General features: G+C 40.7%; 57 protein-coding genes and 1 tRNA gene (1 of these 58 running past the window's edge). 35 read left to right on the top strand and 23 right to left on the bottom strand.

What is annotated here, in order from left to right; genetic code table 11:
* On the bottom strand, positions 1-216 hold the beginning of the coding sequence (locus DWA30_RS08105; RefSeq protein WP_114492037.1) for an AsmA family protein. The gene continues 1,335 nt to the left of window position 1, outside the view; only the first 216 of its 1,551 coding nucleotides appear in the window; it begins with the start codon at positions 214-216; the stop codon falls past the left edge of the window.
* 114 nt (positions 217-330) lie between these two features.
* Here DWA30_RS08105 and DWA30_RS08100 point away from each other — a divergent pair.
* Positions 331-403, top strand: a tRNA-Met gene (locus tag DWA30_RS08100).
* Positions 404-664: 261 nt separating this feature from the next.
* Here DWA30_RS08100 and DWA30_RS08095 read toward each other — a convergent pair.
* Positions 665-1,636: an App1 family protein phosphatidate phosphatase gene (locus DWA30_RS08095; RefSeq protein WP_114492036.1), complete on the bottom strand. Its 972-nt coding sequence runs from the start codon at positions 1,634-1,636 to the stop codon at positions 665-667.
* Positions 1,637-1,691: 55 nt separating this feature from the next.
* Between DWA30_RS08095 and DWA30_RS08090 the strand changes: the two genes are divergently transcribed.
* Positions 1,692-2,567, top strand: coding sequence for a diacylglycerol/lipid kinase family protein (locus DWA30_RS08090; protein WP_114492035.1), 876 nt, complete (start codon positions 1,692-1,694; stop codon positions 2,565-2,567).
* A gap of 179 nt (positions 2,568-2,746) precedes the next feature.
* Complete coding sequence (locus DWA30_RS08085; RefSeq protein ID WP_114492034.1) at positions 2,747-3,028, top strand: DUF2188 domain-containing protein; 282 nt, start codon at positions 2,747-2,749, stop codon at positions 3,026-3,028.
* A 126-nt stretch (positions 3,029-3,154) separates the two neighbouring features.
* On the opposite strand, the gene DWA30_RS08080 is transcribed toward DWA30_RS08085, so the two are convergent.
* The 9 genes from DWA30_RS08080 to DWA30_RS08040 all read right to left on the bottom strand — a co-directional run bounded on the left by DWA30_RS08080 (position 3,155) and on the right by DWA30_RS08040 (position 11,528).
* Entirely contained in the window at positions 3,155-3,937 is a 783-nt protein-coding gene (locus DWA30_RS08080) for an ABC transporter permease (RefSeq protein ID WP_114492033.1), read from the bottom strand.
* Positions 3,930-4,637 (bottom strand): ABC transporter ATP-binding protein, encoded by a 708-nt coding sequence (locus DWA30_RS08075; protein ID WP_114492032.1) that lies wholly within the window; start codon positions 4,635-4,637, stop codon positions 3,930-3,932. Before DWA30_RS08075 ends, DWA30_RS08080 begins: the two co-directional genes overlap by 8 nt.
* Positions 4,634-5,875, bottom strand: a complete 1,242-nt coding sequence (locus DWA30_RS08070; RefSeq protein WP_114492031.1) for a nitrous oxide reductase family maturation protein NosD — start codon at positions 5,873-5,875, stop codon at positions 4,634-4,636. Before DWA30_RS08070 ends, DWA30_RS08075 begins: the two co-directional genes overlap by 4 nt.
* Before the next feature lie 8 nt (positions 5,876-5,883).
* Positions 5,884-7,260, bottom strand: coding sequence for a nitrous oxide reductase accessory protein NosL (locus DWA30_RS08065; RefSeq protein WP_114492030.1), 1,377 nt, complete (start codon positions 7,258-7,260; stop codon positions 5,884-5,886).
* 4 nt (positions 7,261-7,264) lie between these two features.
* Positions 7,265-7,705, bottom strand: a complete 441-nt coding sequence (locus DWA30_RS08060) for a nitrous oxide reductase accessory protein NosL (RefSeq protein ID WP_114492029.1) — start codon at positions 7,703-7,705, stop codon at positions 7,265-7,267.
* Complete coding sequence (locus DWA30_RS08055) at positions 7,702-8,319, bottom strand: hypothetical protein (RefSeq protein WP_114492028.1); 618 nt, start codon at positions 8,317-8,319, stop codon at positions 7,702-7,704. The genes DWA30_RS08060 and DWA30_RS08055 overlap by 4 nt, the downstream gene beginning before the upstream one ends.
* A 131-nt stretch (positions 8,320-8,450) precedes the next feature.
* Positions 8,451-10,406, bottom strand: a complete 1,956-nt coding sequence (nosZ, locus tag DWA30_RS08050) for a Sec-dependent nitrous-oxide reductase (RefSeq protein ID WP_114492027.1) — start codon at positions 10,404-10,406, stop codon at positions 8,451-8,453.
* A 32-nt stretch (positions 10,407-10,438) separates the two neighbouring features.
* On the bottom strand, positions 10,439-11,014 hold the full coding sequence (locus DWA30_RS08045; RefSeq protein WP_114492026.1) for a fasciclin domain-containing protein: 576 nt from the start codon (positions 11,012-11,014) through the stop codon (positions 10,439-10,441).
* A 10-nt stretch (positions 11,015-11,024) separates the two neighbouring features.
* Entirely contained in the window at positions 11,025-11,528 is a 504-nt protein-coding gene (locus DWA30_RS08040) for a c-type cytochrome (protein ID WP_114492025.1), read from the bottom strand.
* Between the two features lie 176 nt (positions 11,529-11,704).
* Here DWA30_RS08040 and DWA30_RS08035 point away from each other — a divergent pair, with 176 nt between their 5' ends.
* Both DWA30_RS08035 and ric read left to right on the top strand, forming a co-directional pair.
* Positions 11,705-12,139 (top strand): RrF2 family transcriptional regulator, encoded by a 435-nt coding sequence (locus tag DWA30_RS08035; RefSeq protein ID WP_114492024.1) that lies wholly within the window; start codon positions 11,705-11,707, stop codon positions 12,137-12,139.
* A gap of 32 nt (positions 12,140-12,171) precedes the next feature.
* The gene (ric, locus tag DWA30_RS08030) at positions 12,172-12,915 is read left to right on the top strand and encodes an iron-sulfur cluster repair di-iron protein (protein ID WP_114492023.1); all 744 of its coding nucleotides are present in this window, start codon (positions 12,172-12,174) and stop codon (positions 12,913-12,915) included.
* A 110-nt stretch (positions 12,916-13,025) separates the two neighbouring features.
* Here the strand turns inward: ric and DWA30_RS08025 are convergent, their stop codons facing one another.
* Positions 13,026-13,292, bottom strand: coding sequence for a Rossmann-fold NAD(P)-binding domain-containing protein (locus DWA30_RS08025; protein WP_114492022.1), 267 nt, complete (start codon positions 13,290-13,292; stop codon positions 13,026-13,028).
* 151 nt (positions 13,293-13,443) lie between these two features.
* Between DWA30_RS08025 and DWA30_RS08020 the strand changes: the two genes are divergently transcribed.
* The 3 genes from DWA30_RS08020 to DWA30_RS08010 all read left to right on the top strand — a co-directional run bounded on the left by DWA30_RS08020 (position 13,444) and on the right by DWA30_RS08010 (position 16,275).
* Positions 13,444-14,283, top strand: a complete 840-nt coding sequence (locus tag DWA30_RS08020; RefSeq protein WP_114492021.1) for a universal stress protein — start codon at positions 13,444-13,446, stop codon at positions 14,281-14,283.
* Between the two features lie 107 nt (positions 14,284-14,390).
* The gene (pdxH, locus tag DWA30_RS08015; protein WP_114492020.1) at positions 14,391-14,990 is read left to right on the top strand and encodes a pyridoxamine 5'-phosphate oxidase; all 600 of its coding nucleotides are present in this window, start codon (positions 14,391-14,393) and stop codon (positions 14,988-14,990) included.
* Between the two features lie 7 nt (positions 14,991-14,997).
* Positions 14,998-16,275 (top strand): acetyl-CoA hydrolase/transferase family protein, encoded by a 1,278-nt coding sequence (locus DWA30_RS08010; RefSeq protein WP_114492019.1) that lies wholly within the window; start codon positions 14,998-15,000, stop codon positions 16,273-16,275.
* Between the two features lie 44 nt (positions 16,276-16,319).
* Here the strand turns inward: DWA30_RS08010 and DWA30_RS08005 are convergent, their stop codons facing one another.
* Positions 16,320-17,021, bottom strand: coding sequence for a Crp/Fnr family transcriptional regulator (locus tag DWA30_RS08005; protein ID WP_114492018.1), 702 nt, complete (start codon positions 17,019-17,021; stop codon positions 16,320-16,322).
* 44 nt (positions 17,022-17,065) lie between these two features.
* Positions 17,066-17,323 carry a hypothetical protein gene (locus tag DWA30_RS08000; protein ID WP_245933883.1) on the bottom strand — a complete coding sequence of 86 codons (258 nt, stop codon included), beginning with the start codon at positions 17,321-17,323 and terminating at the stop codon, positions 17,066-17,068.
* 120 nt (positions 17,324-17,443) lie between these two features.
* Between DWA30_RS08000 and DWA30_RS07995 the strand changes: the two genes are divergently transcribed.
* The 12 genes from DWA30_RS07995 to DWA30_RS07935 all read left to right on the top strand — a co-directional run bounded on the left by DWA30_RS07995 (position 17,444) and on the right by DWA30_RS07935 (position 27,807).
* On the top strand, positions 17,444-19,843 hold the full coding sequence (locus tag DWA30_RS07995) for a heavy metal translocating P-type ATPase (protein WP_114492017.1): 2,400 nt from the start codon (positions 17,444-17,446) through the stop codon (positions 19,841-19,843).
* Between the two features lie 384 nt (positions 19,844-20,227).
* A complete protein-coding gene (gene ccoS / locus DWA30_RS07985) occupies positions 20,228-20,428 on the top strand; it encodes a cbb3-type cytochrome oxidase assembly protein CcoS (protein ID WP_114492015.1) in 201 nt (66 codons plus the stop codon).
* A 9-nt stretch (positions 20,429-20,437) separates the two neighbouring features.
* Positions 20,438-22,642, top strand: coding sequence for a cytochrome-c oxidase, cbb3-type subunit I (gene ccoN / locus DWA30_RS07980; protein ID WP_114492014.1), 2,205 nt, complete (start codon positions 20,438-20,440; stop codon positions 22,640-22,642).
* A 2-nt stretch (positions 22,643-22,644) separates the two neighbouring features.
* Positions 22,645-22,833 (top strand): CcoQ/FixQ family Cbb3-type cytochrome c oxidase assembly chaperone, encoded by a 189-nt coding sequence (locus tag DWA30_RS07975; RefSeq protein WP_114492013.1) that lies wholly within the window; start codon positions 22,645-22,647, stop codon positions 22,831-22,833.
* A complete protein-coding gene (locus tag DWA30_RS07970; RefSeq protein WP_114492012.1) occupies positions 22,830-23,813 on the top strand; it encodes a cbb3-type cytochrome c oxidase N-terminal domain-containing protein in 984 nt (327 codons plus the stop codon). The genes DWA30_RS07975 and DWA30_RS07970 overlap by 4 nt, the downstream gene beginning before the upstream one ends.
* Before the next feature lie 63 nt (positions 23,814-23,876).
* Positions 23,877-24,173, top strand: a complete 297-nt coding sequence (locus tag DWA30_RS07965; protein WP_114492011.1) for a cupin domain-containing protein — start codon at positions 23,877-23,879, stop codon at positions 24,171-24,173.
* A gap of 1 nt (position 24,174) precedes the next feature.
* Positions 24,175-24,552 (top strand): group III truncated hemoglobin, encoded by a 378-nt coding sequence (locus tag DWA30_RS07960; protein ID WP_114492010.1) that lies wholly within the window; start codon positions 24,175-24,177, stop codon positions 24,550-24,552.
* A gap of 22 nt (positions 24,553-24,574) precedes the next feature.
* A complete protein-coding gene (gene ccoG / locus DWA30_RS07955) occupies positions 24,575-25,996 on the top strand; it encodes a cytochrome c oxidase accessory protein CcoG (RefSeq protein ID WP_114492009.1) in 1,422 nt (473 codons plus the stop codon).
* Between the two features lie 278 nt (positions 25,997-26,274).
* The gene (locus DWA30_RS07950) at positions 26,275-26,721 is read left to right on the top strand and encodes a FixH family protein (protein ID WP_114492008.1); all 447 of its coding nucleotides are present in this window, start codon (positions 26,275-26,277) and stop codon (positions 26,719-26,721) included.
* Positions 26,722-26,723: 2 nt separating this feature from the next.
* Positions 26,724-27,431 (top strand): sulfite exporter TauE/SafE family protein, encoded by a 708-nt coding sequence (locus tag DWA30_RS07945; RefSeq protein WP_114492007.1) that lies wholly within the window; start codon positions 26,724-26,726, stop codon positions 27,429-27,431.
* A gap of 29 nt (positions 27,432-27,460) precedes the next feature.
* Positions 27,461-27,628, top strand: coding sequence for a hypothetical protein (locus tag DWA30_RS13310; RefSeq protein WP_168421754.1), 168 nt, complete (start codon positions 27,461-27,463; stop codon positions 27,626-27,628).
* Complete coding sequence (locus tag DWA30_RS07935; RefSeq protein WP_114492005.1) at positions 27,628-27,807, top strand: hypothetical protein; 180 nt, start codon at positions 27,628-27,630, stop codon at positions 27,805-27,807. Before DWA30_RS13310 ends, DWA30_RS07935 begins: the two co-directional genes overlap by 1 nt.
* A gap of 64 nt (positions 27,808-27,871) precedes the next feature.
* Here DWA30_RS07935 and hemN read toward each other — a convergent pair whose 3' ends face one another.
* Together hemN and DWA30_RS07925 are read right to left on the bottom strand one after the other, a co-directional pair.
* Positions 27,872-29,227 carry an oxygen-independent coproporphyrinogen III oxidase gene (gene hemN, locus DWA30_RS07930; protein ID WP_114492004.1) on the bottom strand — a complete coding sequence of 452 codons (1,356 nt, stop codon included), beginning with the start codon at positions 29,225-29,227 and terminating at the stop codon, positions 27,872-27,874.
* Between the two features lie 3 nt (positions 29,228-29,230).
* On the bottom strand, positions 29,231-29,527 hold the full coding sequence (locus DWA30_RS07925) for a hypothetical protein (protein ID WP_114492003.1): 297 nt from the start codon (positions 29,525-29,527) through the stop codon (positions 29,231-29,233).
* A 162-nt stretch (positions 29,528-29,689) separates the two neighbouring features.
* On the opposite strand from DWA30_RS07925, the gene DWA30_RS07920 reads away from it, so the two are divergent.
* The 5 genes from DWA30_RS07920 to DWA30_RS07900 all read left to right on the top strand — a co-directional run bounded on the left by DWA30_RS07920 (position 29,690) and on the right by DWA30_RS07900 (position 37,113).
* Complete coding sequence (locus DWA30_RS07920; protein WP_114492002.1) at positions 29,690-30,940, top strand: cation:proton antiporter; 1,251 nt, start codon at positions 29,690-29,692, stop codon at positions 30,938-30,940.
* A gap of 6 nt (positions 30,941-30,946) precedes the next feature.
* Entirely contained in the window at positions 30,947-31,609 is a 663-nt protein-coding gene (locus tag DWA30_RS07915; protein ID WP_114492001.1) for an HAD family hydrolase, read from the top strand.
* A gap of 129 nt (positions 31,610-31,738) precedes the next feature.
* Positions 31,739-32,620 carry a GTPase Era gene (era, locus tag DWA30_RS07910; RefSeq protein WP_114492000.1) on the top strand — a complete coding sequence of 294 codons (882 nt, stop codon included), beginning with the start codon at positions 31,739-31,741 and terminating at the stop codon, positions 32,618-32,620.
* Between the two features lie 218 nt (positions 32,621-32,838).
* The gene (gene der / locus DWA30_RS07905; protein WP_114492102.1) at positions 32,839-34,143 is read left to right on the top strand and encodes a ribosome biogenesis GTPase Der; all 1,305 of its coding nucleotides are present in this window, start codon (positions 32,839-32,841) and stop codon (positions 34,141-34,143) included.
* A 189-nt stretch (positions 34,144-34,332) separates the two neighbouring features.
* Positions 34,333-37,113 (top strand): outer membrane beta-barrel protein, encoded by a 2,781-nt coding sequence (locus tag DWA30_RS07900; protein WP_114491999.1) that lies wholly within the window; start codon positions 34,333-34,335, stop codon positions 37,111-37,113.
* 5 nt (positions 37,114-37,118) lie between these two features.
* Here DWA30_RS07900 and DWA30_RS07895 read toward each other — a convergent pair whose 3' ends face one another.
* From DWA30_RS07895 to DWA30_RS07875, 5 genes are read right to left on the bottom strand one after another with little or no spacing between them, the layout of a single operon-like run.
* Entirely contained in the window at positions 37,119-37,916 is a 798-nt protein-coding gene (locus DWA30_RS07895) for a TPM domain-containing protein (RefSeq protein WP_114491998.1), read from the bottom strand.
* Positions 37,917-38,354: a TPM domain-containing protein gene (locus DWA30_RS07890; protein WP_114491997.1), complete on the bottom strand. Its 438-nt coding sequence runs from the start codon at positions 38,352-38,354 to the stop codon at positions 37,917-37,919.
* Positions 38,355-38,357: 3 nt separating this feature from the next.
* Entirely contained in the window at positions 38,358-38,957 is a 600-nt protein-coding gene (locus tag DWA30_RS07885) for a LemA family protein (protein WP_114491996.1), read from the bottom strand.
* Positions 38,958-38,969: 12 nt separating this feature from the next.
* Positions 38,970-39,299: a MerR family transcriptional regulator gene (locus tag DWA30_RS07880; RefSeq protein ID WP_114491995.1), complete on the bottom strand. Its 330-nt coding sequence runs from the start codon at positions 39,297-39,299 to the stop codon at positions 38,970-38,972.
* Positions 39,299-40,276: a M23 family metallopeptidase gene (locus DWA30_RS07875; RefSeq protein WP_114491994.1), complete on the bottom strand. Its 978-nt coding sequence runs from the start codon at positions 40,274-40,276 to the stop codon at positions 39,299-39,301. The genes DWA30_RS07880 and DWA30_RS07875 overlap by 1 nt, the downstream gene beginning before the upstream one ends.
* A 122-nt stretch (positions 40,277-40,398) precedes the next feature.
* Between DWA30_RS07875 and alaS the strand changes: the two genes are divergently transcribed.
* From alaS to DWA30_RS07830, 9 genes are all read left to right on the top strand, one after another.
* Complete coding sequence (alaS, locus tag DWA30_RS07870) at positions 40,399-43,011, top strand: alanine--tRNA ligase (RefSeq protein ID WP_114491993.1); 2,613 nt, start codon at positions 40,399-40,401, stop codon at positions 43,009-43,011.
* Positions 43,011-43,961 carry a GSCFA domain-containing protein gene (locus tag DWA30_RS07865; RefSeq protein WP_317048342.1) on the top strand — a complete coding sequence of 317 codons (951 nt, stop codon included), beginning with the start codon at positions 43,011-43,013 and terminating at the stop codon, positions 43,959-43,961. Before alaS ends, DWA30_RS07865 begins: the two co-directional genes overlap by 1 nt.
* A gap of 82 nt (positions 43,962-44,043) precedes the next feature.
* Positions 44,044-44,553: a Riean_0653 family protein gene (locus DWA30_RS07860; protein ID WP_114491992.1), complete on the top strand. Its 510-nt coding sequence runs from the start codon at positions 44,044-44,046 to the stop codon at positions 44,551-44,553.
* 216 nt (positions 44,554-44,769) lie between these two features.
* Positions 44,770-46,644 carry an outer membrane protein assembly factor BamB family protein gene (locus DWA30_RS07855; protein ID WP_114491991.1) on the top strand — a complete coding sequence of 625 codons (1,875 nt, stop codon included), beginning with the start codon at positions 44,770-44,772 and terminating at the stop codon, positions 46,642-46,644.
* A 377-nt stretch (positions 46,645-47,021) separates the two neighbouring features.
* A complete protein-coding gene (locus tag DWA30_RS07850; RefSeq protein WP_114491990.1) occupies positions 47,022-48,437 on the top strand; it encodes an MORN repeat-containing protein in 1,416 nt (471 codons plus the stop codon).
* A 141-nt stretch (positions 48,438-48,578) separates the two neighbouring features.
* Positions 48,579-50,534, top strand: a complete 1,956-nt coding sequence (locus DWA30_RS07845; protein WP_114491989.1) for a tetratricopeptide repeat-containing sensor histidine kinase — start codon at positions 48,579-48,581, stop codon at positions 50,532-50,534.
* 81 nt (positions 50,535-50,615) lie between these two features.
* On the top strand, positions 50,616-50,861 hold the full coding sequence (locus tag DWA30_RS07840; RefSeq protein ID WP_114491988.1) for a hypothetical protein: 246 nt from the start codon (positions 50,616-50,618) through the stop codon (positions 50,859-50,861).
* Positions 50,862-50,941: 80 nt separating this feature from the next.
* A complete protein-coding gene (locus DWA30_RS07835; RefSeq protein ID WP_114491987.1) occupies positions 50,942-51,592 on the top strand; it encodes a response regulator in 651 nt (216 codons plus the stop codon).
* 148 nt (positions 51,593-51,740) lie between these two features.
* A complete protein-coding gene (locus DWA30_RS07830) occupies positions 51,741-52,655 on the top strand; it encodes a DUF302 domain-containing protein (RefSeq protein WP_114491986.1) in 915 nt (304 codons plus the stop codon).
* On the opposite strand, the gene DWA30_RS07825 is transcribed toward DWA30_RS07830, so the two are convergent.
* A complete protein-coding gene (locus DWA30_RS07825; RefSeq protein ID WP_114491985.1) occupies positions 52,652-54,322 on the bottom strand; it encodes an amidase family protein in 1,671 nt (556 codons plus the stop codon). The genes DWA30_RS07830 and DWA30_RS07825 overlap by 4 nt on opposite strands.
* Positions 54,323-54,453: 131 nt before the next feature.
* Here DWA30_RS07825 and DWA30_RS07820 point away from each other — a divergent pair, with 131 nt between their 5' ends.
* A complete protein-coding gene (locus DWA30_RS07820; protein ID WP_114491984.1) occupies positions 54,454-56,004 on the top strand; it encodes a M20/M25/M40 family metallo-hydrolase in 1,551 nt (516 codons plus the stop codon).
* 11 nt (positions 56,005-56,015) lie between these two features.
* On the opposite strand, the gene metK is transcribed toward DWA30_RS07820, so the two are convergent.
* Entirely contained in the window at positions 56,016-57,269 is a 1,254-nt protein-coding gene (metK, locus tag DWA30_RS07815; protein WP_114491983.1) for a methionine adenosyltransferase, read from the bottom strand.
* Positions 57,270-57,671: the final 402 nt, after the last annotated feature.

Here is a 57,671-nt window from a genome sequence, read left to right as displayed (position 1 = left end):
TCTTACAGCAACTAAGGCTTGTTTTAGTGTAAGGGTACCATTTAGCATATTTACAGAAAGCTCGTCGTATGAATTTTGTATGTGGGGTGGTAGGTCGTTGGTAAGAAATGCTTCCACCTTGTTCTTTACGATGAGATTGGATATGAGTAGCGCCGCTATACAGAAGATGACGACTCCTAGAATTATAAAAAGTGTGTTGCGTAATGTTGTTGTCATATCTTAAATGTAGTAAAGAAGAGGCGTTAAACGAAAAGTTTATGAATTTCTGTTAAAATTTATGCTGCTATAGCTTGTAAAACGCAAATTCCTTTGTATCTTTGCCGTCCACATCGCGGGATAGAGCAGTAGGTAGCTCGTCGGGCTCATAACCCGAAGGTCACTGGTTCGAGTCCAGTTCCCGCTACAACAAGCCAAGTACTTTCGTATTTGGCTTTTTTTGTAAATGAGATTTTAGAAAGCAAGCTTTTTAAAATTGAAATGTCAAAAAAGTAAATTTTAAATAGAATTTGGGTTGTTGTGCAAGCTTCCCTTTGAGGCCCATTCCGAAACAACGTGAAGGAATGAATCCAGTTCCCGCTACAACAAAAACCTCTTGATAAGTCAAGAGGTTTTTTTGTGCCTTGAATGCTGCTACCGCTACTAGATCTCCCTTTTATAGGAAGTTTTAGACATCCATCAAACCAATCTCTTTGGAATGGGCAATGGCTTTACTACTATCTTCAAAGTAGAGGTAGTCGACGCCCATGGAACCTATGTTTTGCAACACCTCTCGGACCTTCTCTTTTGGTTTTTTCCTTGTTTGCCGTATATAGATGGTTTTGATGTTCTTCGGAAATACCTTGCAAATACGCTCATAAAGAAAGGGGTCCCGTTGGGAGTCGTCACCTAAAAGCACATAGTCCAATTCTGGGTAAAACGAAATGATCTCTTTGATTTTTTCAAATTTATGGTCGTGGCTTCCACTGCCTGTAAACAAGAAATCCCCTAAACCGGCTTTTATTTTTTTTAATTTGAGTACGGCCTTCGGTAAATGGTATTTATTCGCGATCGCTACGATAAAAGAATACAAGTTCCATTCGCTACTGGACACATAGAAAAAAGAATTATAAGAATCTTCGTTCGTTTGACCAGCTTTACTTAGCGCTTGGTAATGTTTTGGCACGTCATCGAAGACCTTGCGGTTATCAATATTTTGGGTCAACAACACATAGAGTTTCTTAAAGAAATTTGCGCTGTGGGATACTAAAAAGGTGTCATCGATATCTGAAATTATACCGTATCTACCTGTATGTGGTTTTAAGATTTCGCCATTCGAAATGATATTGAATTTACCGATGTCACATTGTATGGTGCAAGCATGCCAACCGCTCTCCAAATTTTTGTTGAACGGTATCTTAAAATTAAAATAACCATCGTCTAGTGTTTTTGTGGATACTGTTTGATCTTGGAAGTGAAGGATCACAGTCTCGTTTGGCATTGGTTTTATGGTAAACATTTTAAGTATGGATAAACCGTGCTTTATCGCCCGCTTTTCGATACTGTATTGGCTGGGTGCCCAAGACTTAAAAACGTGTCCAGAAATAGTCAATTCCTTATCGTTCATGTATCCTCGATAGATACTGATATCTATTTTCATATTGGTTAGTCCTAAATTTTGGATAAATTTATAGTACTAAATATATCGAATTCTAATGAGATCAAATCTGCTCTTTGTGATAAACCCAGCTGCCGGATCGATAGATGCTGTCGAAGTGGAGGCAAAGGCCAGGAAATTTTCTGAAAGGTTTGAATTTGATTTAGAATTTTATTTTACAACAGGAACCGAAGATGCTAAATTAATTAAAGAAAAACTAGCGTCTAAAACGTTTCACCGTGTGATCGTGGCCGGTGGTGACGGGACCATTAATATGGTGGCGTCCCAATTACTTACTGAAAATATTATTTTGGGAATCTTGGCATGTGGATCTGCTAACGGATTATTGACTTCTTTGGATTACCCTAAAACGTTGGACGAACAATTTGAAGTGGCATTTTCGAACCACACCCAATCCATCGATGCCCTTTGTGTAAACGATACTGTTTGCTTGCACATCGCCGATATCGGAATTAACGCGGAACTCATTTACAATTATGAAAAATCGAATTCTCGTGGGATGTTCGGTTATGCAAAACATAGTTTGCCTACGCTATTAAAATCAGATTATCCATATAAATTTAAGATACATCTCGAAGATAAGGTCATTAAGAGTACCGGCGTGCTATTGGCCTTTGCAAATACGAAGAAGTACGGTACTGGCGCAAATATAAATCCGATAGGCAAAATTGACGATGGCCTTTTCGAGCTGATCCTTTACAAAAAACTAAGTGTTTGGGAAATTCTAAAAACATTCTTCAACAAAACATCCAATAAGGAACCGCACATAAGTATGTATCAGGCGCAGTCGGTTAAGGTAACAAGTGAAAACCCTATCGCACTTCAGGTCGATGGTGAGTTTATTGGTGAATTTGACACTTTTTCGGCTGAAATAATTCCAAAGTGCTTACAATTAGCACTTCCGAAGCGCTAAAAACGACCTTCGATAAGAAAGCTATTTAAGTTGCTTTCCACTCTCTTCTCTCGTTGAAAGCAGCATTGTTCTTGGTGTAAAACAAGGAAGTGATTCTTTTTTTAGCGAGCTTGCTTCCGCACGGAAAATGCTTGGGTCTCTTCTAAATATACTATCTTCAACCTCAATTAGCTTTCAATATGGCGAACGGTAGATCTTGGTTAAAGGCATTACTAGAAATTATTAAAGTACTCTTCGAAAGTTCGAGGGATCGATCAACGCCTAGAACATGGCATCAACACGTGGTCCCTTATAAGAATGGTTGGGCCGTGCGACGTGAAGGTAATAAACGCATCACTTCAAAACACAGAAAGCAAAGTACAGCGATACGAAAGGCCAAGCGTATTGCCCGTAAACGACAGGCTGATGTCATTATTCATAGACAGGATGGTACGATACGCGATCGGGTGAGTTTTGATTAAAATAAACTGTCTTAAGGTTATTTAGCTTTTAACTAGGTTAAGGCTTCAGCTTCGTTGTTTAGATCGAAGGCCTTGATCGTTATTCCCGGAAGTGGTGTCATTTTAGCTCTTTATTAGCTTATTAGATTAAAAGTCTTTCCTTCTGCTTTTTCGATACATTACTAATAAGGGTAGTAATACCCATATAGAAAGTGTCGAAAGTGCTAAAACAAGTCCTGCACCTGTTCCGAAGAACTTCTGAAAAACCGCACCGGTATACCCTAAAAGTGCAGAGATGTCCAATTTAAGTAATATTAAAATACGCGATAGATCAATGGGATTAAAAAGCGTGGCTCCTATAGAAAAGCTGTCTAATGGGTAGGATTCTAACATGATAAGCGACATAAGAAATAATCCGTCATAGATCACTGCCATGAATAACCACAGAAGTATAGCGTAGCTAAAGCCTTTGATTTTATTCTCGTTGAACAATGCGATATTAAATGCTAAACCAGTAAAAATAAGTGTTAGGAACACGCCGGTAACTAAAAGTAAGACAAACTCCCAAATCGCATCCGATCTAAACAATCCGTATAGTACAAACGGAAGTCCTAGTCCTATGATTAGACTAAGGGACAACGAACAAGCGACTCCAAAATACTGTCCTAAGAAGATAGAGGATCTTTTTATGGGTTGGGCCAAAAGCAATTCTGTAAATTCTTTCGAGTCATAGTAATACATTACCCCGAAAATTGTCCCGATAAGGGGTACGAGTATCGTGATGACATTCATAAGGGTTATTACAGCCTTTGAGAGGTCGTTATTTAAAAAGAGCAGTAAAAAACCCAATGCTAAATAAAACAATAAATACACATAGCTCCAACGGCTACGCATTAGGTCGTAAAAACTATATTTTAATATTTTAAGCATGTTCTTCGGTTAATAAGTTAGCAATGGCATGTTCAAAACTGCTGGTAGATGTTGTTTGTTTTAAAGTAGGTATATCACCACGAAAATATACCTTGCCTTCTAGTAAAAAGACGATTTCGTCTGCCATTTCTTCTACAAAACTCATGATATGTGAGGTGATCAAGATCGTTTTTCCTTTTTTCTTCTCCTCCAACATTAAATTTTTTAAGTGAAGTAGTGCAATGGGATCCAAGCCTGTCGTAGGTTCGTCTAGAATGATAAGCGGACTGTCGAACATAAGGGTTAATACCAAATTCACTTTTTGTTTGGTGCCTCCGGAAAGCGTACTCAATTTTTTATCTAAAAACGGTTGTATTCCGAAGAGTGCTATTAGCTTTTCGTCTTGACCAGTTTGATTTCTTAGGTCTTTGATCATTTTTATAAGTTCATTTACGCTAAGATTGGAAGGAAAATTTGCGATCTGTGGTAAGTAGTCAAGGTCTTTCCTATAATTCCAGTTGTTGCGTACGCTAGTTCCATTAATCTGTATGGTACCCGCATTGGGGATTACCATTCCCAAGATTGATTTGATAAGCGTCGTCTTTCCTGAACCGTTCGGACCTAATACTGCAATAATGCCTTTTTCTGAAATGCTGAGGTCGATGCCTTCAAGAACTCGGTTCTTTCCAAATTTCTTATGTAAGTTTTGAATTTGTATCATTGGTATTTTTTCATATTAGGAAGCGGATCCACTAAGTTGTCAGGAGTGAACACTGGCGAAACCTTTTCAGAAAAGTCGATAAGATCGATAAAGAGACTTCGCATTAAAATTATTGTTTCGGGAGTTCTATTTACGATGTATGAGAATAATTTAACCGGGCGATAGGGAACATCGCCAATACCGTCCTTATCCAGGTCGTACCCCGTATAGCTACTCCAAAAATTATTTGAAAACGTATTGTCATTAAGTCGACTGTTGTATGAGATGTCGAATGAATTATAGAGAAAATTATTTTTTTTGAATTCATTGTTATAACATGCTCCAAGTACTTTTATAGCATACCCATTTCGAATAAAGTTATTATTGGTATAACTAATTCTATTAGAGCCTTCAATATGAATGCCCACGGTATTTTCTTCAAATGTATTACCTCTTATTTCGGCGTCGTTGATCTCTTTCAGTAATAACCCAAATGAGGCGGTGCCCCAGTTTTTCTGAAAGTGATTATCGTACATTTTAATTCGTTTCGAGAACATAACAGCCACACCGGCTCCATTGTTTTCAAACGTGTTTTGGGTATATACATCATCGTTAGAGAACATAAAATGAAGTCCATATCGTAGATTATTGGTGCTTATGTTTTCCTTTATGGTAATGTTGTCTGAGAATTCTAAATAGATCCCATCCCGTACTTGTTGCACTATATTATGCGATACCACCACATTATTCGAATACCATAGCTGAATACCGTTTCCCGAATTGTATTCATCTTTGGCATCACCAATTATCTTGTTATGATAAATAGTTCCGTTGTTTGATTTTTCTAAATATATTCCGAAGAACAATTTCTCAAGGACCACATTTTGAATTACGAAATCTTCGCTGCGTACCACTCGTATGGCTGCATGATCGCTTGTGTAACTGGTCCCTACGTTTATAATAAAGAGGCCGTCGATGGTAACACCGTTTGAAACGATTCGAATAATCTCTCCTTGATCTTCTCCGTCAATAATTGGAAAATTTTCTCCCTTGATGGTAAGTGGTTTGTCTATTACTATGTTAAATTCTTTATACGTGCCTTCTCTCACCAAAATAGTATCTCCCGCATTTGCCAAGTTAATAGCTTCTTTAAGCGAACTCACTTTACAACTGTTACAGACCTCCAAGGGTTGTGAATGAAGTTGGGCTGCAGAAAGTAGCAGAAAAGAAATCGTTAGTATTTTGAATAATTTATTCATTGAATTTATTATATGCTAAATCTCGCACCAAAATTGATCGTAAACGATGAATCCATGGATATACCATTGAAGTTCTGATACATAGGTAATCCGGCCTCAGCACCTATGGAGAGCTTGTTTTGGGCTACCATGGTGTTTATTCCGATATACGATCTAAGGACCTCTCCTCCATAATTATCGGTTACCGCTGTAGGCACCATCATCGGGTTAAGGTCACGATCGGAACCTGAAATTTCTCCTTCCGAAGTACCTTGAAGCCGCAAGGATGCGCTTAGTTGAGGTATAATTGAATAAGCACCCCAAAGGTTCAATTTGTACAGATTTCCGAAGCGATACTCCTCACTATTTCTTCCAGTTCGTATCGTATTAAGTTGTTGTATGCCCCATGAAATATTATTTTTACTACCCTTAATGGTCGCTCCTAGTGTAAAATCGAATGTGCCGGCACCTAATTGCATGGCGTAGGGCAATTTGCTATTTTCCATCATGGGAGTATCATCCGTGTTGTCGATCTCACCTATGGGTAGATTGATGCCGGCATTTAGGTGAGCCGAGTTACCTATAGAAGACCAAATACTGTATAATGCGTGGACTGATACATCCCCAATTCCTGATGACTTTGTTTCAAAGTTTTGCTTCATGGGCATTCCATTTGGCATCATCATTTGTGCCGTAAGGTTCATTTCCTTACGAGCGAAATGTTGCATGACCATTAACGTTACTTTATCAGACGGCGCATACATGACTCCCAGCATATACATTTGCATGGTCATGTCTTGAGGGGCTACCATGAAATTTTGATAAATTTCCTCATCATTAATGGTTTCGTTTCCAATTTTGTTTCCTTTCATATGCATATGCATGACTCGTAAGGATAACATAAAACCTCCCTTGGGATGCAAATGGTCTCCCATAATACCAATTGGGGCATGCACATCTGCTCTATGATGGTTGTGATGTGAATGTTCTACCGCCCCAAAACTGGAATCGTTAAATTTATTGAGCAACGCATTCCAGTTCATTACAAATCCGGAAGGTACTTGTAAGGCGTCTTCCTTGTTTGAATACGCCGATAAGTACGCGCCCATCGGGCTAGGAAGCTCTTCACTTTTAACATAATAAGCCTTTGTTGCATCCACTAAAACTGTTGAGTTGTAATCGGTTACTTTTTGGGTATGAATAGTTGGTGTTTTTTTCTGAAAGTTTATAAGACATTCTATGGCATCGAATTCTAAAAGCTCGTTGTTATGATCTAGCGCGGTGGATTTAAACTTAGTGTCGTTGATCGCCATAGTGCAGTGTGCGCAATTTGAATTCTCTTGAGCCAAAACAAATGTGCAAAACAAATAGAGACAGCTTGTAATAATGTGATTTTTCGATTTCATTGGGTTACCTTTTCTTGAGTTCAAGTTGAAGTTGTTCCCAGTTGTATATTTCTCCGCCCTTTTTAAGCTGAAGTTGTTCTGCCTCTGCTTTATTTTTAAAAGCAGTTAGGTTTGCGCCCATTGGACTAGGAAGGCCTTTAGAAATTAAGTAAGTCGCCTCTGTAGAAGGTATAAGTTCTGTGGGGCTTTCATAGTAATTTGTATAACAATTCAATTGTTCCAACCTGGAGTTGTCTTGAAGATAATTGAGCAAGCATTCGGTAGCATCAAATGTGTAAATCTTTCCTTTTTGGGTAACAATCTCAGCACCGTGTATTTTGTCGACAATCGTCATTTTGCAGTAATGACAGCCGTCGTTTCCGTATTCAATGGTTTTTGGATCTGTACTACACGATTGCAGTAATAGCGTTAATAGAATAAGTAGTCCTAGCTTTAGTGGTCTCATTTTTTAGATTGTTTTATAGCACGGTTTCCAATTAGATAAGCAATAAAGGTTAAGAACATGCCCGAGCCCATTAAGTACCCGCCTAATCTGGGATACGAATAAGCATCAAAGTTTAGCAGTTTCTTGTGCCCTAATAATGGTGGTTTATAGCTCATAGGTGTACCATCGGGATTCTGAAGTTTCATTATGGCATTAGGATCCAAGTTTGTACCGTAATCTACCATCCATGCGTTAAAATCATACATGCCCAAGATACCTAAGACCACCATTACAGCTAACCAACCTAAGAACCATTTGGGGCCAATTTTTTTGCCAAAGCCTAATATTCCTATTAGTACTCCTATTGCTGCCATGGTGCCGATTACGACTGGGAAAACCGAGAATTCCCACATTTCGTTAGGTTTTGGTAAGGTCTTCATACCGATATAATGGTTGAGACCGTCTATGTTCTGAATATCAAATTCGTTTTGCCCTTCGATACCGTTTATATAAATATCTAGCCCTAAGGGTTCAGGATATTGCGGTGCGCCAAGTTGAATATTCCAAAGTGGAAAAACAAAAAGTCCCATGAGCAATACGGCTCCTATTATCATTACTATGCTTGCCTTTTTCATAAATTCTTTCTTCTAAATGCGGTCAATAAGTATTGGCAATTCGATTGTGTGCACTAATTGAAGGTAATGTGTATATAATAAGGGTGGATACCGTCGATGGAGTACCCACCCTTACTTGTTGCCTGCTATTCTTATTCACCTAAGGAATAGCTTAATTCGATAGATGAATTTGCAGGAGATACACGTACATATCCTTGCATTTCTTGGTGCAAAGCAGAACAGAAATCGGTACAATAGAACGGCCAAACGCCTACTTTTTTAGGTTCCCACACCGAAGTTTTTGTTTGTCCGGGCATGATCAATAATTCTGAAGTATTCTGTCCAATCATGGCAAAACCGTGTGGCACATCAAAATCTTGCTCGTGGTTTGTAATATGGAAATACACCTTATCTCCAACTTTGATCCCTTCAATATTATCGGGCGTGAAGTGACTACGGATCGTAGACATATATACGTGCACTTCATTGCCTTCACGTTCAACTCTTGCTTCTCCGGGATTATTTATAGCATACGGATGCTTGTTTTCATCCAGTCTATAGATCTTTTTTGTGTTTGGAGCCAACAATTCGGCAGGGCAGCCGGCTGCATAGTGTGGCTCACCGTGGGTTGGAAAATCGTATAATAATTCCATTTTTTCACCTGAGATATCATAGATCTGGGCCGAGTGTTCCATTTCCGGACCTACTGGTAAATAACGGTCTTTTGTGATCTTGTTCAAGGCTACCACATATTTACCAAACGGTTTTCTTGAATTTCCACCAGGGATCATTAGGTGTCCAACAGAGTAGTACGAAGGTTTACGGTCTATTACCTCCCATGATCCTAACTTCCATTTTACCACTTCCGAAGAGATAAAAAAGGTTGTATACGCATTGCCTTTTCCATCAAACTCGGTGTGTAATGGGCCTAACCCGCCACTTTTTACAGTACCTGCTAATACATCTTCAAATTTCAAGATTGGAATACCGTATGCTTCTCCGTCAAATTTCTCGCCTTCAATAGCAGCTAACATCTTATCAAATGAATGCACGGTTAAATCTGCCGAGAGTTTCCCATTTCCAATAATATATTCACCGCTAGGGTCTACGTCACATCCGTGAGGCGATTTAGGTGTAGGTAAAAAGTAGACAGATCCAGGTACCTTAAGTGGATCGACCATTAGCACTTCATTCTTCATTGTTGTTGTCGCAGTATGAGTGCTCTCATCGTACACGTTATGTGCATAGTCTGCAGGTACTTTAGTACCACCACCGTTGTTTACATATTCTTCGATTTTTTTCCAGTTTACAGCTGCAATAAAATCCTTGTCGTTTTGTGAAGCATTTACTTCCTGCAGTGTATGGGCTTCTTCGGTATTATACGTGGTGAAGAAGAACCAACCATGCGACTTCCCTCTTCCCGGGTGCGAGAGATCGTAGTTAAATCCGGGCAACATTAATTGGAATTTAATATCCATATGCCCATGTTCGGGATCAACACTTATAAATGAGAGGGATCCTTTAAAGTTTCCTTTATAATCACTTATGGGTATATCGCGCTGTGGGATAGGTACCGAAAATCGAGTACCGGCAACCACATATTCAGTATTTTCGGTAATAAAAGATGAACTGTGATTTCCAGCACTGTTAGGTACTTCAATTATTTCTTCGGTCTCAAAAGTACTAAGACTGATTCTGGCAATTCGTGGGGTATTATTACCGTTTATAAATATCCATCTTCCATCCAGTTCACCATTGGTTTGTGAAATATCAGGGTGATGTGAATCATCCCATGGCACAAAACCGTGCGATGTGTTTAGCATTGGTTTGGTTTCTTCGGAATATCCATAACCCGAAGTTGGGAACTGTGAGAATACCGGGATTTCTTTGAACATTCTACCCGATGGTAATCCGTATACAGTAAGATTTCCGCTGTAGCCACCAGACATAAAGGCGTAATACTCGTCCTGCTCACCAGGAGCAACATACACTTTTTCTGCTGCACTTGAATTGAGTGCGCCAGAATTTTTACTTCCATTATTCCCACAACTTGCTAATAGCAATAGTATGCTAATTAGTGAGATTATATTATTGATAGGTGTTTTCATATTTATTAGTTTAGATTGAATTTATTCATTGGTTATTCTGAAGAAGGAAGGATCACTTTATCTACTACATGAACGATCCCATTACCGGCTTTTATAGAGGCAATTATTTTCGCACCCCCTACAAATACATCATCTCCTTTTACCTCGACCGTTGTATTGGTGTCATCTGCCTGACCCAATTTTTTGAAATTTTTCAAAAAGTCCTTGTCATAATTTCCTGCAGTTACATGATGCTTTAAGATCCTAGCTAATTTTTGTTTGTTCTCTGGTTTTAAGAGATCTTCAACTGTTCCTGCCGGCAATGCTTCAAATGCTGCGTTCGTGGGCGCAAATACCATTAATGGACCTGCATTAACGAGTGCATTTTCAAGATCTGCCGCTTTTACAGCCGCCACCAGTGTGGTGTGATCTGGTGAATTCATCGCTATTTGAAGAACATTGGGAGTAGATACATCTCCTTCAATAAAGGCTTGTCCTTGTTCTTTTGCGACATCGTTCGAAGCTTCTTCTGTTGTATTTGAAGTATCTGTTGCTTCATTTTTACAGCCAACGATCGCTACTATGAGCGCAAATAAGATTATTACGAATTTTGAATGGTGTGGTCTCATAATTTTATAGTTATAAGGTTCTGAAATATTCTAAGATGTCCCGAGCTTGTGCTTCGGTCATGTTTTGATTGGCCATAGCTGCACCATTAAACTCTACTAACAGGTCTTTAGCGCATCTATCCTCGGCGACCATCAATTCAGGGTCAAGTATCATATTCATGATCCATTCCGGGCTTCTACGTTTCAATATTCCTTTAGGTGAAGGTCCAATAAATCGCTTATCTATTTTATGGCAAGCGGTACAGTTTGTCTTAAAGATCTGGGCGCCACGTTCGACCATTGCTTGATCAATGGTTTCGTCCAGCTTTACTTCTTTTATTTTACCTACACCTTTATTGTCAAGTGTAATTCTTTGAGAGGCTGGAACTTCGTCTGTAGCGGGTTCTTCCACTTTCTTTTCAACTTTTGGCTTTTGTCCAATTTTGATCTTTTCTTCTTTCTTTTCTTCTTTCCCTCCACAGCTTATGAGGATACCAACTGTGAGAAGGAATGCGATTTTGATGATTGTTCTCATTATTTCAGGGTGTTTAAATTGTTATTTTCAGCTGACATTAGTTTAGTAATGATCAAAAGGACCATCCTTCTGACGCTACAAAGCTATGGGAGGGAATCAAAGCAAAAGATGACTTTTGTCATATTTCGGACAATTTTATCTCTTTTACTTTGTACTGTATTTTTGAACCTAATCGAATGTTCTCAAAGGCCTGTGAATATGGAATTCGTGCTTTACTTTATGTCGCTGTGAAATCGCATGGAGGAGAACGTGTTATTATTTCAGATATCGCGAAAGAAATCGATAGTCCGGTATCTTTTACAGCGAAGATCTTACAACAGCTCGTTAAAGCAGCTGTGGTAACTTCGGTAAAAGGACCACATGGAGGGTTTGAAATAACAGACGAAAAAATGAAGACCACAACCCTCGCTCATATCGTTGAAATTATCGATGGCCCTGCGATTTTTCGTTCCTGCGGATTAGGATTAGGGGTCTGTGATGAAGGAACACCTTGTCCGCTTCATTTTAAATATCATAATGTGAGAAGTGAACTAAAAAAAATGCTTGAAACTTCAACGTTAGAAAAGTTGATACAAGGTGTTGAACGTGGTTCAACACATTTAAAACTATAATGAGAAATTAATTATCCTTAAACCTATACACTATGGAACTATTACAAAAAAAGGAAATTGGGCAATTTGTTGCCGAAGACTTTAGAACGGCAGCCGTCTTTACCGAATATGGAATCGACTTTTGTTGCCGAGGAAATAGACCTTTAATTGAGGTCTGTAAAAAGAAAAATATAGCGGTCGACGAGATAGTACTCAAATTAAATGGTTTGACCCAACAGGGAGATGGTACTACCCATGCTTTTAATACTTGGCCTTTAGATCTGCTTGCCAGCTATATCGAAAAAACACATCATACCTATGTAGCGAGTAAGCTCCCTATAATACTCCAATATTTATCGAAATTGTGTAAGGTGCATGGCAACCGGCATCCGGAGCTGTTCAAAATTTACAATTTATTTGAGGAAGTTTCCGAAGAACTAACTCTACATATGAAAAAAGAAGAGTTGGTTTTGTTTCCTCGTATTAAGGAGATGGCACAGCAATCAAATTTAGAACATCCATTAGAAGCTGCTCATTTTGGCACCGTTCAGAATCCAATTTCAATGATGGAGCACGAACACGACAAGGCGGGTCAAATTTTCAGAACAATAAAAAAATTGACGAATACGTATACACCACCTCAAGATGCATGCAACACTTACCAAGTGACCTTTGCTATGCTTGAGGAATTTGAAAAGGATCTACATCTGCATATCCATCTTGAAAATAATATTTTGTTTCCCAAAGCACTTGAACTGGAACAACAACTTAGTGGTGAACCAAACGTGAATGCTTAGTATGTATTGATTAGTGATTATATACTAACACCACGGGTTGAAAGGCCGTTCCTGCAAGAGGAGCGGCCTTGATGTTTTTAGTAAGTAGCTCTTGTTTTATAAGCGACCGGTTAAAGATCCTCAGTAGGAGCAATTTTTTGTGGGAGATCAGGGTCAAGTTCTGGTAAGGTGTTAAAATTCTCTACAGAAAACCCATGACGAAGCAGACTGGCATAAAGCCCCATAAGGGCATTATGCGACAAACACTCTACGGTCAATGTCTCGTGTGAAATGTCGATACGAGGATGGGAGATTCCCGGCGAACTTGCTGCAAGCGTGGCAAGATCTATAGCACAGACCTCACTTGTCAAGTTGCTTAGTTTTAGAACAGCCGTCATATACTCGTTATTTAAGGTCAAAAGTAAGGTGGGTTTGGCTAGCTAAGCATGACAAAAGTCAGTTGCGAGATTTTTTCGTGCTACTGACTTAAATCATGTTTTAAACGGATACAGCGTCCTACTTTTGTGCTATACTTAAACCGATATATTTATGAAAACAATAGTAGTTCCAACCGATTTTTCATTGCATTCTGAAAATGCTTTACGCACAGCGGCGTGTATCGCCAAAAAGAACAATGCCGCTATTCTTGTGATCCATATGGCAGGAATTACCGACGGATTGTTAACCAAAGCACAAGCAAATTCAGCATTAGAATCTGTGTATTATGTAAAACTCGCAGAAAAACAATTCGCCGAATTTTTAGACAAGCCGTACCTAAGTGACGTATCGGTGAGTCAAGCGGTCAAGAAATACCGCAACTTTAGCGAGATTAATGACGTTGCAAAAGAGCATAATGCAAGCTTAATTGTGATGAGTTCACACGGCAGTAGTGGATTAGAAGAGGTGTTGATAGGGTCTAATACCGAAAAGGTTGTACGTTCTTCGGAAGTGCCTGTGTTGGTGATCAAACAATTTATATCGAATTTTAATATGGACTCCGGCGTATTCGCTTCCAATTTTTCCGAAGAAAACATCGAAGCCTATAAAAATGCCAAAGACTTTTTTAATCGCTTTGAGGCAAGAATGAATCTTGTTTACGTAAATACACCCGGTAGAAACTTTAAGAGTAGTCAAGAGATCGATGCCATACTTTTCCATTTTTTTGAAGGCGCAGGATATTCAAATCCAACCGAGCGTGTACGAGATGTTACGGTTATTAGCGACTACAGCGTGGAAGAAGGTATTTTCTCGTATAGCCAATTAATAGATGCCGATATTATTGCAATACCAACACACGGACGAAAAGGACTTGCCCATTTGTTAAAAGGCAGTATTTCTGAAGATATCGCCAATCATTCCATTCTCCCTGTGGTCACCTTTAAAATTTAGTGAATAGCAACAAAACCTTTACGTGAATTCTGTTTTATTCTGAAAACGGGTAGCATGATACTAGCATACATCGTCAACGTTTATCGGTATCGATCAACACAAAGACTATGACCGAACACAACCCAATGCAACATTTTCACCGTTGGTTTTTCGAAGCCGACCGGAGTTTTGATGAGAGAGAACCCAATGCGATGTGGCTTGCCACCATAGGTGAAGATGGCTATCCAAGAAACCGCATGGTACTGCTTAAAAAATACACTTGGGAGGGTTTTATTTTTTACACCAATTACAACAGTGAGAAAGCCAAGGCTATTGCGGCAAATTCGGCGGTAGGGATGTTGTTTAATTGGGTGAACTCCCACCGAAGGGTTCAAATTTCCGCAACGGCCTTGAGATTAGATGAATCGGTATCGGATGCTTATTTTGCTTTACGACCAAGAGCGAGTCAAATAGGAGCATGGGCTTCGAGGCAAAGCAGTGAAGTTATTTCCAGAAAAGCTTTAGAGCTTCAATTTGAAAACACTGTGAAAAAATTTGATGCAACAGAGGAAATTCCGCGACCCAAATTTTGGGGTGGATATCTTGTACGACCTTCTTCTCTTGTTTTTACTGAAAAATTTGAAACCTATACAAAGACATACAAATACCATCTAATAAACGAATACGATTGGGATTTACAAATTAATTATAACACGAATACATTTTAATCCAACTATGAGATATACAGATATTAAAGAGGCAGTGCAAAACATACAATCTGGAGACCGCATTTTTTTTCAAGGTGCTGCAATGACACCCGTACTTTTAATAAATGCCCTTTGCGAACGTTATAAAGAATTGGAGCAGGTAGAAATATGTCAAGCCCATACCGAAGGAAATGCTCGTTATACACAAGCGCCTTATAACAAATCGTTTAAAGTGAACAGTTTCTTTGTGGGTAGTAATATTCGCAGTTCGGTTAATGGATCGAATGGAGATTATATGCCCATTTTTTTAAGCGAGATCCATCATCTTTTTCGTCAAGACATACTTCCATTGGATGCGGCTTTTATTCAGGTGTCCGAGCCTGATGCCCATGGGTACTGTTCTTTAGGGACTTCGGTGGACATCACCCTACCGGCTGTAGAAAAAGCTAAGCGCATCATTGCGCAAGTGAACCCCAATATACCGAGGACTCATGGCGATGGCATTATTCACAGTTCTAAGATCGATATAGCGGTACATTGCGATGTAAAAATGAAGGTGACCGAAACCAATCCACTTTCAGAAACAGAAAAACAAATAGGAAAGAACGTCGCAAATTTGATAGATAACGGAGCTACACTGCAAATGGGAATTGGTAATATTCCGAATGCGGTATTAGCCAATCTTAGGGACCATAAGGGATTAGGAATTCATACCGAGATGTTCTCGGACGGTATACTACCGTTGGTCCAAAAAGGTGTTATTACCGGCGAGCATAAAATTGTAAAACATGGAAAGATTGTAACCTGTTTCGCTATTGGGAGTCAAGAATTATACGATTTTGTAGATGATAATCCAATTGTTCATTTTAAAGAGGCTGCTTATACCAACGATACTGCTATTATTCGAAGAAATCCCAAAGTGACTGCTATTAATAGTGCTATTGAGATAGACCTAACAGGACAAGTTTGTGCAGATACTATTGGCGGTCGACAATACAGCGGGGTAGGAGGTCAGATGGATTTTATACGTGGCGCTTCTTTATCTAAGGGAGGGAAGCCTATTTTTGCCATGACTTCCACTACAGCAAAAGGGATTTCCAAGATTACTCCATTCTTGAATCAAGGTGCCGGAGTAACAACGACCAGAGCACATGTACACTATGTTGTGACCGAATATGGTGTTGCCAACCTCTTTGGGAAAAATTTAAAACAACGTGCGAAAGCGCTTATAGACATTGCGCATCCCGACTTTAGAGAGCAACTCTCTGAAGATGCATTTAAACGATTTGGAGGCTTACAATTCTAAGCTGAAGTGAGGAGTTTTTAAAACTTTGTGTTTGGTGAAAGTAGCTAAAGACCCTCAACGATATTGTAGAGTGCTTTTTTGTCGATCAATTTAATACGTTTACCACTGGTGTGAACAATTTCCTCTTTTTTTAATTTGGTCAATGTTCGAATTAATAATTCGGTGGCTGTGCCAACTACATCGGCGATGTCGGCTCGACTTAGCTGTAAGTATAAGAAGCCGTCTTCGTCTTGACCAAAATGCTCGTCTAAGTACAGTAACACTTCTGCTAATCGTTGCTTTACGCTCTTTTGCGCCATATTTACGATAACATCGTCGGCAAATTTTAGATCCTGTGCCATGTGCTTAAGCACGGCATTGGTAAATGTTGCGTTATTTTGCAGGCTTTCTTCTATATGAGTTTTTGGTATAAAACAAACCTCCATATCTTCAAGTGCAGTTGCACTTAGATTCGTGGCTTCCGAAGCAATTACAGAACGCTGCCCTAATACTTCTCCCTTGGTAGCGATTTTAACTATCTGGTCTCTACCGTTATCACTCATCTTAGATAGTTTACTTATCCCATTTCGCACACAAAACACGCCGTTAAGACGCTCTCCTTCTCGAAAGATAGCTTCTCCTTTTTTGATGACCTTTGTTTCTTTACTATCCGACATCTGCTTAAGCTCCTCTTTCTTCAACGCTTTGAAGCTGTTCATTTGTCGAATAATGCAATTTTCACATCGACTATTTTCGTGTTTGCTCATACCGAAGGCAAAGGTAATTAATATTTATAAGACAAATTTTTTTACTATTGATTTTTGATATTTCCTATTGGATGATCTTCATAAAAATCTTCGAAGGTCTTGGTCGTGGTATAATCATCCTTCAGAATTTGAATAACAGTAACCACTAATACCAACTGCCCAATACAAATGGTGTAGAAAACCCAGTTAAAGCCCAGGTCCATCCACACAAAAATAACAACCGTTATTAGCAGAAAGGTTGTTATGTACAATAGTGATACCCCAGAAAGTTTCATGAGCTGTTTTGCTTTTAAATTAAGCATTTATAGCGATAATTTGTATTAAGAGAATCACAAATAATCAATAGACTAACAAAAGTCATTTTTTACCCTAATGTCGCCAACTACTTTTGCTTCAGGTATAATGAGCAAATTTAGATAGGTATGTCCACATGTTTCCATTGTGGTGATCCATGTACTGCAATAGTGGTGGAACATCAACAAAAATCGTTTTGTTGTTACGGTTGTAAGACTGTTTTCGATATTCTAAACGACAATGACCTGTCTTACTATTACGAAATGGAACGCACGCCGGGCATCTCGCCTGTTTCGAACGAAGGAAAATTCGATTTTCTTGAAAATGAACAGATTGTAGCTAGTCTTATAGAGTTCGATGCACAGGGAGTCCAAGTGGTTTCCTTACTAATACCAACAATTCACTGTAGCTCTTGCATTTGGGTATTAGAAAATATCAATAAGCTAAATCCGGCTGTTAAATCAGCACAAGTAAACTTTCCGAAGAAAACAGTACGCATCACTTATGCGAATCAAGAAATTTGTTTACGTGAACTGGTAGAATTGTTAGCCCGAATAGGCTACGAACCGTATATTTCTTTAGATGATGCTAATAAGCAAACCGCTGAAACAGACCGAAGTTTATTGTATAAGTTAGGCGTTGCCGGTTTTGCATTTGGAAACATTATGTTCTTGTCGTTTCCGGAATATTTTGAAGTAAACGAATTTTGGTTGGATCGTTTTAAACATTTGTTTCGCTGGCTAATGTTCGCTTTTGCGGTACCTGTTGTGTGCTACTCTGCACAAGATTATTTTATTTCGGCCTATAAAGGAATTCGCTCTAAGATGCTTAATATCGACGTGCCAATTGCCATTGGAGTGGCTGTGTTATTTCTAAGATCTGCTGTTGAAATCATCATGGACTTGGGCACCGGTTTTCTCGATAGTTTAGCAGGTCTGGTCTTCTTTTTATTGTTAGGAAAGTTCTTTCAGCAGAAAACCTACGCTTTCTTATCGTTCGAACGTGATTATAAGTCGTATTTTCCAATTGCAGTTACAAGAATAGTAAGAAATGAATTTGGCGACAACAAAGAAGAACAAACTCAGGTTCAAGAAATAAATAAAGGGGATCATATCCTTATTCGGAACGGTGAATTGTTGCCTGTCGATGGGATTCTAGTGTCAGGTTCGGCACTTATAGATTATAGTTTTGTTACGGGGGAGGCCGAGCCTATTGTCAAGCAATCTGGAGAAAAACTCTATGCAGGTGGACGGCAACAGGCCGGTCTAATAGAAGTCGAGGTCTTAAAACCTGTCGCACAAAGTTACCTCACCCAACTATGGTCTAATGAGGTGTTTAGCAAAAACAAACAAACATCGTTTGAAAACCTAACCGATGGTATTAGCAAACGATTTACTGTATCATTATTGCTCATCGCTTTAGTAGCCACTGTTTATTGGCTATTTGTGGATGCTTCAATGGCACTTACCGTATTTACTGCAGTTCTTATAGTAGCCTGTCCGTGTGCTATTGCCTTGGCAGCACCGTTTACTTTGGGCAACCTGCTGCGCATATTTGGTAAACACAAACTGTATATAAAGGATTCTTCGGTAATCGAGCAAATGGCTCACATAGATACGGTTGTATTCGATAAAACTGGCACACTCACTACAAATACCAAAAATGTGATCACTTATGAGGGAATCGCGCTAACGAATGCTGAAAAATTATTGCTAACCAGTACACTGCGTGCTTCCAATCATCCATTAAGTAGATCATTGTATGCATTATTGGACAAGAACAACATTGAAACGTTAGATGATTTTTCTGAAGCTGTTGGATATGGGATGACAGGAACCCTAAAGAATAGGCAAATTAAAATTGGCTCGTTGGATTTTGTGACTTCTGAGGCTAAGAGTATTGTTTCTTCGGAAAAAACCGCGGTTCATATTAGTACCGATAAAGGCTATCGCGGTTGTTATTTGTTTTATACCGAGTATCGCTCCGGTGTTGAAGCGGTATTCAATAATCTTCGATCTACAGCCGAAATAGTGATCCTATCGGGTGATAACGATGGTGAACGAGCACACTTAACTAATATAGCACCATCGGGTACGAAGCTGTATTTCAATCAATCCCCTTCCGATAAGCTGAGGTATATCGAGCAGTTACAAGCTAGTGGTAAAAAGGTGTTAATGGTTGGCGATGGACTTAACGATGCGGGCGCATTGGCGCAAAGTAATGTTGGGATTTCAGTCTCCGAAAATGTCAATGTATTTTCACCGGCTTGCGATGGAATTCTTGACGCCAGTCGCTTTAGGTCGATCCCTACCTTTCTAAGCCTCGCTCGAAAGGGCACCAAGACCATTAAATACGCCTTTCTGTTTTCATTGTTTTACAACTTGATTGGATTGGGGTTTGCAGTCACGGGAAACCTTGCCCCTGTGGTAGCAGCTATTTTAATGCCATTAAGCTCAATAAGTATAGTGGTGTTCACCACCGTAATAACACACATAATTGGAAAAAAATTAACACTAAATCAGACTTAGATATGATGATGCAAGAAACTGGACGATTGTCAATTGAAGCCCACAAGCTTAAAGAAATATCTATGCAGCATACTTGCTGCGAATGCTCTTTAATGCGCAACTATTTTAGAAATAAGTATGAACAACTAACCCAAAGAACGCACCGATTGGAGCAATTAGTTAGAACAAATTCTAAGGTTAAAGTTGCCGATGAGCTAGTGCATGTTAAGCAATCGTTAGCGCTTGTAGGACTGTATATGTACGTCTAAGTATCGTTATTTAGTTGCTTAGAAGTTGGGCAATTAACGGATTAATTTAAACAGAAGTAATTATTAAATCAAAACTGACAAAAGTCATCTTTTAGGCGAATGACCCATAGTAGTTTTGTTGAGAATTCAGGTAGGTATGAGTATCATTTATTTATTGATCACGGTTAGTGTGATCGTCGCCATAATATTTTTTGTTGCATTTGTCTTTTCGGTTAAAAAAGGACAATACGATGATACTTATACACCATCTGTAAGGATGCTTTTTGAAGATGAATTAGTACAAGATTCAAGCAATAAAAAGCAGTCCACAACAACCGAAACAAATTTAAACCAGTAATAATAGAATATGCAAACAGAACAATTTTACTACGACAATAAGATCGTTAAAAAGTTTGTGAATGCCACCATATTTTGGGGCATCATTGGAATGAGCGTGGGCCTATTGCTCGCTTTTATGTTTTTATTTCCAAACCTCACCGATGGTATTTCTTGGCTAAGTTTTGGTCGATTGCGTCCCTTGCATACCAATGCGGTGATCTTTGCTTTTGTAGGTAACGCTATATTCGCTGGGGTATATTACTCTACGCAGCGATTGCTCAAAGCTAGAATGTGGAAGGATTGGTTGAGCAATCTTAACTTTTGGGGGTGGCAAGCTATTATTGTAGGGGCTGCTATTACGCTTCCATTAGGCTATACCACTTCTAAGGAATACGCCGAATTAGAATGGCCATTCGATATTGCAATTGCTGTTATTTGGGTGGCCTTTGGCGCTAACTTAATAGGGACGATTCTTAAAAGACGACAGCGTCATTTATACGTTGCTATTTGGTTCTATCTGGGAACCTTTGTAACTGTTGCTGTCTTACATATCGTAAACAGTATTGAACTGCCTGTAAGTGCTCTTAAGAGCTATTCGGTATATGCGGGAGTACAAGATGCGCTGGTGCAGTGGTGGTACGGTCATAATGCTGTGGCATTCTTTCTCACCACACCCTTCTTAGGGCTTATGTATTATTTTGTTCCTAAGGCAGCCAACAGGCCGGTATATTCTTACCGCTTGTCGATCGTGCATTTTTGGTCGTTAATTTTTATTTATATCTGGGCAGGACCACACCATTTGCTATATTCTGCTTTACCCGATTGGGCACAAAATCTTGGTGTCGCATTTTCGATTATGCTTATCGCGCCGTCGTGGGGAGGAATGATCAACGGATTACTTACGCTAAGAGGTGCGTGGGATAAGGTGCGTACCGATCCTGTATTGAAGTTTATGGTGGTTGCAATTACTTGTTATGGTATGGCAACTTTTGAAGGACCAATGTTGTCTCTTAAAAACGTAAATGCAATTGCGCACTTTAGCGACTGGGTTATTGCGCACGTACACGTTGGTGCATTAGGCTGGAATGGATTCTTAACTTTTGGTATGATCTATTGGCTAGTGCCACGCCTATTCAAAACCAAGCTCTGGTCTACTAAATTGGCCAATGTCCACTTTTGGGTAGGGACACTAGGTATTATTATGTATGCGTTGCCAATGTATGTTGCAGGCTTTGTGCAGGCGTCTATGTGGAAACAATTTAACCCCGATGGGACCCTTACATACGGAAATTTCATGGAAACACTTAATGAGATAATTCCAATGTATTGGATGCGTGCCATTGGTGGTAGCTTATTTATTCTAGGGTCGTTCATCATGTTGTACAATATCGTAAAAACGGTACGTCAAGGATCTAAGGTAAGTGATGAATTAGCTGAAGCGACACCCTTACAACGCGTAACTAAAAAACGTACCGCCAAAGAAGGGTACCACACTTGGCTGGAAAGACGTCCGGTAAAATTAACGATTTATGCTACCATCGCTATCTTAATTGGTGGGATGGTACAAATCATACCTTCCTTAATGGTAGATGATTATGTGCCTGTTATTTCTACCGTGAAGCCATATACTCCATTGGAATTGGAAGGAAGGGATATCTACATTAGGGAAAGCTGTGTGTCGTGTCACTCACAAATGGTACGACCATTTAGAAGTGAGGTAGAACGATATGGTGAATATTCGAAATCGGGAGAGTATGTGTACGATCATCCCTTTTTATGGGGTAGTAAACGCACAGGCCCTGATCTGTTCCGGGTTGGAGGCAAATACAGTGATAACTGGCATTTAAATCACTTCTACGACCCTCAGAGTACGTCATCTGGATCGATAATGCCGTCTTATAAATGGCTTATTACCGATGAGTTAGATAAAAGTATGACGGAAGCTAAAATGGAAGCTATGGTCTCCTTAGGTGTGCCCTATACTTCCGAAGAAATTGAACGCGCACAACAATGGATGCTAGAACAAGGTGCTCAAATAGAACAGAATCTGTATACAGATCCGGACTTTGTGACCGCGTATGAGGCCGACAAAAAATATGCAGAAGAAAACGGGTTGGACTTTGTCGAAATGAGAAATCGTGAAGTTGTCGCTCTCATCGCCTACTTACAGCGATTGGGGACCGATATAAAGATCAAAACTAAAGAAGAAGTAACCACCAATACAAATCAATAGTTATGTTGAAATATATTAAAGGAAATCTTGAAAATATTGATGGCGTAGAGATCTATCCTATAATCTCCTTGCTCATTTTCTTCTTCTTCTTTGTTGCGCTATTCTGGTGGGTAGTAACCGCAAAAAAAGCGCACATCGAAGAAGTAAGTAGCCTGCCATTGGACATTAATAAAAACGAGGAACAATTATGAGAACATCTGGAATTTTAAGAATACTGGTTTTTAGTATCGTAGGATACTTTTTCTTAAACTGGATAGGCACAACAGGTGAAACTTCTGTATTTATTGAACAACCTTGGCTTTGGGCTGTTTATGGTGTCCTCTTGCTGTTCTATATTGCCGGCGAGATCTGTGTTGAAGCCCTGCGAAGTATTTTATACAAATCGTTAAAACCGGAAGAACAGCTAAAATATGATGCCAATCGTATCCAAGCTAAAGAACAGCGCTTTTCATGGATAAAGGAAACCTATAAAAAATTGGTTGGTAGCAAATCACTCGAAGAAGAAGGAGAGATCGTGTTAGATCACAATTACGACGGGATACGGGAATTAGATAATAAACTACCACCGTGGTGGGTGTATGGTTTTTATGCCACTATAATCTTTGCGGTAGTGTATATGGCCCGCTATCATGTTTTTGACGGACTTACTCAAGAAGAGGAATTTGAAATTGCGATTGCAGAAGCGAAGGCCGAAATAGAAGAATATAAAAGAACAGCCAAAGATCTAATAGACGTTAACACAGTAGAGTTGCTTACTGATGCCTCAGATATAAAAGCAGGAGAAGCTATTTTCGCCGGTAATTGTATTGCTTGTCATAAGGAAAGTGGTGGCGGTGGAATTGGGCCCAACCTAACCGATGACTATTGGATCTTAGGTGGAGGAATTAAAAATGTTTTTAATACAATTTCTGAAGGAGGACGTGATGGGAAAGGAATGGTAGCCTGGAAAACCGATCTAAAACCTTCGGAAATGGCGCAAGTGGCGAGTTACGTCCTTAGTTTGCACGGAACCAATCCGGCCGATGCCAAAGAACCCGAAGGAGAAATATGGGTGGATGAAAACGCAGCTGTCGAAGAGGCACAAGTAAAGATCATTGATAGCACATCGGTAGAGGTGATTCTAGAAGACCAACCAGTAACCGGAAATGTTGTAAAAGACAGTATCAATTAAATGAAGAAATGGTTGTCGGTTTAGGAAGTCCTACACATTACAGCCGTATAAACAGACTCGAAAATGATAAAGGAAGTAGCAGACTCATTACAATCAAGTGAAACACCTGTTCTTAAAAAGATCTATGATAAGAACGGAACAAAACTCTTGGTCATAGGTCTAAAACAAGGGGTTGTATTAAAGGAACACATGGCACCTTCGGGAGCAAAGCTTATCGTGATGCAAGGTGAGATCGATTATAATACGGAAACTTCTAGTTATCGTTTTGCGCAATTAGACATCTATGACATTCCTAAGAAAGTATCGCATAGTGTCGTGGCTATAGAGGATGCCGTGTTTTTATTATTATTAGCTAAGTGAGATGAAAGATATAACCGAAAGAGCCGATATAGAAAAACTCGTAAATAGTTTTTACGACAAGGTTAAGAAGGATCCTACCATTGGATACATCTTTACTGAAGTGGCTGCTGTAAATTGGATCGTTCATCTGCCGAAGATGTATCAGTTTTGGGAAACTGTCTTACTGGGTAAGATGTCGTTTAAAGGAAACCCAATGCTTACACATATTGAATTAAGCCGAAAAACGACCATGGAATCTAAGCATTTTGATCAATGGTTAACTCTTTGGGCCGAAACCATCGATGAACATTTTGAAGGACCCATTGCCGAGGATGCGAAACAACGCGGTAAGAGCATTGCGGGCTTGATGTTGTATAAAATTGAAAATAGTGCACAATAGCGCTAATTAGACAAACAGGGAAATGGCAGAGCAGGGTAGAGATAATTTTAGGGACACGATTGGAACCCTCAATGAAGAAGGTAAACGAGCTTGGGTATATCCTAAAAAGCCTGTTGGAAAATGGTATGAATACCGGAAATACGTAAGCTATTTTCTCTTGCTGTTTTTGTTTGCAGCTCCCTTTGTAAAAGTTAACGGACATCAGTTCTTGCTGTTTAATGTGTTGGAACGAAGGTTCAATATTTTCGGATTTCCGTTTTGGCCACAAGACTTTTACATTTTCGTGATGATGATGCTTACAGGCGTTGTGTTCGTGATCTTGTTTACTGTGGCATTTGGACGACTCTTTTGCGGATGGGTGTGTCCCCAAACCATTTTTATGGAAATGGTCTTTCGTCGTATAGAATACTGGATAGAGGGCGATCGTGGAAAGCAAATGCGGTTGGCCAAGATGCCGTGGAACAAAGAAAAAATATTAAAACGTTCTTTGAAGTGGTTTGTGTTTTTTGTGATTTCCTTTTTAATTGCGAATGTGTTCTTGGCCTATTTAATTGGAAGTGACCGCTTATTACAATACATCACCGATGGGCCATTTGAGCACCTAAGTACACTGATCTCCCTCATTATTTTTACAGGAGTGTTCTATTTTGTGTTTGCTTGGTTTAGAGAGCAGGTTTGTATCATTGTTTGTCCCTATGGAAGGTTACAAGGGGTATTGTTAGATACAAAATCGGTGGTGGTAACATACGACCACAAGCGAGGTGAAAAGGAAAAAGGACGCGCTAAATTTAATAAGAAAGAGGATCGTGCGGCAAGCGGAAAAGGAGACTGTATTGATTGTTTTCAATGCGTTCATGTATGTCCTACGGGTATAGACATTCGCAATGGAACACAATTGGAGTGTGTAAATTGTACGGCTTGTATCGACGCATGTAATACGATTATGGAAGCGGTCGATCTTCCCAAAGGATTGATACGTTATGCCAGCGAAGAGAACATTGAGAAGAAGACCAAGTTTCAGTTTACACCTAGACTTAAAGGCTATACTGTCGTATTAGGCATACTCACTGCAGTGTTAGTTGGGATGTTGTTTTTACGAAATGATGTGGAAGCTGATATTTTGCGACTACCAGGACAATTGTACGAACGTAAGGCAGATGCTGTAATTAGTAATGTGTATACCTACAAGGTGGTAAATAAAACCAATAACGACATTGAATCTGTAACTTTTAAATTACTATCCCACACGGGCAAGATAGACGTTGTGGGTCATGAGACTTTTACAGTACCCGCCGGCGGATTGGCTGAAGGTACCCTTTTTATTGAAGTGCCTGCTGCAGCGCTAAGTGGAGACAAGGACAAGGTAGTAATTGGAGTATATAGTGATCAAGTCCAAATTGAAACAACACGAACAGCTTTTTTAGGGCCGCGAAGTTTTAACTAATAAATAAAGTAATTGGTCTCGGGCAGGGATAGCAGTGAAAAGCCCACAGCGAGCGTCGAGCGCGGACTTGAAACGAATAGCCCGGCCGAGCGATAAGCGAGGGCCCGCCAAAAAAAAATGGAAATAGATGACTAACCAAACTAAGAATGACTGTTGTAATGGCTGCCAATTGGGAAAGCCGGGAACGAATCCAGTCTGTAAGACAAAATTGATGATCGATAAAATGAAGCTACAGGAGGATGTTATCAAAAAAAATAACCATAGTAAAACAGAAGGATATGAAAATTAATTGGGGTACAGGATTGGTATTAGGAATGGTGTTTTTTATTGGGTTCATTTTATTTTTTGTGTATCGAATGACCACAGAGAATACGTTAGAACACGATCTTGTGACCGAGTCCTACTATCAAAAAGAAATGGAATTACAAGCAACTATTTATGCAAAGCAGAATACCGCAGCTATGGAAAAACAAATAACAGGAATAAAGACAGATATGGGTTATTTGCTTCAGTTTCCCGAAGCATTTAATCCCGAAAAGATAAAAGGAAATGTGTTCCTATACAGACCGTCTAACAAGCAACTGGATTTTCAACTTCCCTTGAAGCTAACAGATCCTAATTTGCTCATACCTGACAACCGTTTGTTAGATGGTCGCTGGAACATTACTGTAGATTGGGAGTACGAAGGGAAGCAATATCGGTTCGAAAAACAAATAACCTATTAAACATGCTGTTAACCGCCCTCATATTTGGATTGCTAGGCAGTTTTCACTGTGTAGGAATGTGCGGGCCTATTGCTTTTATGTTACCCGTACACCGTAGTAGTTCGCTACGACGTGTGCTTCAAATAACGAGTTATCACAGTGGTAGATTGCTTACCTATGGGATACTTGGGTTGTTGTTTGGTTTGGTTGGGCAGCGGTTGCAGCTTTTTGGACTTCAGCAATGGCTGTCGATCACGGTAGGCGTTTTAATGGTGTTGGTGATTTTGATCCCAACAAAATTAATGGCCCGTTATAATGGTTCGCGATTTGCCTACCGATGGGTTTCGAAGGTGAAGTCGGCGCTAGGGGCAGAATTAAAAAGGAAAACATTAGACAGTTTTTTTACAATTGGGTTTTTAAATGGTTTTTTACCATGTGGACTCGTGTATATGGCGGTGTTTGGGAGTATTGCCAGTGGCAGTGCGCTAGAAGGGAGCTTGTATATGTTCTTCTTTGGACTTGGTACCATACCCTTAATGACCACAGCGACCTATTTAGGGAATTTTTTGAATGCAAGGATAAAAAACTACTTGGTGCGAGCAATCCCTGTGGCAGTTGTGGTAATAGGTATGTTGTTTATTGTTCGTGGCCTCGGCCTTGGAATTCCGTATGTCTCGCCATCTAATTTGGTAGCTGTAGAACAAGTTTCTTCAGAACAGGAATGTCACTAACGTTTAATGAATTTAAATCTTTATATAGTATGAAATCACTTTACTTACCCCTAGTGGATTGGGGAATGGGCACCTTTATAATTGGTGTTTTTGCTGTAGTGTGCGTGGTACTGGTATTGGTTATCTACAACCTTACAAGGACCAAAGACGCACCGCCGCCAACTACTAATTCTGAGAACACTAAACAATCTTCATAATGAACACAATAACATTACTTCAAGAATCAAGATGGATAGGCGGATGGCTGGAATACAGTTTATACGGTATCGTAGTAATTGCCATCCTTGTCTTTTTGATCATTAAAATTAAACAAGGTAAAAAGCGCAAACAACGAAACAAGCAACTTCGCGATAACGAGCAAGAAAAAAGGCAATAAAGAAAATCTGTTTAGTCCGATAAAGGTCTAAACAGATTTTCGAATTGTCTAGCTTGAAGCAACACTAGACGGTCATTGAAAACAGCTTTGTTTCAGGCTTATTGCGTTGCAATCTAAGATCGAATGGAAGGCATACGTTTCGTACAAATGGCTTTCCCTTTTCGGTTATAGCTAATCCGTCTTCGTACAAATTCACCAAACCGTCTGCTTCCATTTCTGAAAGTTGTTCCCGTATTTGATCTATTTCCAATACTTTCATTTCCGGCGTTTCCCAAGAGGTCTTAAACGCACACATCAGGTTACGTATATGCTGTCGAATAATAAGATCTTCTTCGGAAAGTATATGACCACGCATTAGCGGTAAGCGATCATTTCTCAACATCTCGTAATAGTCTCCTAGGGTTTTTACATTCTGTGAAAAGCCGTACCAACTATCGCCAATAGCCGAAACTCCCAATCCGATCATACTGTTTGTTTTTGAAGCAGTATACCCCATGAAATTACGGTGCAAGGTGTTGTTTTGTTGGGCTTTAAAAAGCTCGTCTGTTTTGAGCGAAAAATGATCCATTCCAATTTCTACATAGCCACTTTCCAGTAATAGTTGCTTTCCAATCTCGTACTGAACACGCTTTTGCTGGGCCGTAGGTAAGTTATCTTCACTATAGCCACGTTGCCCATTCCCTTTGATCCATGGAACATGAGCATAGCTGTAAAACGCGATGCGATCCGGTTTAAGTGCTATGGTTTGTTGAACCGTGTGAATTACGTGTTCTTTGGTCTGAAATGGCAAACCGTATATAATATCATGCCCTACAGAGGTGTACCCTGCTTCACGAGCAACGTTAGTTGCACGTTCCACGTGCTCAAAAGGTTGTATACGATTAATGGCTCGTTGTACGGTTTCATTATAATCTTGAACCCCGTAGCACACACGAGTAAATCCATAGTTGTGAAGTTTCTCCAAGTGTTCTCGAGTGGTATTATTGGGATGTCCTTCAAAACTAAATTCACACTCTTTGGCTGCTATACCAATTTCGAACAGACCAACGATAAGCATTTCCAGGTTTTCGGCCGAAAAGAATGTCGGTGTACCACCGCCTAAATGCAATTGTTGAATAAGGGGTGGGTAACCCAATATTTGTCGATACATCTTAAACTCCTTTAACAACGCCTTAATATAAGGTCGCTCTACGAGATGATTCTTTGTGATGCGTTTGGTGCAACCACAAAAGGTGCACATACTTTCACAAAACGGGAGATGAATATAGACACTTATCCCTTCCGAAGCATTGTTCGTACCTCGTTGTAGACTTGCTTTCCATTTATTGGCAGAATAGGTGGCCGAGTCCCAATAGGGTACCGTAGGATAGCTCGTATATCGAGGCCCGGGAACATTGTACTTTGCAACTAATCTATTCATTCCTTAGACCATAAAATATATTGCTGCCGTACCCATGACTACGATACTTGTAACTAAACTTAAAATAAGCAGTTTTAAAACAAGTGATGGCTTTTGAACAGTTAATATGGATGCGTTATGCGCGCTGCAGGCAGCCACTACCAAGAACAATTGGAACATTTGTGCGATTCCGTTCCCTTGCATAAGCGTGGTCATTACCGCCATAGAGCCTACACAGGTTGAAAGTATGATGGCTAAAGCAGAATAGCCTATAAAATGTTCGTTCCAGTCTGAGTCGATTTTTGCATATAAAGTATTCATAGTTCAGTATTTAAATTTGTACACCGTAAAGGTAAAATGCACACTCGGTGGAGAATATGACTTTTGTCAGTTCCCCTCTTTTTTTCTGAAAAATGACTAGAGCCCGTTAACCATGCAATTTCCATTTAAACTACTATCTTAGCCAAAACCCTTGACCGCTACATGGATTATTTTGTAATCATTTCAATCTTGGTCGTTCTAGCCGCCATTTTCGGTTATATCAATGTCCGATTCCTAAAACTGCCCAATACCATCGGATTAATGTTTATCACCATCTTGTTCACCTTAGTGATCTTCGCGATTAGTTATGTAGATGACACCTTGTTAAATGCAGAACGATTCATCATTACTCAGATCGACTTTAAAAGCGTATTGCTCGATATAATGTTGAGTTTTCTATTGTTTGCCGGTGCACTGCATACCAATTTTGAACAGCTAAAAATCCAACGTGCTCCAGTCTTGGTCTTTGCGACCTTAGGCGTATTAGTGTCCACCTTTTTGGTAGGAACTGCCATGTATGTGCTGTTGCCACTTTTAGGATTGGAAGTAGCGTATATCTATTGTTTGTTATTTGGGGCACTCATTTCTCCCACCGACCCAATCGCGGTATTGGGCATCTTAAAAAAAGCCGGAGTTCCGAAGAAATTAGAAACTAAGATCGTAGGTGAATCCTTGTTCAACGACGGAGTGGGCGTGGTGATCTTCCTCACTATTTTTGAAATAGCACGACGCGGAAGCGATAGTGTTACCGCTTTAGATGTGGTTACACTGTTTGGTCAAGAAGTGATTGGCGGATTGCTCCTAGGACTCATTCTGGGATGGATCACCTATCGACTCATGAAGTCTATAGACGATTACGACATAGAAGTGATCATCACCTTGGCAGCCGTTATGGGTGGAACAGTGCTGGCACAATATTTACATCTGTCTGCACCTTTGGCTATGGTGGCCGCCGGACTGTTCGTAGGAAACGACACAGTTCGCGCCTCGACCATGTCTGAAGTCACCGAGACCTATGTCGATAAGTTCTGGGAACTGATCGATATCTTACTAAACACCATCCTTTTTGTATTAATTGGTATGGAAATGTTGGTGCTTACCTTTCAAGGAAATTATATTCTTGTTGGGCTGCTCGCTATTCCTATCGTGTTGGCCTGTCGATATACCTCCTTGTTGTTGCCTATCAACTTCTTTAAAGAAAAACTCAATTTTGTGCCCAAGACCAACCTCATTATGACCTGGGGTGGCTTGCGGGGCGGAATTTCAATTGCACTCGCATTAGGACTTACTCAAGAAATGCATCGCGATCTCTTTTTGGTAATTACCTATATCGTCGTGGTGTTCTCTATTTTGGTACAAGGCCTTACCGTGAGTTCGCTGGTTAAAAAAGTACAAACTGAAGAACCCTTATAATTTACTATGCTAAAAGCTGTTTTATTCGATATGGACGGTGTGATAGTCGACACCGAACCACTACACAAAAAAGCCTATTTTCAAATGTTCGACGAAGTGGGTATAACAGTGTCACAATCCTTGTACAACAGTTATACCGGTCAGTCAACCATTACAATTTGTCGCGATCTTTGCGACCGCTATTCACTTTCCGAAGCCCCCGAAACACTAGTGGCCAAGAAAAGAAAACATTTTAAACAGTTGTTCGATACCGATACAAGCTTGCAATTGCTGCCGGGTGTATTAGAATTGATAAAGAATTACAAGAAGAACGATCTCACATTGGTATTGGCATCCTCGGCCTCCATGCCCAACATAGAACGTATCTTTGAACGCTTTCAACTCAATCCCTATTTTAAGGGCAAAGTGAGTGGTGCCGATCTAAAACAATCGAAACCGCATCCGGAGATCTTTCAAAAGGCCGCCGCCATTGCCGGTGCTAACAGATCGCAATGTATGGTCATCGAAGATGCAACCAACGGAATTAAGGCCGCTAAAGCAGCCGGTATCTACTGCGTTGCCTATAAAAGCACACATTCTAAAAACCAAGAGTATACCTTGGCCGATAAAGTAATCAGCGATTTTTCTGAAATTGAATTTGAGAAGATCTCAACCGAATTCACATCGTAGCACGACCCTTTATTTTTTAATTTGATCCACACTATTTTCTATTAATGGGCAACTGCTAAATCTTTCTAAAAGTGGCGTAAATACACAGCTACTAACTTTATATCAAATATCTTTGCTAAAAAGTATACTATGTCGCACAAAGCTGGTTTTGTAAATATCATCGGGAATCCAAATGTCGGGAAAAGCACCTTGATGAACGCCTTCGTAGGCGAACGCCTTTCCATCATTACTTCCAAAGCGCAAACTACGCGACACCGCATCCTAGGGATCGTAAATGGTGAGAATTTTCAAGTATTGCTTAGCGATACACCGGGCATTATAAAACCTGCCTATCAGCTTCAGGAAAGCATGATGGATTTCGTAAAATCGGCTTTCGAAGATGCCGATGTGTTGCTCTATTTGGTCGAGTTAGGCGAAAAAGACCTCAAGGACGAAGCCTTCTTTAACAAGATCACAAACGCTAAGATCCCGGTACTTTTGCTTATCAACAAGATCGATAAAGGCAACGAAGAAAAATTACAAGAGGCCGTTACCATGTGGCAAGAGAAAGTGCCAAATGCCGAGATTTTTGCCATTTCTGCCCTTCAAAATTTTGGGGTGGCCGAAGTGTTCAATCGCATCATCGAACTACTACCCGAATCGCCTCCGTTTTATCCCAAAGACCAACTAACCGACAAACCCGAACGCTTTTTTGTAAATGAGGCCATTCGCGAAAAGATCTTGATGCACTACAAAAAGGAAATTCCGTATTCCGTAGAAATAGAGACCGAAGAATTCTTCGAAGAAGAGGACATCATCCGTATGCGCAGCGTCATTATGGTCGAACGCGAGACACAAAAAGGGATCATTATTGGTCATAAAGGAGCTGCGATCAAACGGGTCGGGATCGAAGCGCGAAAGGACCTGGAGAAGTTCTTTGGCAAACAAGTACACCTCGAATTGTACGTAAAGGTAAATAAGAACTGGCGCAGTAACGACAGGCAATTGCGTCGTTTCGGTTACAACAATTAAGAGATGGGCGTTGCGCGCCTCCAAGGCTGGAGGCGCGCCGGTCTTTCTGCTATATCTTTTTGGGCAGAGTACCGTCTTCTTTAGATTATAATCGCACTCGCCGAAGCCCAAAAAGGATGCCGCGTCAATACCTAACGCAACTTCCTTTAAATCATCTTACTTCACCATATGCAACATCACTTAAAAATAGTACTTTTGCATACCAAATAACCACACGCATTATGAGCATTGTAGCCATTGTAGGTCGTCCCAATGTAGGGAAATCCACTTTTTTTAACCGATTGATCCAACGCCGGGAGGCGATCGTGGATGCAGTGAGTGGCGTGACACGCGATCGTCACTACGGTAAAAGCGATTGGAACGGACGAAAATTTTCGTTAATCGATACAGGAGGATATGTAAAAGGAAGCGACGATATCTTCGAAGCCGAGATCGATAAACAAGTAGAACTTGCGATCGATGAGGCAGATGCCATCATCTTTATGGTCGATGTAGAAAGCGGAGTCACTGGAATGGACGAAGATGTAGCCAAATTGCTTCGAAAGACCAACAAGCCGGTATTTTTAGCGGTAAATAAAGTAGATAGTGCCACCCGCGTTAACGATGCGGTCGAATTCTATTCGCTTGGTTTTGAAAAGTATTATAACATTTCCAGTATTAGTGGTAGTGGCTCGGGCGAACTGTTGGACGACCTCATTCAAGCATTACCCGAAGAAACTGAACGTGAAGAGGAGACACTACCCCGATTTGCTGTGGTTGGGCGCCCAAATGCGGGGAAGTCATCATTTATCAATGCGCTTATAGGCGAAGATCGCTATATCGTAACCGATGTCGCAGGAACCACCAGAGACAGTATCGACACTAGATACAATCGCTTCGGTTTCGAATTTAACTTGGTAGACACTGCCGGGATCCGCAAAAAAAGCAAAGTAAAAGAAGATCTTGAGTTTTACTCGGTCATGCGTAGTGTTCGGGCCATAGAACACTGTGACGTGGTGATCTTGGTATTCGATGCGACCCGCGGATTCGACGGTCAAGTGCAAAATATTTTTTGGTTGGCACATCGCAACAATAAGGGAGTGGTCATCTTGGCCAACAAATGGGACTTGGTTGAAAAAGACAATCACAGCGTAAAAGAATTTGAGAAATACATTAAAAAGCAATGCGAACCCTACACCGATGTTCCCATAGTGTTTATGTCGGCACATACCAAGCAACGAATCTTTAAAGCCATAGAAACGGCCGTAGATGTGTACAAGAACCGAAGCAAGAAAGTAAAGACCAGTCTGTTGAACGACACCATGCTTCCTATAATTCAGGCGTATCCGCCGCCACAGTACAAAGGGAAATACGTCAAGATCAAGTTCTGTACGCAATTGCCAACGCCTTATCCAAGTTTTGCGTTCTTTGCCAACCTTCCGCAGTATGTAAAAGAACCGTATAAACGCTTCCTAGAAAATAAACTAAGAGATCATTTCGATTTTACGGGTGTACCAATTACTATTTATATTCGGAAGAAATAGCACAATCCATACCTCAATAAGCGGGATTTCTTAACCGTGCTATGATTTTTCAACTCGAGCGTGGACTATTCATTTGACCAGAACAGTTGTACCTACAAAACGTTAAGAATGTGTTAAGAAAATTCATTGTAGTGACGTAAACTAATTACTCGATTATATTTGGATTGGCATTCATCGATCAAAACTAACATGCAACTACGAATTTACTGGCTTTTGCTGGTCTTTAGCTTACTTTCGCTTACAAGCATTGCGCAAGAATACACCATCTCGGGAACCCTCGTCGATGCCACCGAAAGAACGCCATTAGAGTCGGCTACGGTCTATGCAGAAACCATTAAAGACACCACACTTATTACCTATACTATAAGTGACCGAAAAGGAAATTTTGAACTTCAATTTGATACCGGACTTCCGGCACTAAATCTTACAATTAGTTACACCGGCTATACCTCCTACAGTCAAAAGGTCACGCTCGATCAACAGAAAATAGATCTTGGCAACATAGACATGGACGTTATGGCCGAACAACTCGAAGACGTTGTGATTACCGCTTCAAGAGCTCCTATCACTATAAAGAAAGATACGCTCGAATTTAATGTAGCCTCCTTTAAAACTAAAAAAGGTGCCAATGTAGAAGACCTCTTAAAAGAATTACCCGGCGTCGAAGTAGATGCGCAAGGCAACATTACCGTAAATGGTAAGACCGTTAATAAGATCTTAGTGAATGGAAAACCGTTCTTTGGCGATGACCCTACGATCGCTACACGTAACCTAACCAAGGAGATCGTAGATAAGATTCAGGTAACCGATACCAAGACCGATTCGGAAGCCTTTACCGGCGAAGCAGGCGATGATGAGAACAAAACCATAAATATTACCATAGACGAAGAAAAAAACAAAGGGGTGTTTGGTCGGGTTGCCGCCGGTGGTGGAACAGACGAACGATTTGAATATGCAGGCTTGGTAAATTATTTCGATAACGATGTTCGCTTAAGTGCACTGGCGGGAGGAAATAATATCAATTCTCCCGGATTTAGCTTTGGGGAGATCGAAAAAATGTTTGGTAATGCGCGTTACATTAATATAAACCAAAACGGATCCTTTAATTTCGGTGGTAGAAGTTTTGGTGGCGGCGAAGGCATCACGAATTCGAGAACAGCAGGCGTTAATTATGCCGATGACTTCGGAAAAGAAACAGACCTTACCGTCGATTATTTTTACAATGGGGCAAACTCGTTTAACAATGAGACCCGCAATCGAGAAAACATCTTGCCGGACAATCGGTTCTTTTCAAGCACCCGTACAAGTACCACTTCAAACAACGATGGGCACTCGGCCAACGTGCAATTTAAAACACAAATAGATTCTACTTTTCTTATTAATGTTAGATCCGGACTAGATTATAATACCGGCGATTCCCGTTTTCAGAATGACGAAGAAACACGTTCCGTTAATGGTGACCTAACCAACGAGTCTTCTACGATACGAAATTCCGAAGAAGATAGAACCAACTTTGAGAACCGACTTACAATTACAAACAAAATAGGTGCTAAAGGCGCATTCGTGCGTACACGATTGGAAAATGATATGGATAGAGCGACGGGCTTGGACCGACTTAGATCTAATACCATGGTATTTGGTGACGACCCTCAAACCATTAACCGCAATCAGCTAACCGATGGTGAACAAAATTCCAATCGATTTACGCTTAGAGGAGAGGCAAGGATTCCTTTACTCGCCGAAAAATTTTTCTTGGACCTCGAATATGCCTACAGCGACGATACTCGAGAAGATAGACAAAGTGTATTCGATTTTAACGAATCGACTCAAGAGTTCACAGACTTTAATCTGGAACAAAGTACCAACTTTACCAATTCAAATAGAAGTTCTCGTCCGGAGATCGGACTGCGTTATAACAATGAAAAATTGCGTGTTAGACTTAGTGCCGGGTATGTATTTAGAACCTTAGCGAGTGAAGATGGGTTACGCGACATCGATTTTTCTAACGATTTTAATGCTGTCGAACTTGGGGCAAATGTAAGTTATCGCTTCGGGCCAAAACTTAGTATTTACTCAGGCTATAACCTAAGTAATAATGCACCTAGCGTCTCACAACTCTCTCCTTATGTAGATGTTTCCGACCCTTTAAATATTGTGCAAGGAAATCCCGATCTGGACCCATCGAACCAACATAGATTGTATATGGGGTTGAATAACTACGATTTCCAAACACAAACAGGCTTATTTAGTTATGTAAATGCATCCTATGGTAATGATAGGGTGGTAGCAAAAACAACAGTCGATGAGAACTTTGTTCGAAATACGACTTACGCCAATGTGGATGGATTCTACAGTTTTAATGCGAACGTAGGTTATAATAAGACTAAAAAACTCGATTCGTTACGCTCTATAAAGTACAATGTAGGAATGTCGTATGCGAACAATAAAGCAATAAACTTTAACAACGATGTACAGTACGCCAGCCGAACAACGACCTTGAACCCCAATGTAGGTATTGGATTTACATGGGAGGACTTGTTCGAGATCCGCCCGTCCTATCGTTTTTCGTATAGTAATAATACATTCGATCTGGACCTTTTTGAAGACAATACGTATGTACAGCATCAGCTGCGTTTACAAACCACAACCACCTATCCTAAAAAGTTGGAATGGAGCAATACGGTTTTATACACTTACAATCCCGATGTAGCGCCCGGCTTTCAGAATTCATCGGTTTTTTGGAACAGTTCTCTAGCGTATTCCATACTACAAGACAAAGGATTAATTACTTTGAAGGTATACGATCTCCTCAATCAAAATACCAATGCGAGCCGGTCTTCTACAGCCGATTATATACAAGATGTTGAGAGTACGGTGTTACAACGCTATTTTATGTTGAGTTTTAGCTATAAGTTTAATACCCTCGGAAAGAAAGGAGAAACCAAAGACAGTTCGTTTTTCTTTAATTAACTAAATTACCAACCACCACTGGCGCCACCACCGCCAAATCCGCCGCCGCCGAATCCGCCGCCGAATCCGCCACCACCACTAAAGCCACCTCCGGAACTACCACCGCCAAATCCGCCGGTTCGTCCCATGTTGCTTAAAATGATGACATCCAGCAAACTGCTGCCGCCACCGTTACCTCCGCGACCTCCCTTGTTACGTGCTCGGAGTATGATAATAATGATAAAGAATATGATAAAGATAACAACGAAGATCCCGTTACCCGAATCTGAATTGAAATCGCGCTCTTCTTTAAATTCACCGGCCAAAGCATCCATAATGGCATTCGTACCCTGATCCAGCCCGGCGTAATAATCTCCTTGTTTAAAATTAGGTATCATGATCCGATTAATGATCTGTTCTGCCATTCGATCGGTGATGCGATACTCAATCCCATAGCCGGTATTGATGTCGACCATTCGATCATCCTTAGCGAGAATGATAAAAATACCGTTGTCCTCTTCGGCTTGTCCTACGCCCCAGGCTTGTCCCCATCGCGCTCCTAATAACGAAATGTCTTCTCCTTTGGTAGTAGCAATAATCGCAACAACGATCTGTGTTGAGGTAGAGTCGGCATACCGTAGTAATTTGTTCTCAAGTGAAGTGCGCTGACCTTCGGAAAGTAAAGAAATAGCATCATAGACCGAAGTCTGATCGCTACCGCTCGGTTTTTTGGGAATGTCGAATTGCGCCGATACCGTTTCAGAAATAAAAAGACAACACAACAAAAGCAATAAGAATCGATATGAAGTGTTGCTCCCAGCCATCTATCCTACAGAGATTTCATCGGGCAATTCATTTATATCGCCCTTCTTATGCGGAAAATGTTGTTTGAGTTGTTCTCCTGCTTTTAATATGCCTTCTACCAACCCTTGTTCCATCGCACCCTTCTTAAAATGAGAGATAATAATGTCCTTGGTGCTTTCCCAAAAATTAGGCGCAACTACATCATTGATCCCCGAATCGCCCATAATAACAAGATTGCGGTCTTCTACGGCTACATAGATGAGCACACCATTGCTTTGTTTGGTGTTGTCCATATGCAAGAAATCGAACACTTCTGCAGCCCGATCAAACACATCGATATTGCTATGCGCTTCCAAATGCACGCGGATCTCTCCAGATGTATTCTTTTCGGCAGTTCGAATGGCCTGTATAATAGCCGCTTCTTCGGCAGCAGTTAAAAAATCTTCTAGTTTAGACATAGCTTAATTTCCAAAATCGAATTCGACATCTGGTGCATTTTCTGCACCGGCTTCTGCTTTAAAATAGGCACGTTCATCGAAACCTAACAATCCGGCAAACAATTTAGCCGGAAATTGCTTGACTTCGGTATTATAAACACGTGCTTTTTCATTATATCGTTCTCGCTCCACATTGATCCTGTTTTCGGTACGTTCCAGTTCATTGATCAATTCTTTGAACTGCTCATTCGCCTTAAGTTCTGGATAACGTTCAAATACGGCTAATAAACGGGACAAGGCTGAGGTTAAACCTTGTTGTGCCTGTTGAAACTGTTCTAACTGAGCGGGAGTGATATTAGATGGATCGATAGTTATTGAAGTTGCCTTACTACGGGCTTCGGTAACCTTTATTAGGGTTTCTTGTTCAAATTCGGCGTAACCTTTGGCCGTACTTACAATGTTCGGAATAAGATCGGCACGACGTTGGTAGGTGCTTTCTACATTTCCCCATTGGGCATTAACAGCTTCATCGAGTGTTACCAACCTATTGTTTAGGCTGGCCATATAAGCACCGGCCAAGATAACAATACCGATAATAACAATGATAGGGATCCATTTTTTCATAGTGCTATTTTTTTAGAGTTGGTCTTTAATTTTGAGCAATTCAGATTTTATGCCTTCTAATTTACGAATGATCTCGAAGGTATCTAGGGTTTTTTGCTTGCTTTCCTTTAAATGAATTTTGGCTCCTTCCAACGTAAAACCACGTTCTTTTACCAGATGATAGATCAACTCTAGATTCTTGATGTCGGTCGGGGTGAACTTACGGTTGCCTTTTGCATTTTTTTTAGGCTGAAGTGCATCGAACTCTTTTTCCCAAAAACGGATCAAAGATGTATTCACATCAAACGCTTCGGCGACTTCGCCAATACTGTAATAGCGTTTTTCGGGTAGATCGATATGCATTAGTCGAGCGATTGGTTTTCCTGCTGCGATTTTTTAAGCAACTCGGCAAATTCTTCCGGACTTAAGTTTCCGTAGTAAAAATTGATAGGATTGATGCGATCACCATCTTTAAAAACCTCATAATGTAAATGAGGCGCTTCCGAACGCCCTGTGCTTCCTACGAACCCAATAAGATCACCTCGTTTTACACGTTGTCCTTTGCGAACATTGTATTTGTACAAATGTGCGTACAAACTTTCATAACCATAACCATGATCTATACGTATGTGATTCCCATACCCCGATGCGGAATTATCGGCTCTGCTTACAATACCATCACCGGAAGCATAGATGGGTGTGCCCCTGGGCGCCGTAAAATCCATACCCCAATGCATCTTACGCGCTTTGGTAAATGGGTCGGTTCTATAGCCAAATCCGGATGCCATACGCGTTAGATCTTCATTATTTACGGGTTGTATTGCGGGAATGGCCGCTAATAATTGCTCCTTTTCTTCGGCCAACTGTGCAATTTCATCCAGCGATCTCGATTGTACCACGATCTGCTTCGTAAGAACATCAAGACGCTTACTGGAGGAGATGATCAATTTTGAATTGTCGAACCCTTCAAGGTCCTTATACCTGTTTACACCACCAAATCCGGCTTTTCGCTGTTCTTCGGGAATAGGATTGGCTTCAAAATAGACACGATATAGGTTGTTATCACGTTCGGCGATCTCGGAAAGTACATTTTCGGCCTGCGCCATCTTTTTGTTTAGGAGCTCGTATTGCAACTCCATATTTGCCAATTCTCGCTTTAAGGTCTTTTCTTTTGGGGTTTCAACATACGGCAGATTTAAGTAAACAAGCAGTAATAGAAATCCGCTCAACACCATTCCTAAAAGGCTTAACAAAAAGATTCCAAGCCGACGCCCTTTCTTCTTTTCAATTTTTCGATAGGAAAGTGTTTCGCTATCGTAGTAATATTTAACCTTAGACATACGCTAAAAAAACTTATTTTTGCTCGTTGATAGGTAGTGGCAATTGTTGTAACGTTACACAAATATAGAAATTGTTTCCGAAGCAGGCTAAAACCTTAAATTTTACACAAAATTTAGTACGTATGAAATCCCGCGAAATTCGCTTAAAATTCTTAGACTTTTTTAAATCAAAATCGCACGCCATTGTTCCATCGGCACCCATGGTAATAAAGAACGATCCCACACTAATGTTTACCAATGCGGGTATGAATCAGTTTAAAGAGTACTTTCTGGGTAATACAGAACCTAAGAACAAGCGTATTGCCGATACACAAAAATGCCTTCGAGTGAGTGGAAAACACAACGACTTGGAGGAAGTGGGAATGGATACCTACCATCATACCATGTTCGAAATGCTGGGGAACTGGAGTTTTGGTGACTACTTTAAAGAAGAAGCCATTGCTTGGTCTTGGGAATTGCTTACCGAGGTCTTCGGAATCGATAAGGACCTACTGTACGTAACAATTTTTGAAGGTGATGCTTCGGAAGGACTCGAACGCGACACTGTGGCCTTCGAAAATTGGAAAAAATACGTTCCGGAAGACCGTATCCTAAACGGAAATAAAAAAGACAACTTTTGGGAAATGGGAGAACAAGGACCTTGTGGTCCTGCCAGCGAGATCCACGTCGATATTCGCTCTTCCGAAGAAAAAGCAAAACAATCGGGTGCCGAATTGGTCAACCAGGATCATCCGCAAGTAGTGGAGATCTGGAACTTGGTGTTTATGCAATACAATCGCAAAGCCAATGGTAGCCTCGAAAAATTACCCGAACAGCATGTAGATACCGGAATGGGTTTTGAACGTCTCGCAATGGTGCTTCAAGGCAAACAAAGTAATTACGACACCGATGTCTTCGCGCCACTTATTCGGGAAATAGAAGCGATCACCAATACTTCTTACGGGACGGATGAAAAGATCGATATTGCAATTCGTGTGATCGCCGATCACATTCGAGCGGTAGCTTTTTCTATCGCAGACGGACAACTACCTAGTAACACGGGAGCCGGATACGTGATTCGTCGTATCTTAAGACGTGCGATTCGTTACGGATTTACCTTTCTCAATACCAAAGAGCCGTTTATCTATAAGTTAGTGGAAACCTTGAGCAAACAAATGGGCGATGCTTTTCCCGAGTTGCGTTCAGAAAAGAACCTTATTACCAACGTTATTCGAGAAGAGGAAAATTCATTCTTACGAACCCTAGAGCAAGGATTGGTGTTGTTAGAAAATGTGATCTCCGGTGCTGCTTCAAAAACGATCTCGGGTAAAAAAGCCTTTGAACTGTATGACACTTTCGGCTTCCCGATCGATCTTACCGCCTTGATCCTACGCGAAAGAGGATACGAATTAAACACTGCCGAGTTTGAAACGGAACTCGAAAAACAAAAGAACCGATCGAGAGCAGCTACCAAAGTAGAGACCGGCGATTGGGTTGTGCTAGCCGAAGATGACGTGGAAGAATTCATTGGCTATGACACCCTGGAAACCGATATTAAGATCACCCGCTACCGTAAAGTTGAAAGCAAAAAAGAAGGCGAATTGTATCAATTGGTCTTTAATCTTACACCTTTCTATCCGGAAGGAGGAGGACAGGTTGGAGATAAAGGATATTTAGAAGGACCGGATGGTGGTGTGGTATATATTATCGATACCAAGAAGGAGAACAATTTAATTATTCATTTCGCTAAGAATTTACCGCGTAACCCTGAGGCGAATTTTAAAGCAGTCGTAGATTCTAAACAACGCGGCAGGACGGCAGCCAATCATACCGCTACACATTTGCTTCACCAAGCGTTAAGGAACATTCTAGGAGATCATGTGGTGCAAAAAGGGTCTATGGTGCATAGCAGATATTTACGTTTCGATTTTTCTCATTTTAGTAAAGTGACCCAAGAAGAATTAAAACAAATTGAAGACTTTGTAAATGCCCGAATTAGAGAGAGTATACCGTTGGTCGAACAGCGAAACATTCCTTTTCAACAAGCTTTGAATGACGGCGCCTTGGCTCTGTTTGGCGAAAAATATGGAGATACGGTGCGTACCATCAAATTTGGTAAGTCCATGGAATTATGCGGTGGAACCCACGTGCCTTCTACAAACGATATTTGGCATTTTATAATTACTTCGGAAAGTGCTGTCGCTGCGGGTATACGACGTATCGAAGCCATTACAGGCGATGCGGCCAAGCAGTATTTTATCGATAGGAGCGAATCTTTTTCCGAAGTACAAAAAGCACTTAACAATGCGCAAGATCCTATTAAGGCCGTTACGAGCTTACAAGAACAAAACGATCAGCTTCAGAAACAAGTTCAACAACTGCTAAAAGACAAGGCCAAAAATATAAAAGGCGATCTAAAACAAGAGATCACTACCATTAATGGTGTAAATTTCTTGGCTAAAAAGGTCGATCTGGATGCAGGGGGTATGAAAGACCTGGCCTTCGAGTTGGGTGGCGAACAGGAGGATCTTTTTATACTTTTTGGAGCGAACAATGACGGCAAAGCGCTGCTTACCTGTTATATATCAAAAGAATTGGCTTCGGAAAGAGACTTGAATGCCGGCAAGATCGTACGTGAATTAGGGAAATTCATCCAAGGTGGCGGTGGCGGACAGCCATTCTTTGCTACTGCCGGTGGAAAGAATCCTGAAGGTATTTCGCTAGCATTGGAAAAAGCCCAAGAATACATCCAATAGTGATAAAATTACAAACGACCATAACCGTACAACAAGAACGAGATCCTATCGATTACGGGTCGGAAGTACTGTTGTTAGGTTCTTGTTTTGTCGCCCACATTGGTGAGAAGCTCGACTATTATAAGTTTAAAACAACCATAAATCCCTTCGGGATCATTTTTCATCCGGTCGCGATAGAACGATCGGTAACACGGGCTATTAATGAGGAAGAATTCACTGAAAAAGATGTTTTCTATCACAACGAGCAGTGGCATTGCTTTGATGCACACTCAACCTTAAGCGCCTTGAAAAAAGAGGAGTTCTTGTGTGTTCTAAATGATCGACTCACACTTCTTAAAGCCAGTATTGAACGTGCCACGCATATTGTACTTACCGTGGGTACCGCATGGGTATATCGCCATATAGCGTCAAACAACATAGTGGCCAACTGCCATAAGGTCCCGCAGAAAAAATTCTTAAAAGAGCTACTCTCGGTAGAAGCGGTGACCGAAAGTATCGATAAGACCGTTACGCTCCTCAAAGCAGAGAACCCTTCCGTAAAAATAATCACCACTGTTTCGCCGGTGCGCCACTTAAAAGACGGATTTGTAGAAAATACGCTTAGTAAGGCACATCTAATTTCAGGAGTACACCAAGTAGTGGATCCTAGGCAAGCAATTTATTATTTCCCTTCTTACGAACTTATGATGGACGAGCTGCGGGACTATCGATATTATACCACCGACCTTCTACACCCAAATTCGACAGCCACACAACTGATCTGGGAACGCTTTACCAAGGCGTGGATTGCTTCGGAAACTGAAAAGACCCGAAAAGAAGTGTCGAGCATTCAAAACGGGCTACGGCATAAACCATTTAATCCGGAGAGTGAGGCTCATCAAATATTTCTGAAGCAGCTAGCACAGCAGATCGAACAACTTCAGAGACAATATCCCCATATGCAATTTTAAGAATACGACAATTGCCGTATTGAATCCCGTTGGGTTATGAAGCACCTTTGTTTCAATTAATAACCATAAAAACCCAACAATTATGAAAAATTTTAAACACATACTAATTGCAGTATTTGTAAGTCTGGCATTTGTCGCGTGTAAGAGCGACGATGATGCTGGCGAGGATGGTGATGCAGGAGCAGGCACAGTGGCTGCCAAAGTTAGTGGATCGAATTTTACTTCCAACTCAGATTTTACCGTAGCTACCCAAACTCAAGGAGGCGGATCGACCACCGTACGTGTACAAGGATCGGATAACTCCGGGAAAGGAATTGTATTAATGATCGGCGGATTTGAAGGAACAGGCACCTACGAAATTGGTGGCGGAGCTAATATCTTCGTAAACGCTTCGTATGTTGAAGCAAACGCCAGCAATCCACAAGATTCTCAAGCATGGCAAGCACCATACGATGATACCGTAGCCGGCGAGATCAATGTCACAGAAATTAATGAAACACGGGTAAAAGGAACTTTTTTCTTCGATGCCAAGAATAGCAATGACGATTCGGTAAAAATGATCACAGAAGGGTCGTTCGATGTAGAATTTTAATCTATAATTTGTTACTAAAGAAAATCTCAGTGTTGAGGTTTTTACGTGGAGCCGGGAGCAGAATTTTATTCTTCTTCCGGTTTTTTAATTCCCAAGACACCACTAAAGATTTTGGGTTGTGAATTGAGTATCGAGAACTAGAATACGGCAATTGCCCTATTGTGAGCAGCTTACTTCTACAGCATCTTTACAGTATCAAATTAAAAACCACGGATTATGAAACTTTCAACAACATTAAAAATGGTACTATGCCTACAGCTCGTAGCCGTAGCTACCGTATGCGCTCAGCGCGCAGAAGCACCCGATTATCGCTACGATGTAGGTGCCAAGATCAACGAGATGACGCTTACCCAAGGCGGGACTATGGTCGTAGCGACCAACGACGGTTTGGTAGGAATTAAACCGGGTTCTAACGAATTGCTGTTCAATTTTACCGACTATGGCCGAGTAAAACCTGAAGAATTGTTTTTTGTTCCGGGTGCTCCTTATGTCATGGTTGGCCAAACGGGTTTTGCAAGTCTTACCACCAAAAAAGCAGTGATCGATTATATTTCTGGGCAAAAATTATTTAGTACCGAAGACAATGGATGGAAAGCCGTATCCACTTGCGATGTCATGATGCCGCAAAATAAATTGGTAGTGAGCGGTCAACGTACCTCTAAAGAAAAATATGCCATGCAGGTTGCGGTGTATGACCTTAATACCGGTAAGGAAGATTACCGGTTCAATTTGGGTGATCCCGATCGTGTTGGGATCGCAAAAGATTATAGTGTAACGGGCAGACCGTTGTTGCTAAAAGAATACTTGATCGTTCCGACGGCACAAGGACTTGTAGCCAAAAAAGCACAGACCGGAGAAACATTGTGGGATACAAAAATCAAGAATGTAAACTGGCTGGTTGCAGACGAGACCGAATCTGAGATCTATGCTTTTCAGCAAAACACCAATGGAACCAATACCAGAGTATACAAGATAAGCAATACAGGAGCCGAACTTTGGGAAGATGAGGCCAAAGTAAAAGGAAAGGTTGCTAATTTCCAGATCCTTCCGCAAGGGTTGGCAATTGTTAGCAATAAAGACGATGGAGGCAGTAACAGTATTTTTGCCGCTAAGAACGAATCGGAGATTGGGTTCTTAAGTGCAAGCACCGGGGAAGATCTTTGGGACAAGGCACCAAAGACCAAAGGGTATGTACAACATTTTTATATTATGGACGATGGTATTCTCTTCGGGATATACCAAGGAGGAATTAATAAGATATCTTTCGATGGGAAGACACTCTTTAAAAAACCACTAAAAACCGGTGAGAACATTTTGACCATGGCAAATTCGCCTCAAGGGCTAATTTATATCACTTCGGAAGACGCCAACATCGTAAATTTGTCGAACGGTGAAAAAGTGTGGGATAAACCTTTAAAATACAAACGAGCCGATGCAATAAGCTCTACATATGATGAGAATAATTCACGGTATTTAATAAGTGCAGACGATGAATTATTCGCTGTCGATGCCAATACCGGTGCGGTAAGCACTTTGGCCGAATCAAAGTTTGATGGGAAAGAAGATCCGAGTAGCGTAGAAATTAGAAATGGTGGTATCTTACTTAGCAGCGATCAAAACATGATGCTATTGGACTGGGAAGGAAAATCGCAATGGCACGAATACTATCGCGCTCCGGGTAAGAGTGCCATGGGAGCAATTTTGGCAGGGATCAGTGCTGTGGCAACAGCGACCACTGCAGTAGCTTCTTACAATGCAGCCAATCAAAATAGAAATCGATTGGGTAATTATACCGATAGAGGTCAACGATATGCCGATTTAGGAGCCGGTATGGCAGCGGCTAGCGGTGCTTCAGTCGCCGAAATGTTAAAACGCTTTAAGGCTACTTCGGCAACCGAAAACTCCCAATTTATATTGACGAAATTAGACGATGGTGTTGGCTTGGTAAAACTGAATAAAGATACAGGAGCCCTCGAAAAAGAAATTGTACTTAAAGACAAGAAACCCGAATACGAAGTAGATGAATTTGGTGGTATCTTGTATTATAAAGCCGATGCGAACTCTATATACGCTTACGATCTCAAGAAGTAACTAACCAACCAAGTTACACAAGGTTATGAATAAGGGAGAATTTATAGCCAAAGGCTCCATTCGAAAGGATGGGGCTTTATTTTTTTCGTTTCGGTTGTTTCGACAAACATTATAGTAACGGCTTGTCGTAATGTAAAAACGTTAGTTGTTTTGCTTCGGAAGGAAGGGCAGGAGCGTCCACAGTGGAAGGGCGACCTTATTAGCAACTGGTAAAAGCTTGCGATGCGATGCGTTACAACAGTTTCCGAAGTGATAAAAAGAAGAATAGTAAGCGATGAAATAGCTATTGTACATTTTGACCGAAATAGTGCAATTGACGTATTTTCAAAATTTTAAAATTTTCATTACTTTGTTACAACACTAAAAAACCATTTTCGATGATGAGATCTATATCCATATTTTTAGTACTGCTTTGTAGTACTTTTAGCATGTATGCTCAAGTTCCAACGCCTCCTTCCAATCCCAACAGCGTAAAACAAACAGCTACCGGGCCCATGACTTGGACCAAGACGAACGAGTATACCATTACCATGCGTGATGCGGCGGGGCTGCCTATTTCCAATTTTATGCAACTCAATCCGTTGCGAACCGATACCATATCGGTGATCGATAAGAACACACGAAATATCTATATACTTCCCGACTATAAAAGTGTCGCTACCGGAACTTCGGGTAACTTGATCCAATTGGCGCGCAATGTGGGAGATGTTTATTTTATTTCGAACGAGTACAGTTACTCGACCTATGTGAACGATGTGTATCAAAAAGGAGCGATCTCAAGATTGAAAAAAGACTATTTGTATCACATTGGAGACGATCAAAATTATGTCTTTCTCGATATTTACAGATATCCGGGTGAAGGTTGGGCAGCCGGAACAGCGAAAAAACTACCCAATGCACCCGACAATGGCTATTGGGTGCGAAATACCGCAAAAGATGAATATATCTTGATGGTAAACGGTAAGACCATAGATTATTCTCGAGCCGAACCTATTGCCGATGGCGATGATATGATCGTTGCAATGGATGGTGTCGAAAAGTACGTTCTACCCGGTTATTACACCATGGGCTCGTATATAATTAAACCTGTTCAACTATACAGCGGAAAAACGAGCACGACAACGTCTACTGCTAATACAAAAGGATGCGTGCAGGGAGATTGTGAAGACGGTTGGGGAAAATATGTGTACGACAATGGCTCTTACGACGGTTTTTGGAAAAATGGACTAAAGCACGGTTACGGTTCGTATGTATGGACCGATATCGGAAGGTATATTGGCAATTGGGAAAATGACACCATGAGTGGATACGGGGAGTATTTTGGTGACAATGGCAACAACCAGTATGGAGAATTTAAAAATGGAAAACTAAACGGTTTAGGATACAAATTAGACAATGAAGTGTGGTCTAGAGGCTATTTTACAAACGGAGAACTTACAAATTCTTACGAATTTGTAAGCAATAATGTGACCGAAGGATGTGTTGCCGGCGATTGCCAGAATAAGTTTGGAAAGTACGAATGGGCTAACGGCGATTATTTTGTAGGCTTTTTTAAAAACGGAAATTTATATTTGGGATATTACAAATTTGCAAGTGGGAATTCCTATAACGGCTATTTTAATAGTCAAGCCAAATATGATCGTACCGGTATATTCACTTTTGAAGATGGAGCACTATACAACGGCCAATGGGAAGATGGTAAATACAATGGGAGAGGGTATTTTCACGATGCCGATCTAAACCAGAAAATTGGTGTGTGGAAAGATGGCGAACTCATTAAAAAGATGAAATGATCAAGTTGATTACTTCGGAAGAAAATACGGCAGCTGCCGTATTTTTTTTTAGTTAAAGCCGCCTAATTTTGAAGCGTATCTATAAGCGAACACGAATGGTGTTCCTTTTTTTGTTACTTTAGTTATACTAACTCGCTAATTATGAAATATTTGTTGCCCTTGATGCTATTCGTCATGGTATCAACCTCACAGGCGCAATCGGTTCAAAAACAAATAGATAGTTTACTTCAAGTAGCCGAAGCAGCTAACGACTCCGTGCGATTACGCATTTTTAACAAAGTAAGTTTTTACTACATTTTTAACGATCCTCCGCGCGCGAAGGCTTTGCTTAATAAAGGCATAGAAGAAGCACGAGAGCGATCGGTTCCCTTTTCTGAAGCAGAGTTGGTGAATACCTTGGGTATTTACTACGATGTAAGCGGAGACGCCAATGCCGCTAAACAATATTTTGAAGAAGCACTGCAGTTAAGTACAGCCAACGAATTTCCTACCATAACCGTAATGGTGATCAATAACCTAGGAATGTTCCATTGGAACAAAGGAAATTATGAAGAAGCACTCGATTACTTCTTTCAGGCCCTAAAAATGAATCAAAAAAACTCTACCGATAGTGCAGACGGTACCTATCTCAATAATATTGGTCTAATTTATCAGGAGATGGGTATGACCGATAGGGCTTTAGAATACCACGAAAAAGCATTAGAAGTTCGTGAAAGACATAACAAGATCAATGAAATTCCTATATCATTAAGTAACATTGGAATTAATTTACGGGTTAAAGGAAAATTAGACGAAGCAGAAAGCGTATTAAAGCGAGCCATTGAGACCGCCAAATTCGCAGAAGAATACGGAGTATATTACAGTGCTATGCAAAATCTCGGGAATGTATATTTAGATAGAAACAGGCCGAGGGCGGCTATTCCTTTGTACGAAGAGGCCATTGAAGGAAGAAACCAAATGAATATTGAGCGAAGAGCGAACCTGGGCACCTTGTCCAGCCTAATAAGGGCTTACAATGCAACTGGAAACACAAATAAGGCCTTAGCGCTCGTTGAAACGGGAGAAACATTTTTGGAAGAGTTTCCCGATCTAAAAAATGCCAATATCGAATTCTACAAAGAAGCTGCGGTAAGCAATTTTAATGCGAACAGAATAACAGAAGGAAATGCCTATTTCGATCGTGCGTTGATCGCTAAAGACAGCATTTTTTCTAAAGACAACGCCGAAAAAATTGCAGCACTGGAAACGAGGTTCAATGTGGCCGAGAAAGAGCGTGATCTTGCAGAAACCCGAGCCAATCTTGCCGAACGAGAACTAGAAGTAAAGCAGAAGAATAACATGATCTATGGGAGTCTCGGACTCGCATTGGTTCTGGCATTGCTTGGCTACTTATTCTACAATCAGCAGAAATTGAAAAACCGACAATTGCAAAAGGAAAGCGAGTTAAAAACGGCTTTGGCGAAGATCGAAACGCAAAACCGCCTACAAGAACAACGATTGCGCATCTCTAGAGATCTACACGATAACATTGGTTCACAACTTACATTTATTATTTCCTCTATAGATTCGTTGCAATTTGGGATGAAAAAGGCTACTAAGAGCACGGTCGAGAAATTAGGAAATATAAGTGCCTTTACCTCACAAACCATCTACGAGCTTCGCGATACCATTTGGGCGATGAACAAGAATGACATTACTTGGGAAGATCTGGAAGTTCGTATCTCCAATTTTATAGATAAAGCGCGTACAGCTTCAGAAGCTATCAATTTTTCCTTCGAAATTGCTTCGGAAATAGATAAGGAGTACACCTATTCTTCGGTACAGGGTATGAACATCTATCGAATCATTCAAGAAGCAGTGAATAACGCCCTTAAATACGCTGAAGCTTCCGAAGTACGAGTAGAAGTAGCTAAAGTCAATTCAGTGTTTCACATTCAAATTATAGACAACGGAGTGGGGTTTGATAGCGAACAAGAAATGAAAGGAAATGGATTATCAAATATAAAGAAACGAGCACGAGACCTCGAAGGTGATGTGGTGATAGTTTCAGAAAAAGGAGAAGGAACGAATATTCGATTTACGGTCCAAGAACAGTAGTGTTCTTGGTGAATAAGGCATTTGCCGTATTGTGTAAGCAGTACTTTTAGGGTACCTTTAAAATACTAAAACCTAAATGCGTTGATCATCGAAATCACTTTCGTGGTGTTACTTATAAGCCTGCTGCTGGTCTTTTTCTTTGCACGATCGTACAGCAACATGTTACGACAGCACCGTGTTAGAATACGATCGCTAAGTAATAGCGTAGCATTGGAGCGTTCGCAAATCAATTTTCGAGAGAACAGATTGAATCAATACGATTTTTTACGATACAATTTAAATGAAGCGTTGGTGGTGCAACCGGAAATTTTGGTTGAAAGACAGTAGTAAAATACGATCAGGGAGCTGTAAGGTACCTGCACCGGTAATTAGTTGTTATATTTATAACTGTTGTTAACGAATCGAACATGAAATTAAACATTGCCATAGTAGACGATAATAGTTTCCTTATACACGCGATCAAGGAAAAACTTTCTTTTTTTGAGGATATTACGGTTCGACATACTGCTTTAAATGGCAGTGAATTGTTAGCCAGGCTTGAAGAGAGTCACTGTATCGATGTGATCCTAATGGATATAGAAATGCCGGTTTTAAACGGTATTGAGACCACCCAAATGGTAAAACAGAAGTATCCGCAAATAAAGATCATTATGTTAACGGCCTTCGATAATGATGAGAATATTTTTAACGCAATAAAAGCAGGAGCCGACGGTTATTTGCTAAAAGAAATTAATCCGGAAGCACTACACAAAGGAATTCACGAGACGCTCAATGGAGGAGCGGCTATGAATCCTTCGATCGCCTTAAAGACCTTAAAATTACTTAGAAACCCTATCGATATACAAAATCCGAGAGATCAGGAAGAGATTTCGTTATCGAAACGAGAGGTAGAAGTGCTAGAACAGTTAAGTAAAGGACTTAGTTACACCGCGATTGCAGAAAATTTGTTCTTATCACCAAGTACCGTACGCAAGCATATTGAGAATATCTATAAAAAGTTGCAAGTACATAGCAAGATCGAAGCAGTACAAAAGGCCAAGAATCACAATATTATTTAGGCGAATCCATTTCGCATTTCTTCTTTCCAATAAGTTTTAATTTGTAGCGTTAACAATATGTTGCGAATTGAATGTTAAACTCACTTAAAACCGATTGATTTTCGCATTGCAATACGTTAATTTAAGTTGGACTAAAAATGTATACCTTATGAAGAATCTATGGATTGTTTTTTTACTATGTACACTCGTAGCTTGCAATAACGATGATGACGGACCTACACCCCAACCGCCGGAAGCTCTGGGGCTCTCATTTGCCTTAAGTGAAAATGAGTCTTCTACCGAGTTTACAGATACCTATACCAATTTAAGAACAGCGATTCAAAACAATGGCAATGTGCTCATTCTTTCTGAAGTAGATCACGAGGTAAACGCCTCTAACGTTGGTGAAGATTTACGACCTACTCGATTAATTTTCTTCGGAAACCCTTCATTAGGAACACCTATCATGCAAGAAAATCAGTTGGCCGGTTTAGACCTACCACAAAAAATGTTGGTGTATAAGAACGGTAATAATGATGTGTATGTTAGTTATAACTCCACTTCATACTTAGCGGCTCGTTATAATGTTGGTGGCGCGTCTACCTTACAACAGGTAAATACGGCCTTGCGTAATTTCGCTGAAACGGCTACTAATGGTACCTTAGATGAGAACCCGGCGACGGTTACCTCGGGCCAAGGTGTGGTCACAGTTGTAAGTCAGAACGATTTTGCTACTACCTACAACACTCTAAGAAATGCAATATCCGATAACCCAAACCTCAATATCATATTCGAATTGGACCACCAAGTAAATGCACAATCGGTTGGTCTTACCCTTAATCCAACACGCGTAATTGTTTTTGGCAATCCTGAACTGGGAACTACCTTGATGCAAGATTCACAAACAGCGGGGATCGATCTGCCACAAAAGATGTTGGTTTGGGAAGAGGACGATGGGACGGTCAATATTTCGTATAACAATGCGGGATATATTGCTACACGTCATGGTATTACGGGTAATACCGACGTGATCTCAACCATTAACAGCGCCCTCGCCAGTTTGGCGGTCGATGCGGCCAATTAATCTTTAAACAATGCCGGAATTTTGCGTACGGGGTTTAACTGCTCGTACGCATATCCCAATTGCAGTAAATCCGATTCACTAAACGGCGCACCTATTAAGGTAATTGCGACAGGTTCTCCATTTTCTTTATAGCCCATTGGCAATGCCAAGCATGGGTGTTTGCCCACTGCGGCATAGCCTGAGTGATAATTGTTGATGGACAAGATCGCATCCAATTCATATTCTTGCATAGGCTGTTGAAAGAATTTGGTGCCGTTTTCTTGTAAACGAGTTCGTAATGCTTCAAAATCTGCGCTAGAGGTTGAATCGGCCATGATACCATCGAATACCCCTTGATCATAAGGCATATAATTCAAACTGTCCTGACGGTTCAGTGCCATTACATCCTCCAGATTTTTTACGGTGATATTTTCCGAAGCATATTTCTGAAAATAAATAGGTAGGTCATCGCGCATTTCTAGATTTAGCAGAGTAAGAAATCCGTCGAGTGAAACTTCAGGGGCATCATATCGAACGATCTCTGCACCGTTGTTTTCTAATATTTTAATGGTTGCGGCATAAATGGAATCTTCTAATAATCGATTCATAACACCAAGACGCTTTCTGGCCAATGTACCTTTCTTAATGGTTTCAATGGTAATTGCTTCGGAAGCCACCGATGCATCGTCCTCCACGTCCTTCCCGGTCATTGCGTCTAATAAGATAGCAGCATCTATTGCATTTTTGGTCATAGGACCGGGGGTGTCCAATGTATGAGAGATTGGTACGATACCACTCCGGCTTAACAATCCGATAGTTGGTTTTAGTCCCACTAACGAATTTTGACTCGTTGGCGAAATTATGGATCCGCTTGTCTCGGTGCCAACAGCGCCTACGGCATAATTAGCTGCGACCGAAGTTCCGCTACCGGAACTACTACCACCTGTTTCGAAGATCATGCGCCCATAGGGATTAAGCGTTTGCCCGCCAATAGCGCTATAACCCAGTGGGCAGCCATTACAAAAATAATAGGCCCATTCGCTTAGATTTACCTTTCCTAATAGTATAGCTCCATTTTCTTTCAATTGTGAAACTATAAACGACTCTTTCTTCGGAAGGTTTTCTTTTAAGGCTACCGCTCCGGCCGTTGTTTTCATAGTGGTGGTACTAATGTTGTCTTTTAATAAGATGGGCATTCCGAAGATAGGGTGCTGTTTGTTGTTTTTAGTTGCATCTCGCTCTCGAGCTTCTTCCAGAACAGTTGGATTTAAAGCAATAATTGTATGTAGAGTTGTAGCTGGATCGAGTTCGTACTTGTAGATACGCTTCAGAAAAAACAATACTAATTCTTCGTAGGTGAGCATGTCCTCTTTTATAGCATTTTGGATCGACGGAATGTCTTGTTCTAAGATTAATGGTTTTAATTCGTTGTACCGACTTTCAGGAAAATCTTCAACCGCCCAATAGAGGGTTGCGAACTGTTCATTCTTATCAGAAAATTTTGCCTGCAGTAGTTTATAGCGCATCCGTTGATTTTCGTGGGATTGCTGAGCTTCCAATTGTGCAGTTTCATCTTGGGACTCCCAAAGCACCGGCACTTCTCTAGGCGGCTCTTTTTCTGCTTCTTTACAAGCAGTAAATGTGAACGTAGTTAAAACTAGAAGCAGGAAGATTCGAATAGCGGTCATGATTTATAAAATTTGTAGCCTTAAAAGTAACGAAACTTCATATAAGATTTCAAACAGTAATCTCCATTTTCTAATTATATGTCGTAATTTTAAGAACTATTCAATTTATTACAACACTAAACCAACTTCCTATGAAACCAATCCGACTTCTGTTTACAATTTTCTTTCTTAGTATTTCGATTCCTACTTTCGCTCAATCGACCGAGCAAATAGTCGATGACATCGTGGCCGAAGCCAATGAAAATTCACAACTTGAGCGTTTGGGACATGAATTATTAGATGTGATCGGCCCACGATTGGTTGGAACTCCGGAAATGAAACAAGCGCATGATTGGGCTGTGACTACCTTCGAAAAATGGGGCATTCCGGCCGAAAATCAGCAATGGGGGCAATGGCGCGGTTGGCAGAGAGGAATTACACATATCGATATGGTTCATCCTCGGGTAGCAAGCTTAGAGGGAACACAATTGGCATGGAGTCCTAGTACCGACTCAAAGGGCGTCACGGCAGAATTAGTAATCTTGCCTACAGTTGCCGATTCGTTGGCTTTTCAAAAATGGTTACCGAATGTAAAAGGAAAATTTGTAATGGTCGCTATGAAGCAACCAACCGGTCGACCCGATTATAACTGGGAAGAATTTGCTACAGAGGAGTCGTTTGAGAAAATGAAAGAAGAGCGCGATCAACAATCCGACGCATGGCGCGAAAATATTCGAAGAACAGGTTATGATCGCAGAACGATCATCCCTGCCTTGGAAGCAGCCGGTGCAGTAGGAATAGTTGATTCTTATTGGTCAAATGGTTTTGGGGTTAGTAAGATATTTAGTGCGCGAACGAAGGATATTCCGACGGTTAACATACAATTGGAAGACTACACCATGTTATACCGTATGGTCGAATATGGCGATAAGCCCAAAATAAAAGTAGTGGCCCAATCGAAAGACTTGGGTATGATGCCAACATTTAACACCATTGCCCAGATAAAAGGCTCCGACAAGCCGGATGAGTATGTCATACTTTCTGCCCATTTCGATTCTTGGGACGGTGGTACGGGTGCCACCGACAACGGAACCGGAACTCTGGTCATGATGGAAGCAATGCGAATCTTAAAAAAGGTATATCCAAATCCAAAGCGTACTATTTTGGTAGGACTTTGGGGTAGTGAAGAACAAGGCTTAAACGGGTCGCGTGCTTTTGTTGAGGACCATCCAGAGATCGTTGCAAACACACAGGCTGTATTCAATCAAGATAATGGAACAGGACGGGTCGTCAATCTTTCGGGTGCAGGTTTTCTAAATTCATACGAGTATTTAGGGCGTTGGATGTATCCCGTGCCAAATGAAATAACAAAACATATAGAAACAAACTTTCCGGGCTCACCAAGTGGAGGTGGCTCCGACAATGCATCGTTTGTGGCTGCAGGAGTTCCGGCTTTTAATTTAAGTGCGCTTAACTGGTCGTATTGGAACTATACTTGGCATACCAATAGAGATACCTACGATAAGATCGTGTTTGATGACGTGCGAAGCAATGCCATTCTAACTGCAATTCTAGCGTATATGGCGAGTGAAGATCCTGAGACGGCTTCCAGAGACCAGATCGTTTTACCGGTAAGCAGAAGAACAGGAGAACAGCGCACCTGGCCTACACCACGTTCGCCGCAAAGAAATGGAGGTAATTAAGTTAGCTTTGCTTAGAGTTTAAATGCCGAACGAACCGTTTCTACATAGTCTAATTTTTCCCATGTAAAAAGTTCAACCTCCTTCTCGATCCGACCATTATAAGGACTCTCGAAAATCTTGGTCACAGTCTCCGGAATGCGTCCCATATGTCCGTAGGCTGCAGTCTCAACATATATAGGATTGCGTAGTTTTAGCCGTTTTTCTATAGCTGCAGGACGCATATCAAATATGGAAGCAACCTTTTTGGCGATCTCTCCGTCGGTGATAGCCACTTTTGAGGTCCCGTAGGTATTGACCAAAATAGAAGTGGGTTCCACAACCCCAATGGCGTACGATACTTGAACCAATACTTCGTCTGCAACCCCTGCTGCAACTAGGTTTTTTGCAATATGTCTTGAGGCATACGCGGCGCTGCGATCTACTTTGCTTGGGTCTTTACCACTAAATGCGCCACCACCATGGGCTCCTTTTCCGCCATAGGTATCAACAATGATCTTTCGTCCTGTGAGTCCGGTGTCACCATGAGGACCACCTATTACAAATTTTCCGGTTGGGTTGATATGGTAGATAATGTCTTCAGTAAATAATTCCTGTATGTAGGGTGGTAACTGTTCTTTTACCTTCGGAATCAAGATCTCTATAATATCCTTCTTGATCTTGGCCAGCATTGCTGCATCTTCATCAAATTCATCATGCTGAGTTGATACTACAATGGAAACAATTCGCTGAGGGATATTGTCATCACTGTATTCTATGGTCACCTGACTTTTAGAATCGGGTCGTAAATATGGAATTTCATCTTCCGCACGTCTTAATTTTGCCAATTCGATTAGAATCGAATGCGATATTTCTAACGCCAACGGCATATAGTTGGTCGTTTCTTTGGTGGCATAACCAAACATCATTCCTTGGTCGCCTGCACCTTGCTCTTCTTTATTCGACCGATCAACCCCTTGGTTAATATCTTGAGACTGCTCGTGAATTAAAGAAATAACGCCACAAGAATCACCGCTAAATTGGTAAGCACCCTTGGTGTAACCAATTTTATTGATCACATCTCGTGCAATGGTCTGCACATCTAGATATGTATGACTTTTTACCTCACCGGCAAGAACTACTTGTCCGGTAGTAACCAAAGTTTCACATGCTACTTTCGATTCAGGGTCGAAAGCGAGGAAGTGATCTAATAGTGCATCACTAATTTGATCTGCAACTTTGTCTGGATGCCCTTCGGAAACACTTTCGGAGGTAAATAAATATGCCATAAATTAAATCTGTCTAGTTATTGGTCTAAGTGTCCTATTTGACAAATTGTTCGAGAGAACTCACACGGTAGAATTTCTACTGGTTTAGCTTTTTTTCTTCTGAAAGTCATTCAGAAAGAAGGAGGTTGCAATCAGTCAAATCGATCCTCTTAGAAAGCCACAAATGTACATATTAAATTCATATTGAAAAACCGAAATTTGCACTGTGTCATATTTCTCAAAAAGAGCAATTATAAATGTGATTTAATTGTTTTTATTAATGCTAAATACATGGTTGTTTGCGTTTGAAAGTTTTAGAAACAAATTTAATTTTTGGTGATAATAATTTGAAAGGTAACTTTTAAGTTTACTTACTTACACGACGCTGCCAGCAAGAATTTATGTATTTTTCACGTGTAAATA

The sequence above is a fragment of the Candidatus Ulvibacter alkanivorans genome, from assembly GCF_003333325.1.
GTDB lineage: Bacteria > Bacteroidota > Bacteroidia > Flavobacteriales > Flavobacteriaceae > Ulvibacter_A > Ulvibacter_A alkanivorans.
This window is presented reverse-complemented; position numbering and strand designations above follow the sequence as displayed.

Coding starts and splice junctions, on each gene's coding strand:
- DWA30_RS08095 (WP_114492036.1), bottom strand. CDS start 1,636: ATGAAAATAGATATCAGTATCTATCGAGGATACATGAACGATAAGGAA.
- DWA30_RS08090 (WP_114492035.1), top strand. CDS start 1,692: ATGAGATCAAATCTGCTCTTTGTGATAAACCCAGCTGCCGGATCGATA.
- DWA30_RS08085 (WP_114492034.1), top strand. CDS start 2,747: ATGGCGAACGGTAGATCTTGGTTAAAGGCATTACTAGAAATTATTAAA.
- DWA30_RS08080 (WP_114492033.1), bottom strand. CDS start 3,937: ATGCTTAAAATATTAAAATATAGTTTTTACGACCTAATGCGTAGCCGT.
- DWA30_RS08075 (WP_114492032.1), bottom strand. CDS start 4,637: ATGATACAAATTCAAAACTTACATAAGAAATTTGGAAAGAACCGAGTT.
- DWA30_RS08070 (WP_114492031.1), bottom strand. CDS start 5,875: ATGAATAAATTATTCAAAATACTAACGATTTCTTTTCTGCTACTTTCT.
- DWA30_RS08065 (WP_114492030.1), bottom strand. CDS start 7,260: ATGAAATCGAAAAATCACATTATTACAAGCTGTCTCTATTTGTTTTGC.
- DWA30_RS08060 (WP_114492029.1), bottom strand. CDS start 7,705: ATGAGACCACTAAAGCTAGGACTACTTATTCTATTAACGCTATTACTG.
- DWA30_RS08055 (WP_114492028.1), bottom strand. CDS start 8,319: ATGAAAAAGGCAAGCATAGTAATGATAATAGGAGCCGTATTGCTCATG.
- nosZ (WP_114492027.1), bottom strand. CDS start 10,406: ATGAAAACACCTATCAATAATATAATCTCACTAATTAGCATACTATTG.
- DWA30_RS08045 (WP_114492026.1), bottom strand. CDS start 11,014: ATGAGACCACACCATTCAAAATTCGTAATAATCTTATTTGCGCTCATA.
- DWA30_RS08040 (WP_114492025.1), bottom strand. CDS start 11,528: ATGAGAACAATCATCAAAATCGCATTCCTTCTCACAGTTGGTATCCTC.
- DWA30_RS08035 (WP_114492024.1), top strand. CDS start 11,705: ATGTTCTCAAAGGCCTGTGAATATGGAATTCGTGCTTTACTTTATGTC.
- ric (WP_114492023.1), top strand. CDS start 12,172: ATGGAACTATTACAAAAAAAGGAAATTGGGCAATTTGTTGCCGAAGAC.
- DWA30_RS08025 (WP_114492022.1), bottom strand. CDS start 13,292: ATGACGGCTGTTCTAAAACTAAGCAACTTGACAAGTGAGGTCTGTGCT.
- DWA30_RS08020 (WP_114492021.1), top strand. CDS start 13,444: ATGAAAACAATAGTAGTTCCAACCGATTTTTCATTGCATTCTGAAAAT.
- pdxH (WP_114492020.1), top strand. CDS start 14,391: ATGACCGAACACAACCCAATGCAACATTTTCACCGTTGGTTTTTCGAA.
- DWA30_RS08010 (WP_114492019.1), top strand. CDS start 14,998: ATGAGATATACAGATATTAAAGAGGCAGTGCAAAACATACAATCTGGA.
- DWA30_RS08005 (WP_114492018.1), bottom strand. CDS start 17,021: ATGAGCAAACACGAAAATAGTCGATGTGAAAATTGCATTATTCGACAA.
- DWA30_RS08000 (WP_245933883.1), bottom strand. CDS start 17,323: ATGCTTAATTTAAAAGCAAAACAGCTCATGAAACTTTCTGGGGTATCA.
- DWA30_RS07995 (WP_114492017.1), top strand. CDS start 17,444: ATGTCCACATGTTTCCATTGTGGTGATCCATGTACTGCAATAGTGGTG.
- ccoS (WP_114492015.1), top strand. CDS start 20,228: ATGAGTATCATTTATTTATTGATCACGGTTAGTGTGATCGTCGCCATA.
- ccoN (WP_114492014.1), top strand. CDS start 20,438: ATGCAAACAGAACAATTTTACTACGACAATAAGATCGTTAAAAAGTTT.
- DWA30_RS07975 (WP_114492013.1), top strand. CDS start 22,645: ATGTTGAAATATATTAAAGGAAATCTTGAAAATATTGATGGCGTAGAG.
- DWA30_RS07970 (WP_114492012.1), top strand. CDS start 22,830: ATGAGAACATCTGGAATTTTAAGAATACTGGTTTTTAGTATCGTAGGA.
- DWA30_RS07965 (WP_114492011.1), top strand. CDS start 23,877: ATGATAAAGGAAGTAGCAGACTCATTACAATCAAGTGAAACACCTGTT.
- DWA30_RS07960 (WP_114492010.1), top strand. CDS start 24,175: ATGAAAGATATAACCGAAAGAGCCGATATAGAAAAACTCGTAAATAGT.
- ccoG (WP_114492009.1), top strand. CDS start 24,575: ATGGCAGAGCAGGGTAGAGATAATTTTAGGGACACGATTGGAACCCTC.
- DWA30_RS07950 (WP_114492008.1), top strand. CDS start 26,275: ATGAAAATTAATTGGGGTACAGGATTGGTATTAGGAATGGTGTTTTTT.
- DWA30_RS07945 (WP_114492007.1), top strand. CDS start 26,724: ATGCTGTTAACCGCCCTCATATTTGGATTGCTAGGCAGTTTTCACTGT.
- DWA30_RS13310 (WP_168421754.1), top strand. CDS start 27,461: ATGAAATCACTTTACTTACCCCTAGTGGATTGGGGAATGGGCACCTTT.
- DWA30_RS07935 (WP_114492005.1), top strand. CDS start 27,628: ATGAACACAATAACATTACTTCAAGAATCAAGATGGATAGGCGGATGG.
- hemN (WP_114492004.1), bottom strand. CDS start 29,227: ATGAATAGATTAGTTGCAAAGTACAATGTTCCCGGGCCTCGATATACG.
- DWA30_RS07925 (WP_114492003.1), bottom strand. CDS start 29,527: ATGAATACTTTATATGCAAAAATCGACTCAGACTGGAACGAACATTTT.
- DWA30_RS07920 (WP_114492002.1), top strand. CDS start 29,690: ATGGATTATTTTGTAATCATTTCAATCTTGGTCGTTCTAGCCGCCATT.
- DWA30_RS07915 (WP_114492001.1), top strand. CDS start 30,947: ATGCTAAAAGCTGTTTTATTCGATATGGACGGTGTGATAGTCGACACC.
- era (WP_114492000.1), top strand. CDS start 31,739: ATGTCGCACAAAGCTGGTTTTGTAAATATCATCGGGAATCCAAATGTC.
- DWA30_RS07900 (WP_114491999.1), top strand. CDS start 34,333: ATGCAACTACGAATTTACTGGCTTTTGCTGGTCTTTAGCTTACTTTCG.
- DWA30_RS07895 (WP_114491998.1), bottom strand. CDS start 37,916: ATGGCTGGGAGCAACACTTCATATCGATTCTTATTGCTTTTGTTGTGT.
- DWA30_RS07890 (WP_114491997.1), bottom strand. CDS start 38,354: ATGTCTAAACTAGAAGATTTTTTAACTGCTGCCGAAGAAGCGGCTATT.
- DWA30_RS07885 (WP_114491996.1), bottom strand. CDS start 38,957: ATGAAAAAATGGATCCCTATCATTGTTATTATCGGTATTGTTATCTTG.
- DWA30_RS07880 (WP_114491995.1), bottom strand. CDS start 39,299: ATGCATATCGATCTACCCGAAAAACGCTATTACAGTATTGGCGAAGTC.
- DWA30_RS07875 (WP_114491994.1), bottom strand. CDS start 40,276: ATGTCTAAGGTTAAATATTACTACGATAGCGAAACACTTTCCTATCGA.
- alaS (WP_114491993.1), top strand. CDS start 40,399: ATGAAATCCCGCGAAATTCGCTTAAAATTCTTAGACTTTTTTAAATCA.
- DWA30_RS07860 (WP_114491992.1), top strand. CDS start 44,044: ATGAAAAATTTTAAACACATACTAATTGCAGTATTTGTAAGTCTGGCA.
- DWA30_RS07855 (WP_114491991.1), top strand. CDS start 44,770: ATGAAACTTTCAACAACATTAAAAATGGTACTATGCCTACAGCTCGTA.
- DWA30_RS07850 (WP_114491990.1), top strand. CDS start 47,022: ATGATGAGATCTATATCCATATTTTTAGTACTGCTTTGTAGTACTTTT.
- DWA30_RS07845 (WP_114491989.1), top strand. CDS start 48,579: ATGAAATATTTGTTGCCCTTGATGCTATTCGTCATGGTATCAACCTCA.
- DWA30_RS07835 (WP_114491987.1), top strand. CDS start 50,942: ATGAAATTAAACATTGCCATAGTAGACGATAATAGTTTCCTTATACAC.
- DWA30_RS07830 (WP_114491986.1), top strand. CDS start 51,741: ATGAAGAATCTATGGATTGTTTTTTTACTATGTACACTCGTAGCTTGC.
- DWA30_RS07825 (WP_114491985.1), bottom strand. CDS start 54,322: ATGACCGCTATTCGAATCTTCCTGCTTCTAGTTTTAACTACGTTCACA.
- DWA30_RS07820 (WP_114491984.1), top strand. CDS start 54,454: ATGAAACCAATCCGACTTCTGTTTACAATTTTCTTTCTTAGTATTTCG.
- metK (WP_114491983.1), bottom strand. CDS start 57,269: ATGGCATATTTATTTACCTCCGAAAGTGTTTCCGAAGGGCATCCAGAC.